General features: G+C 45.4%; 51 protein-coding genes, 1 tRNA gene, 1 pseudogene and 1 riboswitch (2 of these 54 cut by a window edge). Of the genes and pseudogenes, 22 read left to right on the plus strand and 31 right to left on the minus strand.

Going from position 1 to position 57,671, the window contains the following annotated elements:
* Positions 1-679 carry the 5' portion of a phosphoserine phosphatase gene (gene serB, locus XPG1_RS13405; RefSeq protein ID WP_045959496.1) on the minus strand. It extends 299 nt beyond the left edge of the window, so 679 of the gene's 978 nt are visible here — the first part of the coding sequence; the start codon lies at positions 677-679; its stop codon lies beyond the left edge, outside the window.
* 115 nt (positions 680-794) lie between these two features.
* Between serB and XPG1_RS13410 the strand changes: the two genes are divergently transcribed.
* On the plus strand, positions 795-1,478 hold the full coding sequence (locus XPG1_RS13410; RefSeq protein WP_045959497.1) for a YtjB family periplasmic protein: 684 nt from the start codon (positions 795-797) through the stop codon (positions 1,476-1,478).
* 207 nt (positions 1,479-1,685) lie between these two features.
* Here XPG1_RS13410 and dkgA read toward each other — a convergent pair whose 3' ends face one another.
* The 4 genes from dkgA to metC form a co-directional block, all read right to left on the minus strand.
* Positions 1,686-2,531, minus strand: a complete 846-nt coding sequence (gene dkgA, locus XPG1_RS13415) for a 2,5-didehydrogluconate reductase DkgA (RefSeq protein ID WP_045959498.1) — start codon at positions 2,529-2,531, stop codon at positions 1,686-1,688.
* A gap of 335 nt (positions 2,532-2,866) precedes the next feature.
* On the minus strand, positions 2,867-3,535 hold the full coding sequence (locus tag XPG1_RS13420) for a DedA family protein (RefSeq protein WP_045959499.1): 669 nt from the start codon (positions 3,533-3,535) through the stop codon (positions 2,867-2,869).
* A gap of 3 nt (positions 3,536-3,538) precedes the next feature.
* The gene (locus XPG1_RS13425; protein WP_045959500.1) at positions 3,539-3,748 is read right to left on the minus strand and encodes a hypothetical protein; all 210 of its coding nucleotides are present in this window, start codon (positions 3,746-3,748) and stop codon (positions 3,539-3,541) included.
* A 2-nt stretch (positions 3,749-3,750) separates the two neighbouring features.
* Positions 3,751-4,980, minus strand: coding sequence for a cystathionine beta-lyase (gene metC / locus XPG1_RS13430; protein ID WP_045959501.1), 1,230 nt, complete (start codon positions 4,978-4,980; stop codon positions 3,751-3,753).
* A gap of 464 nt (positions 4,981-5,444) precedes the next feature.
* On the opposite strand from metC, the gene exbB reads away from it, so the two are divergent.
* Both exbB and exbD read left to right on the plus strand, forming a co-directional pair.
* On the plus strand, positions 5,445-6,404 hold the full coding sequence (exbB, locus tag XPG1_RS13435) for a tonB-system energizer ExbB (RefSeq protein ID WP_045959502.1): 960 nt from the start codon (positions 5,445-5,447) through the stop codon (positions 6,402-6,404).
* A gap of 6 nt (positions 6,405-6,410) precedes the next feature.
* On the plus strand, positions 6,411-6,836 hold the full coding sequence (gene exbD / locus XPG1_RS13440; RefSeq protein WP_045959503.1) for a TonB system transport protein ExbD: 426 nt from the start codon (positions 6,411-6,413) through the stop codon (positions 6,834-6,836).
* A gap of 149 nt (positions 6,837-6,985) precedes the next feature.
* Here exbD and XPG1_RS13445 read toward each other — a convergent pair whose 3' ends face one another.
* Positions 6,986-7,630: a TetR/AcrR family transcriptional regulator gene (locus XPG1_RS13445; protein WP_045959504.1), complete on the minus strand. Its 645-nt coding sequence runs from the start codon at positions 7,628-7,630 to the stop codon at positions 6,986-6,988.
* Positions 7,631-8,196: 566 nt separating this feature from the next.
* Between XPG1_RS13445 and XPG1_RS13450 the strand changes: the two genes are divergently transcribed.
* Positions 8,197-9,345 carry a porin gene (locus XPG1_RS13450; RefSeq protein ID WP_045959505.1) on the plus strand — a complete coding sequence of 383 codons (1,149 nt, stop codon included), beginning with the start codon at positions 8,197-8,199 and terminating at the stop codon, positions 9,343-9,345.
* Between the two features lie 100 nt (positions 9,346-9,445).
* On the opposite strand, the gene rdgC is transcribed toward XPG1_RS13450, so the two are convergent.
* Positions 9,446-10,357 carry a recombination-associated protein RdgC gene (gene rdgC, locus XPG1_RS13455; RefSeq protein ID WP_045959506.1) on the minus strand — a complete coding sequence of 304 codons (912 nt, stop codon included), beginning with the start codon at positions 10,355-10,357 and terminating at the stop codon, positions 9,446-9,448.
* 176 nt (positions 10,358-10,533) lie between these two features.
* Here rdgC and mak point away from each other — a divergent pair, with 176 nt between their 5' ends.
* Positions 10,534-11,463, plus strand: coding sequence for a fructokinase (gene mak / locus XPG1_RS13460; RefSeq protein ID WP_045959507.1), 930 nt, complete (start codon positions 10,534-10,536; stop codon positions 11,461-11,463).
* 211 nt (positions 11,464-11,674) lie between these two features.
* Positions 11,675-13,630, plus strand: a complete 1,956-nt coding sequence (locus XPG1_RS13465) for a bifunctional 2',3'-cyclic-nucleotide 2'-phosphodiesterase/3'-nucleotidase (RefSeq protein ID WP_045959508.1) — start codon at positions 11,675-11,677, stop codon at positions 13,628-13,630.
* 151 nt (positions 13,631-13,781) lie between these two features.
* Here XPG1_RS13465 and folA read toward each other — a convergent pair whose 3' ends face one another.
* The 8 genes from folA to nudF form a co-directional block, all read right to left on the minus strand.
* Positions 13,782-14,264, minus strand: a complete 483-nt coding sequence (folA, locus tag XPG1_RS13470) for a type 3 dihydrofolate reductase (protein ID WP_084717360.1) — start codon at positions 14,262-14,264, stop codon at positions 13,782-13,784.
* Positions 14,265-14,467: 203 nt separating this feature from the next.
* Entirely contained in the window at positions 14,468-15,886 is a 1,419-nt protein-coding gene (ftsP, locus tag XPG1_RS13475; protein ID WP_045959510.1) for a cell division protein FtsP, read from the minus strand.
* Between the two features lie 360 nt (positions 15,887-16,246).
* On the minus strand, positions 16,247-16,978 hold the full coding sequence (locus tag XPG1_RS13480; RefSeq protein ID WP_045959511.1) for a 1-acylglycerol-3-phosphate O-acyltransferase: 732 nt from the start codon (positions 16,976-16,978) through the stop codon (positions 16,247-16,249).
* A 170-nt stretch (positions 16,979-17,148) separates the two neighbouring features.
* A complete protein-coding gene (gene parC, locus XPG1_RS13485; RefSeq protein ID WP_045959512.1) occupies positions 17,149-19,401 on the minus strand; it encodes a DNA topoisomerase IV subunit A in 2,253 nt (750 codons plus the stop codon).
* Between the two features lie 65 nt (positions 19,402-19,466).
* Entirely contained in the window at positions 19,467-21,362 is a 1,896-nt protein-coding gene (gene parE, locus XPG1_RS13490) for a DNA topoisomerase IV subunit B (protein WP_045959513.1), read from the minus strand.
* A gap of 73 nt (positions 21,363-21,435) precedes the next feature.
* Positions 21,436-22,044: an esterase YqiA gene (yqiA, locus tag XPG1_RS13495; protein ID WP_045959514.1), complete on the minus strand. Its 609-nt coding sequence runs from the start codon at positions 22,042-22,044 to the stop codon at positions 21,436-21,438.
* On the minus strand, positions 22,044-22,883 hold the full coding sequence (cpdA, locus tag XPG1_RS13500) for a 3',5'-cyclic-AMP phosphodiesterase (RefSeq protein WP_045959515.1): 840 nt from the start codon (positions 22,881-22,883) through the stop codon (positions 22,044-22,046). The genes yqiA and cpdA overlap by 1 nt, the downstream gene beginning before the upstream one ends.
* 98 nt (positions 22,884-22,981) lie before the next feature.
* Positions 22,982-23,623 carry an ADP-ribose diphosphatase gene (gene nudF, locus XPG1_RS13505; protein ID WP_045959516.1) on the minus strand — a complete coding sequence of 214 codons (642 nt, stop codon included), beginning with the start codon at positions 23,621-23,623 and terminating at the stop codon, positions 22,982-22,984.
* 217 nt (positions 23,624-23,840) lie between these two features.
* Between nudF and tolC the strand changes: the two genes are divergently transcribed.
* The 3 genes from tolC to XPG1_RS13520 all read left to right on the plus strand — a co-directional run bounded on the left by tolC (position 23,841) and on the right by XPG1_RS13520 (position 27,280).
* Complete coding sequence (gene tolC / locus XPG1_RS13510) at positions 23,841-25,217, plus strand: outer membrane channel protein TolC (protein WP_045959517.1); 1,377 nt, start codon at positions 23,841-23,843, stop codon at positions 25,215-25,217.
* A gap of 194 nt (positions 25,218-25,411) precedes the next feature.
* Entirely contained in the window at positions 25,412-26,113 is a 702-nt protein-coding gene (locus XPG1_RS13515; protein ID WP_045959518.1) for a DUF1190 family protein, read from the plus strand.
* Between the two features lie 6 nt (positions 26,114-26,119).
* Positions 26,120-27,280, plus strand: a complete 1,161-nt coding sequence (locus tag XPG1_RS13520) for a glutathionylspermidine synthase family protein (protein WP_045959519.1) — start codon at positions 26,120-26,122, stop codon at positions 27,278-27,280.
* A gap of 5 nt (positions 27,281-27,285) precedes the next feature.
* Here the strand turns inward: XPG1_RS13520 and ygiD are convergent, their stop codons facing one another.
* Together ygiD and ribB are read right to left on the minus strand one after the other, a co-directional pair.
* Positions 27,286-28,062 (minus strand): 4,5-DOPA-extradiol-dioxygenase, encoded by a 777-nt coding sequence (gene ygiD / locus XPG1_RS13525; protein ID WP_045959520.1) that lies wholly within the window; start codon positions 28,060-28,062, stop codon positions 27,286-27,288.
* Between the two features lie 327 nt (positions 28,063-28,389).
* Positions 28,390-29,043, minus strand: coding sequence for a 3,4-dihydroxy-2-butanone-4-phosphate synthase (gene ribB, locus XPG1_RS13530; protein WP_045959521.1), 654 nt, complete (start codon positions 29,041-29,043; stop codon positions 28,390-28,392).
* Positions 29,044-29,163: 120 nt separating this feature from the next.
* Positions 29,164-29,379: riboswitch (FMN riboswitch) on the minus strand.
* A 190-nt stretch (positions 29,380-29,569) separates the two neighbouring features.
* On the opposite strand from ribB, the gene ubiK reads away from it, so the two are divergent.
* Positions 29,570-29,845: a ubiquinone biosynthesis accessory factor UbiK gene (gene ubiK, locus XPG1_RS13540; protein ID WP_045959523.1), complete on the plus strand. Its 276-nt coding sequence runs from the start codon at positions 29,570-29,572 to the stop codon at positions 29,843-29,845.
* Between the two features lie 82 nt (positions 29,846-29,927).
* Here the strand turns inward: ubiK and hldE are convergent, their stop codons facing one another.
* The 3 genes from hldE to XPG1_RS13555 all read right to left on the minus strand — a co-directional run bounded on the left by hldE (position 29,928) and on the right by XPG1_RS13555 (position 35,358).
* Positions 29,928-31,352, minus strand: coding sequence for a bifunctional D-glycero-beta-D-manno-heptose-7-phosphate kinase/D-glycero-beta-D-manno-heptose 1-phosphate adenylyltransferase HldE (gene hldE / locus XPG1_RS13545; RefSeq protein ID WP_045959524.1), 1,425 nt, complete (start codon positions 31,350-31,352; stop codon positions 29,928-29,930).
* Positions 31,353-31,436: 84 nt separating this feature from the next.
* Positions 31,437-34,301: a bifunctional [glutamate--ammonia ligase]-adenylyl-L-tyrosine phosphorylase/[glutamate--ammonia-ligase] adenylyltransferase gene (gene glnE / locus XPG1_RS13550; protein ID WP_045959525.1), complete on the minus strand. Its 2,865-nt coding sequence runs from the start codon at positions 34,299-34,301 to the stop codon at positions 31,437-31,439.
* A 31-nt stretch (positions 34,302-34,332) separates the two neighbouring features.
* Positions 34,333-35,358 (minus strand): CYTH domain-containing protein, encoded by a 1,026-nt coding sequence (locus XPG1_RS13555; RefSeq protein WP_045959526.1) that lies wholly within the window; start codon positions 35,356-35,358, stop codon positions 34,333-34,335.
* A gap of 275 nt (positions 35,359-35,633) precedes the next feature.
* On the opposite strand from XPG1_RS13555, the gene XPG1_RS13560 reads away from it, so the two are divergent.
* On the plus strand, positions 35,634-36,254 hold the full coding sequence (locus tag XPG1_RS13560) for a TIGR04211 family SH3 domain-containing protein (RefSeq protein ID WP_045959527.1): 621 nt from the start codon (positions 35,634-35,636) through the stop codon (positions 36,252-36,254).
* Between the two features lie 15 nt (positions 36,255-36,269).
* Positions 36,270-37,427, plus strand: a complete 1,158-nt coding sequence (locus XPG1_RS13565; RefSeq protein ID WP_045959528.1) for a multifunctional CCA addition/repair protein — start codon at positions 36,270-36,272, stop codon at positions 37,425-37,427.
* A gap of 79 nt (positions 37,428-37,506) precedes the next feature.
* Here the strand turns inward: XPG1_RS13565 and folB are convergent, their stop codons facing one another.
* Positions 37,507-37,860 carry a bifunctional dihydroneopterin aldolase/7,8-dihydroneopterin epimerase gene (folB, locus tag XPG1_RS13570; protein WP_157879567.1) on the minus strand — a complete coding sequence of 118 codons (354 nt, stop codon included), beginning with the start codon at positions 37,858-37,860 and terminating at the stop codon, positions 37,507-37,509.
* Positions 37,861-37,971: 111 nt separating this feature from the next.
* Between folB and plsY the strand changes: the two genes are divergently transcribed.
* Both plsY and XPG1_RS13580 read left to right on the plus strand, forming a co-directional pair.
* Positions 37,972-38,631 carry a glycerol-3-phosphate 1-O-acyltransferase PlsY gene (gene plsY / locus XPG1_RS13575; RefSeq protein ID WP_045959530.1) on the plus strand — a complete coding sequence of 220 codons (660 nt, stop codon included), beginning with the start codon at positions 37,972-37,974 and terminating at the stop codon, positions 38,629-38,631.
* A 189-nt stretch (positions 38,632-38,820) separates the two neighbouring features.
* On the plus strand, positions 38,821-39,861 hold the full coding sequence (locus XPG1_RS13580; RefSeq protein ID WP_045959531.1) for a zinc-dependent alcohol dehydrogenase family protein: 1,041 nt from the start codon (positions 38,821-38,823) through the stop codon (positions 39,859-39,861).
* 58 nt (positions 39,862-39,919) lie between these two features.
* On the opposite strand, the gene tsaD is transcribed toward XPG1_RS13580, so the two are convergent.
* Positions 39,920-40,966, minus strand: a complete 1,047-nt coding sequence (tsaD, locus tag XPG1_RS13585; RefSeq protein ID WP_045959532.1) for a tRNA (adenosine(37)-N6)-threonylcarbamoyltransferase complex transferase subunit TsaD — start codon at positions 40,964-40,966, stop codon at positions 39,920-39,922.
* 422 nt (positions 40,967-41,388) lie between these two features.
* On the opposite strand from tsaD, the gene rpsU reads away from it, so the two are divergent.
* The 4 genes from rpsU to XPG1_RS13605 all read left to right on the plus strand — a co-directional run bounded on the left by rpsU (position 41,389) and on the right by XPG1_RS13605 (position 45,986).
* Positions 41,389-41,604 (plus strand): 30S ribosomal protein S21, encoded by a 216-nt coding sequence (gene rpsU / locus XPG1_RS13590; protein ID WP_001144069.1) that lies wholly within the window; start codon positions 41,389-41,391, stop codon positions 41,602-41,604.
* Between the two features lie 114 nt (positions 41,605-41,718).
* Positions 41,719-43,467 (plus strand): DNA primase, encoded by a 1,749-nt coding sequence (gene dnaG, locus XPG1_RS13595; protein WP_045959533.1) that lies wholly within the window; start codon positions 41,719-41,721, stop codon positions 43,465-43,467.
* 334 nt (positions 43,468-43,801) lie between these two features.
* Positions 43,802-45,652 (plus strand): RNA polymerase sigma factor RpoD, encoded by a 1,851-nt coding sequence (gene rpoD / locus XPG1_RS13600; RefSeq protein WP_045959534.1) that lies wholly within the window; start codon positions 43,802-43,804, stop codon positions 45,650-45,652.
* A gap of 258 nt (positions 45,653-45,910) precedes the next feature.
* Positions 45,911-45,986, plus strand: a tRNA-Ile gene (locus XPG1_RS13605).
* Between the two features lie 707 nt (positions 45,987-46,693).
* Here the strand turns inward: XPG1_RS13605 and XPG1_RS13610 are convergent.
* From XPG1_RS13610 to XPG1_RS17750, 3 genes are all read right to left on the minus strand, one after another.
* On the minus strand, positions 46,694-47,110 hold the full coding sequence (locus tag XPG1_RS13610; protein WP_045959535.1) for a type II toxin-antitoxin system HicB family antitoxin: 417 nt from the start codon (positions 47,108-47,110) through the stop codon (positions 46,694-46,696).
* A gap of 55 nt (positions 47,111-47,165) precedes the next feature.
* Complete coding sequence (locus XPG1_RS13615; protein WP_045959536.1) at positions 47,166-47,339, minus strand: type II toxin-antitoxin system HicA family toxin; 174 nt, start codon at positions 47,337-47,339, stop codon at positions 47,166-47,168.
* A 119-nt stretch (positions 47,340-47,458) separates the two neighbouring features.
* The gene (locus tag XPG1_RS17750; protein ID WP_231853024.1) at positions 47,459-47,770 is read right to left on the minus strand and encodes a hypothetical protein; all 312 of its coding nucleotides are present in this window, start codon (positions 47,768-47,770) and stop codon (positions 47,459-47,461) included.
* A gap of 113 nt (positions 47,771-47,883) precedes the next feature.
* On the opposite strand from XPG1_RS17750, the pseudogene XPG1_RS13625 reads away from it, so the two are divergent.
* The 3 genes and pseudogenes from XPG1_RS13625 to cysS all read left to right on the plus strand — a co-directional run.
* Positions 47,884-48,186, plus strand: a pseudogene (locus XPG1_RS13625) (type II toxin-antitoxin system HicB family antitoxin); the annotation flags it as partial.
* Positions 48,187-48,536: 350 nt separating this feature from the next.
* The gene (locus XPG1_RS13630; RefSeq protein ID WP_071825386.1) at positions 48,537-49,634 is read left to right on the plus strand and encodes a glycosyltransferase family 9 protein; all 1,098 of its coding nucleotides are present in this window, start codon (positions 48,537-48,539) and stop codon (positions 49,632-49,634) included.
* Positions 49,635-49,886: 252 nt separating this feature from the next.
* On the plus strand, positions 49,887-51,269 hold the full coding sequence (gene cysS / locus XPG1_RS13635) for a cysteine--tRNA ligase (RefSeq protein ID WP_045960769.1): 1,383 nt from the start codon (positions 49,887-49,889) through the stop codon (positions 51,267-51,269).
* A gap of 142 nt (positions 51,270-51,411) precedes the next feature.
* Here the strand turns inward: cysS and sra are convergent, their stop codons facing one another.
* Positions 51,412-51,648, minus strand: coding sequence for a stationary-phase-induced ribosome-associated protein (sra, locus tag XPG1_RS17755; protein WP_071825387.1), 237 nt, complete (start codon positions 51,646-51,648; stop codon positions 51,412-51,414).
* Positions 51,649-52,878: 1,230 nt separating this feature from the next.
* On the opposite strand from sra, the gene XPG1_RS13640 reads away from it, so the two are divergent.
* Entirely contained in the window at positions 52,879-53,181 is a 303-nt protein-coding gene (locus XPG1_RS13640) for a helix-turn-helix domain-containing protein (RefSeq protein ID WP_045959537.1), read from the plus strand.
* A 202-nt stretch (positions 53,182-53,383) separates the two neighbouring features.
* Here the strand turns inward: XPG1_RS13640 and XPG1_RS13645 are convergent, their stop codons facing one another.
* From XPG1_RS13645 to ftsY, 5 genes are all read right to left on the minus strand, one after another.
* Positions 53,384-54,535 (minus strand): glycerate kinase, encoded by a 1,152-nt coding sequence (locus tag XPG1_RS13645; RefSeq protein ID WP_045959538.1) that lies wholly within the window; start codon positions 54,533-54,535, stop codon positions 53,384-53,386.
* Between the two features lie 202 nt (positions 54,536-54,737).
* On the minus strand, positions 54,738-55,595 hold the full coding sequence (rpoH, locus tag XPG1_RS13650; protein ID WP_045959539.1) for an RNA polymerase sigma factor RpoH: 858 nt from the start codon (positions 55,593-55,595) through the stop codon (positions 54,738-54,740).
* Positions 55,596-55,807: 212 nt separating this feature from the next.
* Entirely contained in the window at positions 55,808-56,782 is a 975-nt protein-coding gene (gene ftsX, locus XPG1_RS13655) for a permease-like cell division protein FtsX (protein WP_045959540.1), read from the minus strand.
* Positions 56,775-57,440 carry a cell division ATP-binding protein FtsE gene (gene ftsE, locus XPG1_RS13660; protein ID WP_045959541.1) on the minus strand — a complete coding sequence of 222 codons (666 nt, stop codon included), beginning with the start codon at positions 57,438-57,440 and terminating at the stop codon, positions 56,775-56,777. The genes ftsX and ftsE overlap by 8 nt, the downstream gene beginning before the upstream one ends.
* 6 nt (positions 57,441-57,446) lie before the next feature.
* On the minus strand, positions 57,447-57,671 hold the 3' end of the coding sequence (gene ftsY, locus XPG1_RS13665; protein WP_045959542.1) for a signal recognition particle-docking protein FtsY. The gene runs 1,551 nt beyond the window's last position; 225 of the gene's 1,776 nt are visible here — the last part of the coding sequence; its start codon lies beyond the right edge, outside the window; its stop codon occupies positions 57,447-57,449.

Genomic DNA, 57,671 nt, shown 5'->3' on the forward strand with positions numbered 1-57,671 from the left:
TAGCAACCGCGGCGAAAAGCCGGAGTTGCTGGCGGAGATTATCGGCAAAGAAAGTGAACCCCCCGGAAGCAATCGCAACATGCCAATCTAAGGATTGTAACTTGCGAACCAGGCTGGTCAGCCCCGGCATCAAAGGAAGCGTTTCCATCACTTGCTGTAAGATGGATTCATCCGCGCCAGCCAACTGAGCCACCCGCTCACGCAGACTTTCTGAAAAATCCAGTTCCCCCTGCATCGCTCGCTCGGTAATTTTCGCTACTTTATCCCCCACTCCGGCCAGGCGGGCAATTTCATCAATACACTCAATCTGGATCGCCGTAGAATCCATATCCATTACCAATAGACCGGGTGAGCGCAGACGTGGAATTTGTCCCAATGGCACAACATCCAAACGGCACTCATCAGCCAGTCGTTTAATACGGGGAGAAAGGCTACCGGCAATGCGGACAACCTGATAATCATCAATCCGCCAGGCAGAGACCACGACAATAGCCACCCCCAACTGGTGCTGAAAATCACTGATACGCTGTTTATCCAAACCACGGCCATACAGCAACCAGCCACTATCCCCTGCTCTGTAATCCAGTGGCATGACTTCATCACCGCTAAGGGACAAAGGTAAGCCAGGCCATTTATGGATCTCATCCGGTAAGTAGCGATAGGCCAGATTATTCGACATAAACATAGACTCCTGTAATTCCATATCATGTGGTGCAGGCAAAAATGCTTTTCAAACTATCCTATCAATACGACATCTGGCAACATATGATTGATGCGTATGGAATGAGATAATCATGATTAAAACCAAGCGAAAACTCAGGCTACACAAGACGGCGATCATATTAATCTGTATCGCTCTGTTAGTGCTGCTGATGCAGGGTGTTTCCTATTTCAGCCGTTCTCAACAATTAGCTCAGATGGATCAGTTTGAAGAACTGGCGAAAACCCTGGCAAAACAAGTCGCATTCAGCCTGTCTGATGATATGGGCAATGATGGACAAGATATTAATAATAAAAAGATTGTAGCTAGTTTAGATTATTTAACGAGTTATAGTCGCATTTTGGATGCCTCTGTTTATCTGGAAGATGGCACACAGATAGCACAAAGTGGGGAACAGGTGACTGTCAGGGAACGGCTATCACTGAAAGGTGAAAAATCCAGTGGTTATTTTAATCAGCAAATCGTCGTACCGATTCAGGGAAAAGAACACCCAAAAGGGTTTCTGCGCTTAACACTGGATACCCATCGATTGGCAACTGAGGCCAAACAAGTCGATAATACGACGAACTTATTGCGGATCATGTTACTGCTCTCTTTAGCGATTGGGTTTATTCTGGCTCATACCTTACTGAAACTGTCCCCTAGTGGTTGGCAACAGTCTCCTTATCTGCTGACGGCCAATACTCGGCATCCTGGTGCCAAATCGTCTAAGGATAAGCCTTCTAACAAGGAAACAGATGAGGATGATCATTCCTAAAGATAACGTAAAGGCTGAGGTATACAGTTTATGGTAAGAGACATGACCTGAACCCTACTGAAAACGGAGTTCAGGTCTATCGGAGTAAGTTGAATCGTTGGTTCAGCGACATCGTGGGCTATTTAACAGGAAATTGATGCCTTTTCGGTTCTGCGGCAGTGGCTTTCCCCAATGGCGGTTTGAAATGGAGTTTAATGGCTTATTATTCTAACTATTGGCTATACTCAATTGATTGTAATCATCGGGATTCGGTCCAATCCGCTTCCCAATATCCAATTCTGCCATCGCTGTCAGATCTTCTTTTTCAAGCCTGAAATCAAATACATCAAAATTTTCTTTAATACGGGACGGGGTGACTGATTTAGGAATAACAATCATTCCACTATCAAGATGCCAGCGGATCACAATTTGCGCTGGGGTTTTACCGTATTTCAGAGCCAGACGCTCAACTAAGCGAGAATTAAACACACCTTTCCCGCCTCGTGACAACGGGCTCCAGGATTCGGTTGTAATATGATGGGTCGCATTCCATGAGTGAAGTTGCCGCTGTTGCAACAAGGGATGTAATTCAATTTGGTTGATAACGGGGGTAACGCCCGTTTCCCGTATCAGTTTTTGCAAATGCTCAATGTGAAAATTACATACCCCAATACTACGCGTCAGCCCCGCTTCTTTCAGCTTAATCAACTGCCTCCATGCTTCAACATAATGGTTTTGTTCAGGGACTGGCCATTGAATCAGATAGAGATCAACATAATCTAACTGTAGCTTGTCCAAACTTTCTTGTAATGCTGCACTGGCATCCAAATGACGATCATTCCAAAGTTTGGTCGTGATGAAAATGTCTTCGCGTGGAATATCCGTTTCTTTCAAGGCTGTTCCCACCCCCTCTTCGTTATGAAAAACCGCAGCCGTATCAATGGAGCGATAACCGACTTCTAACGCGGTATGGATCGACTTAACCACCTGCTCATTACTCGCTTTCCAAACACCAAGCCCTAATTGTGGCATGAGATTCTCATCAACGAGTTTAATAATTGTTTGCAGACTCATTCTAACCTCCTTTCAGGTTTGGAATTTCAAACGATAGACGTGCCACCAAGTTGAAGCACGATGTCGCTTTCGGCTATACCCGCGAATCTATTGTGATGTTTCGTATTGGTTGATGGTATGGGTTTATCATGTCGTCCATCCCATTCAGGAACGTTATTTAGCCTGTTAAATTTGAACGGAAATCGTTGGTAATAACAATGCCTGTTGGAATGGACGCGACTTGTTTGAATTTCGTACTGATAATCCAGTAAGTTGATCGTTTAGTAAATAAAAAAATCGTGGTTTTACGATCACGTCAAAATGATAAGCCTGTTTTTAACGCGGTAAACAGATTACTAATGCTTTTTTGCTGTCTTTTTCTTATAACGCCAATACATCAGCAGAGAAGCAGACAACCCACTAATCAACAGAATAACGGGCAAGATCATTAAAATGCTCATCACCAGATCTTCATGTGCTTTAACAAAAGGGATTTGATTCAATATATAGCCAAATCCCACGATCATCATGACCCATAAGAAGCCACTTAACCAGTTAAAAAATTGGAATCGTTTATTATTTAGACCAGAAATACCGGCAAATGTTGGCAGGAGAGTACGAACAAAAGCCAGAAAGCGCCCGATAAGCAGGGCAGACAAGCCATGTTTGGCAAATAAAATATTTGTGCGTTGACGGTAACTCAGGGGAAGCTGAGCCATCCAGTTTTTAACAATGTGGGTATGGCCAAGCCACCTCCCTTGCAAATAACCCAACCAACACCCCAGGCTTGCTGCGATGGTCAGTAGCGCGATGGTAGGAACAAAACTCATCACCCCTTTGGCAATTAAGGCACCGGAAAGCATCAGCAGTGTATCACCGGGTAAAAAGGCGGCGGGCAGCAGTCCATTTTCCAACACGAGCGTGATAAAAAGGACGCCATAAATAACCCAGATGATATCCGGATTGGCAAGTTGGTTAAAATCATGATGCCAGAGCGCATTCACGATCTCGCTTAACGTTTCCATTGTTTATCCTGTGATTTTTGAGCGAGTAAAAATAAGTAACAAAAGCGCCATACCCAATGGGCCTACAAGATGCTGCGCGACAGAAAGAGAGCGCTCTCCAGAAGCATAGATAACACGGTGATCGAGCGCAGCCAACAAAGCGGTAACTTGAAAGACGATGGATATATCCCAGTGTACCGCAAAATGGTGGGGGAAGGGGTTGATTTGATTCATCCTCAATCAGGATGATAACATGACGGTACGCTTGACGTTACCTCATGAGTCAGACGAGCAAAACCCGCAGCCAAATCATCCATCAAATCCTGTGGGTTTTCCAGGCCAATATGGAGACGGAATAAGGTACCGGTTTTTGGTGGTGGGTTATATCGGCGCAGTTTTTGCAGCGTTTCTGGTTGAATGCCTAAAATCAGTGATTCAAATCCCCCCCACGAAAAGGCCATCCTAAAATGGCTCAGGTTATCAAGATAATCAGCAAGCTGTTGGGGCGTAAGCTGGATATTCAAGGTAAAAGAAAATAATCCGCAAGATCCCGTGAAATCACGCTGAAAATACCGATGTCCCGGGCAAGAAGGCAGAGCAGGATGGTAGACCTCCGCGACTTCCGGTCGCTGTGCGAGCCAATGAGCAATTTTAATACTGTTTTCTTCGTGTTGTTTTAAGCGAACGGCTAACGTGCGCAGCCCGCGGTTGGCCATGTACACGGTATCGGGATCGGCAATTTGGCCTAACAAGTAAGATCTTTCTCTGAGCTGATCCCAACATCGAGCATTAGCGACGGCGGTGCCTAACATGCCGTCTGAATGACCAATAATGTATTTAGTGGCCGATTGAATGGAAATATCGATGTCGAATTCCAGTGCCTTAAACAACACGCCAACCGCCCAGGTATTATCAATCATGATCACAATCTCAGGATTGATTTGCCGAACCGCGCGTACAATAGCAGGGATATCCTGTACTTCCATTGTCAGTGAGCCGGGCGATTCAAGGAAGAGCACTTTGGTATTGGGTTGGATCAATAAGGTGATATTCTCCCCGATCATAGGATCAAAATAATCGATGGCGATCCCCATTTTTTTTAGAAAGTGATCACAAAATTCCTGTGTGGGTTCATAAACCGTCCCTGTCATTAAAACATGATCCCCGGTTTCCACGAATGACAGGATCGAATGAGTAATAGCGGCGGCACCGGAAGGATATAGGGCACAGCCCGCTCCGCCTTCCAGTTCCGCCATTGCCGCCTGAAAAGCAAAATGGGTCAGTGTGCCACGACGTCCATAAAATAATTCACCTTTAGTCCGGTTCTTCAACGCTTGCTTGAGATCTTCAACGGTATCGAAAATGACCGATGAAGTACGTTGAATCAGGGGATTAACGGCACATTGCGTAAATTTTTTTTGTCTCCCTGCACTGACCAATAAAGTTTCTAGTTTTTTTTCTGTCATGGCATCGTTCCCCACATAAATGTCCGGCTGATAATCTCAAGCACATTGCTCAAATATTAGTTAGCAAATTAAAAGATTTGAGGCCATTTTGCCAAAGGGATTCGCACAACTTGACGAAAATTCAAGGTGAGCTGTTGAGGATAAATCAAATTAACTTAACGAAAAAATTTCATGAATCTGTACTTTTTTATTAAATAATAATGATAATTACTATCAAATCGCACAATGTCTGATATCATTTGCGGCGAACTTTTTCCCCTTTCGTGGTAAGAAGTCAGGTTCCGGGTTCAAACATGGCCTGTATCTCCTTGAATGGCAGTAACGAAGCAACAATCTGCAAGAAAGTGGAGATACACGGTGAAGAAGAGAGACATGCTCCGGAGAAATATTAGGATTAGCAAGATGCGTAAACGTGATTCATTGCTAAGTAACAGAATCGATAAGAAAGAGAGTAAGGCTAACTGATGCGTAATTTGACAGCTTCTATTCTATTGGCACTCGGATTAACAAGTTCAGCGTGGGCAGAAACAACGCCAACCGCGCCAGAAAATCAGGCTGCTGTTCAGGTAGCCGCTCCGGCAACATCTGTCGCAACTGACACGCCATCAACCACAGAAACGCAAGCAATCGCGGCGGATACAACAGAAAACGTCGCGGTGACAGAAACGCTGTCCACTGACGTTGTGACACCCATTCAAGCATCTTCTGAAAACCCGTCCAGTGGCTTTGCAACGGATCTGTCTGTTTGGGGTATGTACCAAAATGCAGATATCGTCGTAAAAATTGTCATGGTGGGATTGGTGATCGCCTCTGTCATCACATGGGCACTGTTCTTCTCGAAAGGCGTTGAACTTTTCACCGCGCGTCGTCGCTTACGTAAAGAGCAATTGGCGTTAGCTGATGTTGCCAATCTGGATACGGCAATCACCCTTGCCGCAGACTTCAGCAATCGCAGTATCAGCCGTTGGTTGCTGAATGAAGCACAATCCGAACGTGCCTTGTCTGCTGACAGTCTTGATAAAGCAGGTATCAAAAAGCGAACCGCCTTCCGTATGGAGCGCACCGTCGCAGCAATCAGCCGCCATATGGGGCGTGGTAACGGTTATCTGGCGACCATTGGCGCAATTTCGCCGTTTGTGGGTCTGTTTGGTACAGTTTGGGGGATCATGAATAGCTTTATCGGCATCGCTCACTCACAAACCACCAACTTAGCTATTGTTGCTCCGGGGATTGCGGAAGCGCTGCTGGCGACCGCCCTGGGGCTGGTGGCTGCGATCCCGGCGGTTGTGATTTATAACGTCTTCGCCCGTGTTATTGCATCATACCGTGGTCAGATAGGCGATATGGCAGCTCAGGCAATCCTATTACTGGGACGTGATCTTGATCTGGCTGAAAGCAAAGCAGAAAAAGCAGAAGCAAGGTAATCAATTATGGCAATACGTCTTAATGAAGATTTGGACGATAGCGGTGAATTGCATGAAATTAACGTCACGCCATTTATTGACGTGATGTTAGTGTTGCTGATTATTTTCATGGTCGCAGCGCCATTGGCCACAGTTGACATTAAAGTTGACTTGCCGGCATCGTCAGCTAAACCGCAACCAAGACCAGAAAAACCCGTCTTTTTGACGGTGAAAGCAGATAAACAGTTATACGTGGGAGAGCAGCCTGTTGATCGTGATAATCTGTCTCTGGTATTGGATCAGACCACACAATCCAACAAAGAAACGACAATTTTCTTCCAGGCAGATAAAACCGTGGATTATGCAACCCTGATGAGCGTCATGGATGCGTTACGCAAAGCGGGTTACCTCAAAGTGGGGTTAGTGGGAATGGAAATGGTTTCCGCTCAATAAGCTTTCTTGCTTAGCTGGAAATAGACAACTGCCCGAATAATAAAATCGGGCAGTTTTAATATCACAAATAATTCATTAAATTTATTATCCATATCCATCTTTATTATAGTCAAACAGCAACAACCGCTAACGGTTAAGTCACGCTGCCATCATGACGATTTTTCTATCATTCCATTCTTAAGCAAAGAAATCATGGCGCTAATGCGGGGCGTAATGTCGGTCTCGGGTAATGGCGGCGCGAATCCCAACACCATTTGTCTGAGTGGCTCGGCAATGACCATTGAAATAATGAGTTCACTGGTAATATGAAAATCCATTTTTTTCAATAACCCCTGTTGATACTGACGTTTAAGCCAATCTGTTAAAATACGTTTGCTGCTTTCAACACGACTTTGTTGATATTTTGCCAAGAATTTTTCGCAATAAGGAAAATCCGATTGTAATAATTTAAATAACCCGACAGCTTCCATTGATAATGATTTATTGGCCAATTCAGTTAAATATTTTTTCAATAATTTTATCAGGGTTTGGGCACTATTCGCGTCTGCCTCAAAGACCGGAATAATATTATCTTCCCAACGCATCACAATTTGTTCAAGTAGGTCTTCTCGATTTTTAACAAAACGGTAGAGCGTTTTTTTGGCAATTCCCGCTTTTTTGGCAACCACATCCAGGGTTGTTTTGCTATAGCCTTGATGAATAAGGAGTAAAAAGGTGACTTCGTGAATCCTTCGGCGTATTTCCTGCTCTGGAATTGCGGGGCGACCTCGTGGGCGTGAATTATTTTCTGCCATTTTAGCACCTTAATAAGGAGTTAATATTTGTACCGCATTGGCGTGATCTCATTAATAAACAAAACTGATTAATTTAAGTTTCATGAGAAGAAATCAATCGCCTTACATCGAATACCGAACTCACCGGTGCTTGTCAACAATATTAAATAAACAACTATCACGTAATCTATTATAAACCGTGGAAAAAAGACAAATTCGAGTCGCCAAAACGCCTATGATAATGGAAGACTCCATTTTTTTATCACTTCATCCATGATGAATAACTTCCTGTTTTAAATAAATAATTATCATAATTAATGCTATTGAATTATCGGTTCGAGATCTATGATGTGATTTTCATCACAAGATAGCATTTTTTGCTCATTTTTTGTTAGCAAAAAGCATCGTTAACTCCTAAGATTATTACCGTTTGTTTACAAATTTAACATTTAATAAACAAATAAGCTCATAAAACATTCCGCTTACCTGATTGTTTATTCCCCAAAGATATCCCCAAAAAAAGTGTTCTTGGAAGATAGATTTTTTGGCGGTGGCGAATAATAACAATGCTAACGAGGAGCACGATAATGATAAAACGCAACACAATCGCCGTAGCGATTCCGGTACTTCTTCTGGCAGGGACAACAAATGCGGCTGAAATCTATCATAAAGATGGCAATAAAATCGATTTATATGGAAAAGCTGATGTTCAGAGAACCTTCTCTCAAGCAAATAGCGAAGCTGGCGATGGATCAATCGGCCGTATCGGTATCATAGGGTCAACCCAAATTACCGATCACCTGATTGGCTTCGGACGTTGGGAATTCAACATGGGTGCCAATGGCACAGAAGTGGAAAGCGGAAAGAATACCAAAGTACGTTACGCTTTTGCTGGTTTGAAATTTGGTCAATATGGTTCTTTGGATTACGGTCGTAATATGGGCGTCGTTTATGATGCCAACTCATGGACGGATACACTACCCGTCTTCGGGGGTGATTCCATGGCGGCAACCGATAATTTCTTAATGGGCCGTTCGACCGGGCTGTTAACATACCGTAATAGTGATTTTTTTGGTTTGGTGAATGGCTTGAATTTTGCCTTGCAATATCAAGCTAAAAATGACGGTAGTACCCAAAATAGTCGTGATGATATTGCGCGACAAAACGGTGATGGTTTTGGGTTTTCTGGCTCCTATGATTTGAGTCCTGATTTCAGTGTTAGCGCAGCATACGGCAATTCCAACCGCACTGCGGCACAGAAATTGGGGACGCATGCAGCCCAAGTTCTGGCTAAAGGAAATAAAGCGGAAGCCTGGATCGTCTCTGCCAAGTATGACGCCAACAAGGTGTATCTGGCGGCCATGTATGGTGAATCTCACAACTTAACGCGATTTGGCAGTTCAGTGGATAGCCTCACGATGTTTGCTAATAAAACGCAAAACATTGAGCTGACGGCTCAGTATCAGTTTGATTCTGGTTTGCGCCCATCGGTGGGTTTTGTTTATTCCAAAGGTAAAGATTTAGGCAATGACTTGGCTGATAAGCGCATATTGACAGACAAGGGATCTGAAGACCTGGTGAAATATGTTTCTGTCGGCGCGTCCTACAGCTTCAATAAGAATATGCGTACTTACGCTGAATATCAGTTTAATTTATTAAAAGAGAATGATTTCGCTAAAAATACCCAAATCAACACTGACGATGTGTTTGGTATAGGATTAGCTTACCAATTCTAATGGAAGCCAGCATTCTGAATCAGCACCACTGCAAAAATAGCAGGGGTGCTGATCCATCGACTTCTGACTGAATAAACCTTTACAGACTGTTCGTCAGTGATTATCTTTCTGCTTCACCACCCAATGCATCAATCGTGTTTTTGATCAACGCACTTAATTCTCCCGTCATTAAGGTAAAATCCGCGTCGAATCGTTGAGCAACATCTTCACGATCAATATCATCGTTTTGTTCACGTAAAGTTTCACTGAATTTGATCCGCTTGAAAGCACTATCATCTGACAGCATAAACTGAATGCGTTCTTCCCAATCCAGCGCTAACTTAGTGACATATTTCCCTGATTCAATGTGCGCAGCAATTTCCTCGGATACCAAATCCTGCTTCTTACAGCGGATCACCCCACCCTCTTCCAGCATCGCTTTCAGCTCAGCTTCATCCATCAAAGCATAGCCTGTCGGAAGGTGGCCTGAACGTACCCATTTGGTTAAAGTTAATTCGATAGGATCAGTAAAGGTAAGAGGAACAACGGGCAATGAGCCTAATGTTTTTCTCAACAGTGCCAGATTATCTTCCGCCCGTTTTGCGCTGGCCGCATCAACGATGACCAAATGGTTGACGGTATCAATCCAAATATAGGTCTGGCTGAAACGGCTGAAAGCTCTCGGCAGCAACGTGTGAATCACTTCATCTTTCAGCGAATCTTTTTCGGCTTTTTTCAGTTTTCGGTGTTGCTCACCTTCCAGACGAGCTATTTTGGCCTGTAATTCCTGCTTAATAACAGGAGAAGGCAGTATTTTTTCTTCCTTACGCGCACAAATAAGAATTTGATTGCCGGAAGCATGAGTCAATGTTTCACCGTGAGAACCCATTGGAGAAACCCAACCCGTTTTCATCATATCCTGGCTGCCACATGGGGTGAATGCCAATGGGCTTAATTGTTTTTCCAGTTCATCCACCGAAAGGGAGATCGCTCGGTTTAAACGGTAAATCATTAAATTTTTGAACCATAACATGCAGTTACCCCATATTGTTACGCATCGTGATAAAGGTCATCTTAAAACATAAGGGGGCATAATAACGAATCATGTGACGAAGCCCTAGAACTTCATCCGTTTCATATCATCACGGCCTGAGTTTCATATAATAAAACGCGTCGTTCTCTCAATAAAATAAATAGGAAAAATAAGCCATGCGTATAGGAATTGATCTTGGTGGCACCAAGATTGAAGTGATTGCATTAGACAATCAGGGCGAAGCATTATTTCGTAAGCGGGTTAATACGCCCCACAATGACTATCAGAAAATGCTGGAAGCCATTGTTGGGCTGATTCACGAGGCGGAACAGGCAACTGGCCAGCAAGGAACGGTAGGTATTGGCATTCCCGGCGCTATTTCACCTTTTACCGGAAAAGTAAAAAACGCCAACTCCGTTTGGCTGAACGGGAAAATATTGGATAAAGATATCACCGCCTTATTGGGGCGTGAAGTGCGTATTGCCAATGATGCCAATTGTCTGGCGGTATCAGAAGCGACTGATGGCGCGGGTGAAGGTATGCCAATGGTATTTGCGGTCATCATTGGAACGGGTTGTGGTTCAGGCATTGCATTTGGTGGACGGGTTCATGCCGGTGGCAATGGATTAGCAGGGGAATGGGGACATAATCCATTACCGTGGATGAATGAAGAAGATCGGGCCTATCAGGATGATGTTCACTGTTTCTGCGGTAAACCGGGATGCACGGAGACTTTTGTGTCAGGCACCGGATTTATGACGGATTATTTTCGTCTGAGCGGCGTGCAGAAAAAAGGTCATGAAATCATAGCTGCTTTGGCACAGGGAGATCCGTTCGCCGAATTGGCGATGCATCGTTATGAAAGACGTCTGGCACGGGCATTAGCACAAGTGATTAATTTACTGGACCCGGATGTGATTGTCCTTGGCGGTGGAATGAGCAATGTCGATCGTCTTTACCAAACATTGCCGGATTTAGTCAACGAGTGGGTGTTTGGTGGTGAGTACGCAACACCAATCAGAAAAGCCGTGCATGGTGATTCCAGTGGTGTGCGGGGTGCCGCCTGGTTATGGCCTAAACCGAGCTTAAACGAGAAATCATCATAAGAAGTCAATAGGCAGCAGCCTGATCGGCGTGATGGAGATACAAATACGTTCAACGATCCAAAACAGATTTATACGATCGATTTAGGTAAAGGTTTGGCGGTTTCTCTAAGTACAATAACCGCTCCTGTTTGTTGAAGCGGTATACGAAGATGTCCGTAGCGACAATCGGCTGAGCAAGAGAAAACACACACCATTTTAGGGACAGGAGTACATGATGAAGCATGTAGTGAAAGTGTCAACATTAGCCATGTTGGTGGCATACAATGTGCATGCGGCCACAGTGGATTTACGGGTGATGGAAACCTCCGATATTCATAGCAATCTCATTGATTTCGATTACTTTAAAGATAAACCTACCACGCAGTTTGGGTTAGTCCGTACTGCAAACCTGATTAAAGCGGCTAAAGCGGAAGCAACCAACGCCATTTTGGTTGATAACGGTGATCTGATCCAAGGCAGCCCACTGGCGGATTACGTGGTGGCAAAAGGGTTGAAGAAAGGGGATATTCACCCGGCTTACCAATTGATGAATACGATGGGCTATACCGTAGGTAACTTTGGCAACCATGAATTTAACTTTGGATTGGATTATCTGAAACAGGCGATTGCAGGCGCCAAATTCCCTTATATCAACGCGAATATCATGGATGCTAAAACCGGCAAGAACTACTTTACACCTTATATTATTGTTGATACTCCAGTCAAAGATCGCGAGGGCAAAGCGCACACCCTGAAGATTGGCTATATCGGTTTTGTGCCACCCCAAATCAGTATTTGGGATCGCGTTAATCTGGGCGGCAAAGTCGTGGTCAATGACATCACTGAAACCGCGAAAAAGTTCGTTCCTCAAATGAAAAAAGAGGGGGCAGATTTAATTATTGCTATTCCACACTCAGGTTTTTCTCAGCAACCTTATAAGGCGATGGCAGAAAACTCTGTTTACTATCTGAGTGAAGTGCCCGGCATTAATGCCATCCTGTTTGGTCATGCGCATGGCGTATTCCCTGGCAAGGAATATGCGGGTATCAAAGGCGTCGATGTCACTAAAGGAACCGTTAACGGTATTCCTGCTGTCATGCCGGGGCAATGGGGCGATCATCTGGGCGTTGTTGATATGGTGATTAATAACGACAATGGTGAGTGGAAAGTGGCATCAGCTCGAGCAGAAGCCCGTCCTATTTATGACAAAGTCCATAAAAAGGCACTGGTTGAACGCGATAGCAAACTGGCCGCTATCATCGCAAAAGATCATCAGGGAACCCGTGATTTTGTCGGTAAATTCATTGGCAAAGCCTCTGCCAACATGTACAGCTATCTGGCTCTGGTTCAAAGTGATCCAACGGTTCAGATCGTCAATGATGCACAGGTGGATTACACCAAACGCTTTATTCAGGGCGATCCCAATCTGGATGGTCTTCCCGTTCTGGCTGCGGCCGCACCTTTCAAAGTGGGAGGACGTAAAAATGCCCCCGCTGACTTTGTGGAAGTCGAGAAAGGGGATCTGACGTTCCGTAACGCGGCTGATTTGTATCTCTACCCGAATACCTTGGTGGTGGTGAAAGCAACAGGGGCAGATGTCGTTGAATGGCTGGAATGTTCTGCGGGCATGTTTAATCAGATCGATCCCAATACGACCAAACCACAGGCGTTACTGAATTGGGATGGTTTCCGCACCTATAACTTCGACACCATTACAGGCGTTAACTATAAAATCGATTTGACTCAACCTGCTAAATACGACACAGATTGTCAGCTTATCAACAAAGGGGCGAACCGCATCAAAGAGGTGAGCTATCAGGGCAAGCCGATTGATCCCAAAGCGACATTCCTGATTGCCACGAATAACTACCGAGGTTACGGTGGCAAATTTGCCGGCACCGGAGACGATCACATTGCGTTTGCGTCACCGGATGAAAACCGCACCATTCTGGCTTCTTACATTTCCAGAATCACCAAGGAAAAAGGGGTTGTCTCCACCAAAGCGGAAAACAATTGGTCATTCCTGCCAATCAAAACAGATAAAACGTTAGATATTCGTTTCGAAACATCATCATCAGAAAAAGCGGCAAAATTCATCAAAGAACATGCCCAATATCCAGTGAACTACTTGAAAAATGATGATATCGGCTTTGCGATCTATCAAATTGATCTGACCGAGAAAAAGTAACACATTCATATCGATACCTGCTCCTTTGGGGGCAGGTGTGAGATAAATCATCCCCCTTATTTACATGTGTCACTTTCAGCGTCCCGGAACGTTGAAATCGATGGTGAAAACAATGGGACATCATCAGGGCGTAACGTGCCACCAATCACCGTTAATGTCGGCGTTCCAGAATTTCGAAACAATAGTTATGCGAATTATTTTCATCCGCTTCGTGAAATTCGGTAAAAACGGTATCCCACTTATTAGGTTCATAATCAGGGAAGTGCGTGTCACCAATCACTTCTGCATCAATGTGTGTCAGATAAATACGGTTAGCCAGAGGAAGAAATTGCTCATAAATCTTCCCTCCACCAATCACCATCACTTCTTCAAAAGCGCTGACAATCTCCAAAGCGGCATGGACAGAATTGACCCAAGTGACCCGATCATCGCGGCCGGGTTGGCTGCTGATCACGATGTTCAAACGCCCCGGTAAAGGGCGACCAATCGATTCATAAGTCACTCGTCCCATCACAATGGGCTTTCCGAGTGTATGACGTTTAAACCAGGCTAAATCACCCGGTAAAGCCCACGGCATAGCATTTTCCATACCGATAACCCGATCCATCGCCATTGCAGCAATCAAGCTGATCATCATTAAACCACCTTACAGCCAAGTAGAATGAAAATTTGGGACACTATACGGAAAGGGTGACTCTCCGTCGATAAGATTTCCCAGGAAACCCCAAGATTGCTGACTGATCGTTCAGTCCCCCATCTTCTTGCCGCGTATGACTTAACAAATGCCCCAAATGACAACAGTATTCAATGCCATCTGTTTGTAATTTCACGATTCGTTTAATTGGCCGGCTTCACGACTAGCTGCCCCGCAACCCCACGATCGGCCATTTCCAATATCTGGCTGTAATACATGAAAGGAAAACCGTCGTAAGAGGGTTGCATCATATTCACCAGTAACTCAGCCCGATTATCGATCCAGACAGTATCTTTCCAGCCATAATCCTGTGGCTCTGGACGATGGCCATTCAGATTGATGACCTTAAACCTGACGCCTTCAATATGGAAAGGTTGAGGTTTCGATGTTGTGATTATCCAACGTTCCCATGCACCTTGCTGGCTGGTTATATCGATTCGCTGCTTATCCAATAGCGAACCATTGATCCCTTGTGAACCCTCTCCCAAATCAAGATGGCGACTTTGAATGGCGGTGTTAACATGTGGATTATCAGTCACAATCTGATTCGGTAGTTGATCGGGCACCAAAGGCAGCAACCCACTGGCTTGTAATGTTAATACATTGGTTGACAACAGATTGGTTGATGTTTCAAACAGATTTTTCAAACGATCGATAACGTCTGCGGATTCTCCCGCAGTAATGGTCACACTCTCCACTTTTGACATATCAATCAAGACGTCACGACGCTCTCCCGGTGCAAGTGACAGCAACTGAACAGCGACGGGAGAAGGCAGCAATCCTTGATCAGTCCCAACCATATAGAATGGGCTACCATCACTCAGCTGCAATTGATATCGACGGGCATTCGAGGCATTCAGAAAACGTAATCTGACCCAACCTCTGGCAACGTCCACGAAGGGATTTTCGATCCCATTGACAAGTAAGGTATTGCCAAGAAAGCCTTGATTAGACGGTGAGTGATATTGTGGTACACCAAAATGGCTCAAGCGCTTATCTTGCAAAATCACGGGGAAATCATCAACACCATAGTGTCTGGGCAAAGGCAGGCGATGGCTATTTTCATCTTCTATCAGCCACAAACCGGCAAGACCTGCATACACATGCTGCGCCATTCGGTTTGGGGTATTGGCATGATACCAACAGGTCGTTGCAGGCTGATCTATCGGAATGACCGGTGACCAACTTTCTCCCGGCTGCATCACACGGGATGTGCCGCCCATCAAAGTACCGGGCACCAATAATCCCCCCACAGTCATTGAAACCGCTTCAGACAGCCGATTGGTATAGATCAGTTTGACATAATCCCCTCGGCGAACCCGGACAGTTGGCCCTAAATAATTTCCGTTAATACCCCAGACTGACGCCTGATGATGGCCATCAAACGACCATGTGGTTTTTTGTATACTTAAAAACAGTGGTTGACCTCTCCGGGATTCCACTAAAGGCGGGAGCGGTAATTTTGCTTGTCGATTTTTATTGGCCCGAACAATAAAAGGAATTGCCCCTAAACACATTGCCAAACCAGAAGCCTGAATAAATTGGCGCCGATTCAGTGACATACTTTCTCCACAGACGGAATGGTCTCTACGACAGAAATAATTTTCACAGTGAGAATAGTGGCTTTTCATTATTGCGCAATGACAATTCAATACGATATCGCCTGCTGCCTGGCGACCAGCTTGAAATTGTTAGATATACACGTCAAATAACAACTGAGATAAATACCCTGATATTGTGGTTATCAGGCGTGATTGTTTTATTGATTGCGCTTAATAAAAACATTAATTTACCAAGCGCAATCATATCGCGAATAGGAGAGAAATTCTAAAACTATCTTAAAATTGTAGAGATAGCCCCGCTGAATGAACATCGGGAAGAGCCACTGTGTAAGCGACACCCTGAAATCCATAAGATAACAATTAACTTTGCTGATTAATTTCTTCGACTTCTTTATCTAACTCTTCAATTTTAGCCAGCATCAATTGTCGGCAGTGTTCTGACAGCGCACGAACCTGATCTTTTGTGTATTTCGTGGTATCAATCGGGGGCAACATTTCAACAATCACCGTGCCATTATTCCAACGATTCAGTTTTATTTTATTGTGTGTCGAAGAAACACAAACGGGCACGATAGGCACGCCGGCAGCAATCGCTGCATGAAAAGCGCCCGTTTTAAAAGGCAACAAGCCACGACCACGACTACGCGTTCCTTCCGGAAACATCCAGATCGATACCCGATTCTTTTTGATCTGCTCGACAACCTGTGAAATTGTGCCATGCGCTTTTGACCGATTATCCCTGTCGATCAAAATATTACCTGTCAACCAATAAAGCTGACCAAAAAAGGGGATGAACACCAAACTTCTTTTACCCACAGTGACTGTACGTGGCTGTACCGCATTCGACATGGTCACCATATCGTAATTGTTCTGGTGATTGCCGATATAAATACTCGGTCCATATTCCGGCGCTTCCATCGGAATACGCTTCAATAGCTTGATGCCAAGCACTTTATGCAATTTGCCGAATGCATGACCAAAGGTCATCACATGACTTGGATTACGTGGTCTGAATAAACAATAAATCACACCAAAAATAAAAGTCAGTATCGTAAACAAAATAACAATAATTCCACGAATAATTGCTAGCATAGCAGCCCCTTGCTGAACAGGCCAGTGGATCACACTGGCCTGAAATTATGATTTATACCATCCGTCCTGAAAAATCAGTGGTGTTGCCAATTGACATTAGCTGGAGATCACCACTGTATTATCACTAAATTAGATAATATCGATATGATATATCAGGTTATTGCCCTAATTTACTGTTCTGGTCTCTCTACTTCAACGCGCTCAATGCGCTGCAAACCGCGGGGCAGAGAAGTGCCCTTACGCCCCCTTTCAGACCGGAATTTCTGTAAATCTTCCGGGCGAAGCAGTAATTTGCGCTTGCCAAAGTAAAGTGTTACTGAAGATTGTGGCGGCAATACCAGTAGCCAACTCAGCATATCTTCGCCCGAAGCAGCCTGAGCAGCCGGGATGGAGACAATCTTGTTACCTTTTCCTTTCGACAACTGCGGCAGATCAGCCACCGGGAACATCAACATGCGACCCGCTTTGGTTATTGCCAATAGCATATCCGCCTGTTCGTTGTTAATCTCCAGGGGCTGCATCACTTTGGCATTTTCAGGTAAAGTAATCAGTGCCTTGCCTGCGCGGTTTTTAGCAATCAAATCACTGAAGGCACAGATAAAACCATACCCTGCATCTGATGTCATCAAGAGCTTCTGATCGTCTTTTGCCATCAAGAGGTGCTCAATCGATGCCCCAGCCGGCAATGCCAGTTTCCCCGTTAACGGTTCTCCCTGCCCTCTGGCTGAGGGGAGATCCAATGGATCAATGGAGTAACTACGCCCGGTAGTATCAATGAAGACCACTGGCTGATTGCTCTTACCACGAACCGCACTACGGAAACTGTCACCAGATTTGTAGTTCAAGCCCGCCGGATCAATGTCATGCCCTTTTGCGCTACGTACCCACCCCATTTCAGACATGATGACGGTAATCGGCTCTGATGGCAGAATGTCATGATCGCTCATGGCTTTCGCTTCTGTACGCGCTTTCAGTGGCGAGCGACGAGCATCACCGTAACTTTGCGCATCAGCAATAATCTCTTTTTTCAGCAAGGTGCTTAACTTACGCTCAGAGCCGAGGACTGCCTGAAGTTTGTCACGCTCTTTCGCCAGTTCATCCTGCTCGCCACGGATTTTGACTTCTTCCAGTTTCGCCAGGTGACGCAATTTCAGTTCAAGAATAGCTTCGGCCTGTGTTTCAGTGAATCCAAAACGCTGCATCAACGCTGGCTTCGGCTCATCTTCATGACGAATAATGTGGATGACTTCATCAATGTTCAGATATGCCGTCAGCAAACCTTCCAGAATATGCAGGCGCTTAAGGACTTTATCCAACCGATGATTCAAACGGTTACGCACTGTTTCACGACGGAAAACCAACCATTCACTGAGGATCTCAACCAGCCCCTTCACCGCCGGACGGTTATCCAAACCGATCATATTCAGGTTAACGCGATAGCTTTTTTCCAGATCGGTGGTTGCAAACAGATGATTCATCACTTGTTCGACATCCACACGGTGAGTACGTGGAACAATCACTAAACGGGTGGGATTTTCATGATCAGATTCGTCACGCAAATCATCGACCATCGGCAATTTCTTTGCCCGCATTTGGCTGGCGATTTGCTCCAGTACCTTCGCGCCGGATACCTGGTGAGGTAAAGCCGTAATCACGACGTTACCTTCTTCTTTTGACCAAACTGCTCTCATCCGTACCGAACCGCGGCCATTTTTGTAGATCTTGCGGATATCCTCTTTTGGCGTAATGATCTCCGCTTCTGTTGGGTAATCCGGTCCCTTGACGTATTCCATGGCTTCATCGAGCGATAGATCCGGCTTATCCAGCATGGCAATTAACGCATTGGCTACTTCGCGAGCATTGTGTGGCGGGATATCAGTCGCCATCCCGACAGCGATACCGGTAGTACCATTGAGCAAGATATTGGGAAGACGCGCCGGCAGCCTTTTAGGCTCTTGCAATGTGCCATCAAAATTGGGTATCCAATCTACCGTTCCCTGCCCTAACTCATTCAGCAATAATTCCGCGTATTTGGACAAGCGGGATTCGGTATAACGCATCGCTGCAAAGGATTTTGGATCATCCGGCGCTCCCCAGTTTCCTTGTCCATCCACCAGCGGATAGCGATATGAGAACGGCTGTGCCATCAACACCATCGCTTCATAACACGCCCCGTCACCATGTGGGTGGTACTTACCGAGAACATCCCCGACTGTCCGGGCAGATTTTTTAAATTTGGCGCTGCTGCTCAACCCCAGTTCTGACATCGCATAGACAATACGGCGCTGAACAGGCTTTAAGCCATCACCGATAAAAGGTAACGCCCTGTCCATGATGACGTACATGGAGTAATTCAAATAGGCGTTTTCAGTGAACGTATGAAGCGGCTGGCGCTCCACACCATCGTGAGTTATTTCACTCATGTGTATTAATTTCCTCAGAATCTGTATTGACTACCTGTGCGCAATATTTCTATTCCTGTCATGCGCTAAATTTCAATGTCGATGGAATCACCCTTCTCTTGCAGCCAGTTACGGCGATCTTCTGAACGTTTCTTCGCCAGAAGCATATCCATGACTGAAAGGGTTTCTTGGTAATTGTCATCGTCGATAGTCAATTGCACCAGACGGCGAGTGTTGGGATCTAACGTCGTTTCGCGTAACTGTATCGGGTTCATTTCTCCCAGCCCTTTAAAGCGCTGGACGTTCGGTTTACCCCGCTTGCGGCTCAAACGATCCAGAATGGCAATTTTTTCCCCTTCATCCAGCGCATAATGCACTTCTTTGCCGAGGTCGATACGATACAGCGGCGGCATGGCCATATAGACATGCCCACGTTTTACCAGAGTCGGGAAATGACGGACAAACAAGGCACACAGCAAAGTTGCAATATGCAATCCATCGGAGTCTGCGTCCGCCAATATGCAGATTTTGCCGTAACGAAGCTGGCTCAGATCATCACTATCCGGGTCAATACCCATCGCAACGGAAATATCATGGACTTCCTGCGACGCCAGTACTTCATCTGAAGAAACTTCCCATGTGTTCAGGATTTTTCCGCGCAGCGGCATAATCGCCTGAAACTCACGATCACGGGCTTGCTTCGCAGAACCGCCGGCGGAATCCCCTTCCACCAAAAACAGTTCGGTTATATTGAGATCCTGCGCAGTACAATCAGCCAGTTTCCCCGGCAAAGCCGGTCCATTCGTCAGCTTTTTGCGAACCACTTTCTTTGCCGCCCGCATTCTGCGCTGCGCACTGGCAATCGCCATTTCCGCCAGTTGTTCCGCTTCTTGAATGTGCTGGTTCAACCATAAACTGAATGCATCTTTCACCACACCGGAAATGAAAGCCGCAGACTGACGAGAAGAGAGACGTTCTTTGGTTTGACCGGCAAATTGCGGATCTTGCATTTTGAGGGATAACACATAGGCACAGCGATCCCAGATATCATCGGCGGAAATTTTTACCCCGCGCGGCAAGATATTACGGAATTCGCAGAATTCACGCATGGCATCCAGTAACCCCTGACGCAAACCGTTAACATGCGTGCCCCCTTGTACCGTGGGGATCAGGTTTACATAACTTTCTGTTAATAATTCCCCCCCTTCTGGCAACCAAAGCAATGCCCAATCGACCGCTTCGCTTTCTCCACTGAGGGTGCCGACAAAAGGGGATTTTGGCAGGGTGACCAGACCATTGACAGCTTCCAGCAGGTAATCGGTCAACCCGTCGGCATAACACCATTTCTGCTCGGTATCGTTCAGTTTGTCTTTAAAGACAATTTCAACCCCAGGACACAGTACCGCTTTCGCTTTCAGCAAATGTGCTAAACGTGTGACAGAGAAACGCGGGATATCGAAATAGCTTTCGTCCGGCCAAAAGTGAACACTTGTCCCGGTATTGCGTTTACCACAACTACCGATAACGTCGAGCTCTTGTACTTTCTCACCCTTTTCAAAGGCAATTTGATGAACCTGGCTGTTACGACGAACAGTCACTTCCACACGCTTGGATAGGGCATTGACCACAGAGATCCCAACCCCATGTAGTCCACCGGAAAATTGGTAATTTTTATTGGAGAATTTTCCCCCCGCATGCAGGCGGGTCAGAATCAATTCAACAGCAGACACTTTTTCTTCAGGATGGATATCAACCGGCATACCACGGCCATCATCTATCACTTCCAGAGATTGATCACTGTGAAGGATTACTTCAATATGCTTCGCGTGACCCGCCAGGGCTTCGTCCACACTGTTATCGATCACTTCCTGTGCCAGATGGTTCGGGCGGGCTGTATCCGTATACATTCCGGGACGACGACGAACTGGCTCCAGGCCACTGAGGACTTCGATGGCCTCTGCGTTGTAACTAGATTGAGTCATGTTGTAATTCTGTCGGTTGCTTCGTTAATAGAGGGCCAATCAGTATTGATATACTGTTGATAATACCAGTCGCTTACCTATTTTTGGCAATTTTTTTACTATTGCCACTGGTTAACCCCAAGAAGTCGATGATTTGAGGAAAATAATATTCGAAGCCAATAAAAGCATGATTCCCACCGGATTCGACCGTCTGCCGACACTGAACCAGATAAGCAACTGCTTGACGATAATCAAGCACTTCATCCCCTGTTTGTTGCAATAACCAGATAAGATCTGGCGATTCCAGCGGGTCAATGTGCATGACTTTGAGATCATGTATGTGGCTTTGTTCGAGAGTATACCGTTCTTCGGTATAGGGGTTCACGTTTTCCCCAAGATAATTCTGAAGCAAGTCGAATGGGCGTACCACCGGATTGACAACCACGGCAGGCAGCCCAAAGCACTGAGATAGCCAGATAGCCAGATAACCGCCCAGAGAAGAACCGACCAGCCCGATATTTTCACCGGCATGTTCCATAACCAATTCTTCCAGCAAAATGGCCGCATCTTCAGGATAAGGCGGTAATTGCGGTATCAACATTTCAATGTCAGGATGATGCTGGTGCAACCACATTTTCAGCGCACTCGCCTTCGCAGATTGCGGCGAGCTATCAAAACCATGTAAATACAGTAACGTTGACATTAATACCCGTCCGAATCTAAATCCGGGCAAAATTCGTTACTCTTCAGCCTGTGAACCTGTGTTTGCAGCTTCGCTTCTTTGTTGCCAGCCACAGACAGTTCGAGATAACGCCACCCCGGAGCCATTGTATCAAGCATAAAATTAGTACAATGTGGCTTAAATTGCACACAGGTTGATGGTGTTGCCATAACACGAATCCCCTTCCACATGTCGTCAACCTCTTGATGAATGTGCCCACACAGTATGGCTTTCACCTGTGTTCTGCCTTTCAGACAGGCTGATAATTCGGGGGCATTACGTAAACTGTGTTGATCCAGCCATGTGCAGCCAGACGGTAATGGGTGGTGGTGAAGCAGAACAACGGTATGACGCTCACGGTGTTCATCCAGACATTTTTTCATCCATTCCAGCTGATAATCCGTCAATTCACCATGAGGAACCCCTTGGACCTGACTATCCAGCATAATCAACTGCCAGTGCTGCCCGATAAATATTTGCTTAGAAGGCGAGATACCGGCCGCGGCCAGTGTATCAACCATGGCCGGTTGATAATCATGGTTGCCCGGTAACCAAACGCAAGGCGCAGGTAAACGGGCAATACCCTCAGCAAAATGCTGATAGGCATTGATACTCTGATCCTGCACCAAATCACCTGTTGCAACAATTAAATCAATATCGAGATTTTGTGCCAGGATCATGTCCAATACCGCATGATAACTGCGGTAGGTATTGACGCCCAACAATGAATCGCTCTGATTAGCAAAAAGGTGCGTATCAGTAATTTGCAGTATTCTGGCTGTGGCGCCTTCTGCCACAGGTACTTCAAGCAGGCTTTCCAAAAGGTTTCCTTTTCCTGTCGATCATGAAAATTATTTTAACGTGTCTTTATACAAAAGATCTGCAAACTGGGACACATTTCCCATTTTCCAACGGCAATTTAGACATTATCCCCCAGCCACGCTTTCTTAATTTTTTCATGGTGCAATGCCAGCCACTGTATTGCAATCACCGAGGCCGCATTATCGATCACTCCCGCTTCCACCCATTGATAAGCTTGGTTGCGACTGACGACCAGAACGCGAATATCTTCCTGTTCACCTGCCAAACCATGCACGCCTGACGCCGTGGAGGCATCTACTTCACCGACAAAAATAGTCATGCGTTCTGTTGTGCCACCAGGGCTGGAAAGATAACTCAGGGCTGGCAGACAGCGCTTCACTTCAATCCCCGCTTCTTCCATCGCCTCCCGGCGAACAACCTGTTCCGCATTTTCACCTGCTTCGATCATGCCGGCAATCACTTCCAGCAACCAGGGGGTATGGCTGGTTTCAATCGCCGGAATACGGATTTGCTCAATCAAAACCACTTCATCCCGCACCGGGTCGTAGGGCAGCAGCACACCGGCATGACCACGTTCAAAAACTTCACGTGTGATGGTTTCACTCCACCCACCTTGGAACAGGCGATGCCTGAATTGATATTCAGTCATTTTGAAAAAACCGTGATACAGGTTTTTTTGGGAAATCACTTCAACATCCTGTTTCGTAAAAGTGCATGGTGAGGCCAGATCGTCACTCATAAAGTCTCCTGATTATTTTAAAATTTTCTATTATTAAAATGCATTTTCTTACATTGATCTAAATAAATTCAGGTTGGTGATACAAACAAGCCAAAAAATGAGGCAATATGGCACAAACGGCTACCCTACCCCGCTGATATTCTCTGCTAGAATCTATGGTATTGGTTTTTGGGCAGAGGCAACTTAAGCAAATATAGCTACACAACAAGGAACGCAAATGAAGAAATTGCTCTCTCTTTTTATCGCTATGAATTTGGTAGGTTTTAGTACTTCAAGCCACGCAGCGGATCTGCTCCAGATTTATCAGCAAGCGAAAGAAACGAATCCCGAATTGCTTGGTGCTCAAGCGGATCGTAATGCCGTGGTTGAAAAGGTGAATGAATCCCGCAGTACATTACTGCCTCAATTGGGTCTGAGTGCTGGCATTGATTATGGTAAAGGGTTCCGCGCCCCCCAAAATCAAGAATCCTACGGTACAAATGCTGGTCTGCAACTGACTCAAACCATCTTTGATATGTCAAAATGGTATCAACTGAATCAATCAGAAAAGCGGGCTGGTATAGCAGATATTGATTATCAGGCAGCTCAACAAAAATTAATATTGAACACCGCCCAAGCTTACTTTGATGTTCTAAGTAAAATTGATACCTTGACGTTTACCGAAGCCCAAAAAGCGTCGTTATACCGCCAATTGGATCAAACCACTCAACGCTTCAATGTGGGGCTGGTTGCCATTACTGATGTGCAAAATGCCCGCGCACAATATGACTCTATTCTGGCACAAGAAGTTTCCAATCGTAATAATCTGGAAAATGCGCTGGAAAACCTACGTTTGATCACGGGAGTCTATTATCCTCAATTAGCCTCATTGAATATTGGGCAGTTTAAGACTAAACGCGCTGAACCCGCTGATCAAGTGCTAAAAGAAGCAGAAAACCGTAATCTGAGCCTACTGGCTGCCCGTTTAAAACAGGATCTAAGCCGCGAACAGATCAAAGAATCACAGACTGGTTATATGCCAACAATTGATTTAACCGCAAGCACAAGTATTAGCAACAGCCATATTACCAGTGGTGCAGAAAATCCGGCCGCTAAAAATGCTTACAGCGGAAAAAATTCGGTTGGGCTATCCTTAAGCCTACCACTCTTTAATGGTGGAGCCACTTATTCTCAGGTGGAACAAGCGAAATATAATTTCGTCAGCGCCAGTCAAGAATTGGAAAATACCTATCGCAAGATGATACAGGAAGTTCATTCTTCCTCTAACAATATCTCTGCTGCTATCAGTAGCGTGGAAGCCAACCAACAAGCGGTACTTTCTGCGCAAAGCTCGTTGGATTCCATGGAGGCGGGCTATCAGGTAGGAACGCGTACTATCGTGGATGTGTTGGATGCAACAACAAAACTGTATCAGGCCAAACAGAATTTATCTAAAGCACGTTACGATTATTTGCTGTCTCAATTACAAATCCAGCAAGCGCGTGGCACCTTGAACGAAAATGACCTAGTTGCCTTGAACAAGATGTTAAGCAAACAAATTCCAACGTCTGCCAGCAGTATTATCAAAGAGATAAATACGCCATCTGCCCGCTGATTTAATGCACTATCGTTTTACATTAAAAAACGTTATATTAAAATGTGCTACTCCATAAAGAAAACAGCCCACATCATTGGTGGGCTGTTTTCTAAAGCAATTATTAAGAATCTTCCTGAGAGCCACTCCCATTGGGTACTATGCATGGGATACGCTCTTAATCCTAATCAGATACCTTCAAGATGGATGCCTCTATGACAATTATTTCTTTCACCCCCAGGAAACGGACAAAAGAGATAAACCGCGAGTCTTTCCGTAAAACATGGCGCAGTTATCGTCTGGCGCCCGTGGCCATGGCTATCAGTGCGGCTTTCTTGCTATCCGCCTGTGAACAGAACGATGAAACGGTGTCACTCTACACCAATGCCGATGAGTGCTCCCAGGCGAATCCTTCTCAAAGTGAACAGTGCAAGATTGCTTATAACAATGCCCTGAAAGAGGCGGAAAAAACCGCCCCAAAATATGCGACTCGCGAAGAGTGTGTGGCTGAATTCGGTGAGCAACAATGTACTCAAACCCCTGCTCAGGCCGGAGTCGGTCAAACTCAGGCTCAAGCGCAAAACAGCAGTGGCAGTTTCTGGATGCCGCTGATGGCAGGTTATATGATGGGTCGCCTGATGGGAGGAAGCTCTGCCCCATCACAACCCCTGTTTACATCAAATTCAGCCTCCAGCCCGGCGAATGGCAAATTTGTTGATGCGACAGGCAAAAGCTATGGCGCCGCCACGGCGGGTGGTCGCAGCATGACAGTGCCAAAAACAGCCATGGCTCCCAAACCGGCCACCACCAGCACCATTACCCGCGGTGGATTCGGTGAATCCGTGGCAAAGCAATCGGCTATGCAGCGCTCGTCTGCCAGCTCAACATCCCATTCTTCCCGCTCTATGGGTGGTTAATCAAAGATGAAACGCATTGGAATTACCGAGCGCCCGGATTGGCGCGAAAAAGCAGCGGAATATGGTTTCAATTTTCACACCATGTACGATCAGCCTTACTGGAGCGAAGAGGCTTATTACCAATTCACGCTGAAACAAATTGAAGAAATTGAAGATGCGACAGCAGAACTGCATCAAATGTGTTTGCAGGTTGTGGAAAACGTGGTCGAGAGTGAAGCACTGTTAACCAAATTTCAGATCCCAAAACATTGCTGGGAGTTTATCCGATCTTCATGGGTCACCAGCCAGCCTTCGCTCTATTCCCGTCTGGATTTAGCCTATGATGGTAAAAATCCCCCCAAGTTGCTGGAGAACAATGCCGATACGCCTACGTCACTGTATGAATCCGCTTTTTTTCAGTGGATCTGGCTGGAAGATCAGATCAATGCAGGCAATCTGCCCACAAATGCGGATCAGTTTAACAGTCTGCAAGAAAAGCTGATTGAACGTTTTGTTCAGTTACGCGAAAAGCATGGGTTTGGCTTACTGCATATGGCGTGCTGTCAGGATACTGAAGAAGATCGTGGCACAATCCAATATTTGCAAGATTGCGCCGCCGAAGCGGGTATTCCGACAGAATTTCTGTTTATCGAGGATATTGGGCTAGGTGAAAAAGGGCAGTTTACTGACTTGCAGGATCAAGTTATCAGTAATCTGTTTAAACTGTATCCGTGGGAATTTATGCTGCGTGAGATGTTTTCCACCAAGCTGGCAGATGCGGGCGTTCGTTGGCTGGAACCCGCCTGGAAAAGCATTATCTCCAACAAAGCACTGCTGCCGATGCTATGGAAAATGTTCCCGAATCATCCTAACCTGCTACCGGCTTATTTCGCGGATGAACGTCCTTCCGACATGCATAGCTATGTGATTAAGCCGTTATTCTCCCGTGAGGGCGCAAATATTCGCATCATTGAAAATGGTCGCGAAATCGCCAGCGCCGATGGCCCTTATGGGGAAGAAGGCATGATTGTTCAGCAATTCCATGCGTTGCCAAAATTTGACGATCGCTATGTGCTACTCGGTAGCTGGTTAGTCGATGATCAGTCTGCGGGTATCTGTATCCGTGAAGATCGTGAGCTCATTACTCAGGATTTATCCCGCTTCTACCCGCATATTATTTTGGATTGATTGATTTATCCAAGCTGAATGGATAACAGACTTAAGGAGCCGTTTTCAATGCCCTCGACAGGTATGGAAATCGGCTCTTTTTTATCCCACGTTCCCATCACATACAGCAATGGTAAGAAATGTTCCGGCGTTGGATTCGACAACAGACCATCTTCTCTGTCCAACGCGTTCAATAATGGATGAGGTTCTTCCTGGCTGGTTAAACTTTCCCGGACAAACTGCTCAAAAGAAAGTGCCCAAGGAAAGGGGGCGACTCCCCGTCTCCCAGCCGACAGGTTATGTACAACGTTGCCACTCCCCATCACTAAGACACCTTCATCCCGCAGTAACACCAACTTCTTACCTATTTCATAATGAAAAGAAGCGGGTTGATTGCGATCTATGCTCAGTTGAACAACAGGAATATCAGCATCGGGGTACATTTTTGCCAGTATTCCCCAAGATCCATGATCCAAGCCCCATTTTGCAAAATCAGTTTCAACGTCAAGTGGTTCAAGCAGCTCCTGTATTAATACCGCTAGCCCCGGAAAACCTTTAGCAGGATATTGTTTTTCATGCAACTCACGGGGAAAGCGACCAAAGTCGTGGATAGTTTTTGGCTTTTCCATTGCCGTTACCGCCGTACCCTCCGTATACCAGTGCGCGGAAATCACAAGAATCGCCTTTGGTTTAGGTAATTTTTTTCCCAATTCAAACCAGGCACGTGAGTAATTGTTATCTTCAATGGCATTCATTGGGCTACCGTGACCAATGAAAAGAGCAGGCATTCTCAGGAGACTCATTTTCGCCCCTTATACAGCAAATTAAACATTTTGAATAATGCAGTGTGATAAAAAAATTATGACAAGATTAAGGCTTTTCTTCCTTGAATACCTCAATTAAAAATGATGGAGTTCTTTCGGAAATGCTGAAAAGCCACAGGGTGTGGACTGTAGCCTCTCAACGTACATGCGTAAGCCTCCCCCTATTTCAAGTTACTGTATTCGCGCTATACTGTGCTGCGGCACTGCAACTCGAAATCGGTTGAGTATAACCGATATATTCTATCCCGATGTATTTGAAGCTCGTTCAGCATCAAAAAACATAAACTATGCTCATGTTATTCGTGCTTAGCCGGCTTCCTTTTCTGTTTTTAAGCGGTAACCCACTACATCTTCAATCGTGACGACCGGCATATCATGCCATTTTGCAAATTCAATCACTTCCGGAGCGCGAGCCATTGAACCATCATCATTGGTCAGCTCACACAGCACACCGGCGGGCTTGAACCCTGCCATCCTGACTAAATCAATCGTTGCTTCAGTATGACCACGGCGGGTTAAAACACCGCCCGGTTGTGCGCGTAAAGGAAATACATGCCCGGGACGATTTAAGTCGTTTGGTTGTGCATTATCTGCAATAGCGGCTCGGATCGTTGTAATACGATCGGCTGCGGATACCCCTGTTGTAACGCCCTGGGCCGCCTCAATCGTAACGGTGAAAGCGGTTTGATACTGACTGGAATTGTTTTCCACCATCATTGGCAATTTTAACTGCTGACGGCGGTCTTCGGTCAGACAAAGGCACACAATTCCGCTGCCATGACGGATAGTCAATGCCATTTGTTCTCGCGTCATCGTTTCAGCGGCGAAAATCATATCACCTTCATTCTCACGATTCTCATCATCAAGCACCATCACACCCTTACCAGCCTGTAAAGCGGCAAGCGCACGTTCAACACGTTCAAATGGCGTCCCATATGAGGAAAGTAGCGTCTGATTCATGGTAAAAAAAACCTCTTTTTATGATATGGATTACCAGAATCAGGGCAATTTTGAGGAGTTCATGCTGCACAAAAATACGGCAACAAAAACAACAGACGAGCGCAAGCACTCGATTGATGCTGTTATTCTCTCCCATCCGGACTATCACCGTCGGCTCCAGAATCACACTGGATCTGCTGACCTCTGCTTTGACCCTTAATTCCTTAACACATTGAGAAAACGTAAAAAACCATCAAGGGGGAATGACAAACAGAGCGCTCGCGGGCTGCATAAAATGCCTATTTAACATTTCATGTTACCGCCGGTAGGGACTTTCACCCTGCCCTGAGATAAACAGTCGCACTATAGCGCTAACCATCAGCAGGGGCAATCAACAAAGTCAAATATAAAGCCTGGCTCTCAATTATTTGTGCTTTCTTCATGAACTATTACAATACTGGCAACACTATTACGCGATAAAACACTGTTTACGCGATAAGACACTGTTTGTCATAAAACACAGTGATGCCATAAAAGGATAATCATCATGCTCGATCCAAAGAAAATTGAACAAATTGCGCGTCAACTCCACAATACTTTGCCAAAAGGTGTCAGAGAATTTGGGGATGATGTCGAAAAAAAATTACGCGCCATTCTGCAATCCCAATTAGGCAAGTTAGATCTGGTAAACCGCGAAGAATTTGATGTTCAGACACAGGTCTTGCTGCGTACCCGTGAGAAGTTAGCAATCATGGAACAACGCTTGAGTGAGTTAGAAGCCCGCCTTGAAGGATCAGAGAAAAAAACACCGCAAGCGGAATAATTTTGCGAGGAGAATCGCTATTGCAGCGCCGTTCTCCTCCCAATTCCTCCCTGATAACGGCACATGATACCGCGCTTAGGAATTACTGATCCTTAATGGTTTTAATAATATTGGTTGTTGAAATGCCATTTTCAAAATTCAATACCTTCACTTCCCCCCCGGCCGCCCAGACATCTTCGCTACCCGCAATCTCTTCAGGTTTGTAATCACCACCTTTCACCAAAATATCCGGCAGGATACCCGCGATTAAGCGTTGTGGTGTATCTTCTTCAAATTCCACAACCCAATCTACAGACTCCAGTGCCGATAATACCAGCATACGCTGTTCCAGCGGATTCACCGGCCGCGTTTCCCCCTTCAGACGCTTGGTAGAGGCATCACTATTTACGGCCACAATCAGGCGATCACCCAATTTACGCGCGTTAGATAGATAGGAGACATGGCCTGCATGCAGGATATCAAAACAGCCATTGGTCATAACGATGCGTTCACCACGCTGACGAGCCTGTGTAACAACCTCTTTTAGCCTGGCTTCGCTCATGACACCAAACCCGGTTTCGGCACGACCACGCACGGCATTTTCCAGTTCCACCGGCGAAACCGTGGATGTTCCCAATTTGCCAACCACGACACCTGCCGCCGCATTGGCAAGATAGCAGGCTTCATTCAGCGGTTTACCCGCGGCTAATGCGGTCGCCAGCACACCAATGACGGTATCCCCTGCCCCCGTCACATCAAACACTTCCTGTGCCTGCGTCGGCAAATGCAATGGCGGCTGTCCAACCTGCAATAAACTCATGCCGCGTTCAGAGCGAGTAATCAGCAAGGCTTTCAGTGCCAAATCCTGCACCAGCTTTGTGCCTTTCGCTACCAAGTCGTTATCATCCTTGCAAGCCCCGACAACTGCTTCAAACTCTGACATATTCGGTGTCAGTAGCGTTGCGCCACGGTAGCGAGCAAAATCGCTCCCTTTTGGATCGATAAGCACCGGCACATTGGCTTCGCTGGCCAGTTTGATTATCGCCTGAACCTGATTCAGCGCTCCCTTAGCATAATCCGACAGCACCAGCGCACCGATATGAGGCAAGGCGTGTTGGATTCTTTCCAGCATCGGCTGTGCATCCACATTCTGGAAGCCTTCTTCAAAATCCAGACGCAACAATTGTTGATTACGCGATAAGACACGTAATTTCGTGATTGTTGGATGAGTCGACACAGAAACAAAATCACACCGGACTTTCACACTGCCTAATTTTTCACTCAATGCCCGCGCAGCATCGTCAATGCCGGTCAGACCCACCAAACGGGAATTAGCCCCCAATGAGGCGATATTCATGGCGACGTTAGCCGCTCCGCCTGGGCGCTCTTCTATGGTTTCCACTTTCACCACCGGAACCGGCGCTTCCGGTGAAATGCGGCTGGTCGGGCCGTACCAGTAGCGATCTAACATGACATCACCCACAACCAAAACATTTGCGCGGTGAAAATCAGGGAGTGTTACTTTCATCCCATGCTCCAAATATCAGAATAAACTGTTGCGGATATTACCATAATCAAACTCAGTACCCGCAAACTCAAACAGGAAAACAGCTTATGCCCTCAAATCATTTTCCAGCCATTTTTGCCAGCTATCACGTATCAACGTTTGTTGCTGACTGAAATGTTCGGCCGAAATCCGGCTGGATAATGCTTGCAAAGCTAAACGGTGTAATTCATCACGCAAAGTGATATACGCCTGTGTCAGTGCCACCGCCTCCTGCTCATCCATGATGTTATGCGTTGCCATTAACTCGAAAATTCGCACATTATCAGACCAACGGGTCAGTTTGGCATTTTCCGGCGCATAACGTAGTACCAGATACTGAGCGATAAACTCAATATCAGTGATCCCGCCCGGGTCTGCTTTAAGATTAAATTGATCCGGTTGATGACTGCCCAAATGCCGATACATTTTCTCCCGCATCTCACGCACTTGTGGGCGCAGAAGCTCGGGATCACGGGGCAGGCATAATGTTTCCTGGCGAATGCGTTCAAAATCACTACGCATGCTCTCATCACCAAACACCATACGCGCCCGCACCAGCGCCTGATGTTCCCAAGTCCAGGCTTCATTTTTTTGGTAATCATCGAAAGCGTCAAGGGTGCTAACCAACATGCCTGACTCGCCGGATGGCCGCAGACGGGCATCAACGTCATACAATACCCCTGATGCCGTTCGGGTACTGAACAAATGAAGAATGCGTTGGGCAAGACGTAAATAAAATTGACGAGCATCAATGGGACGAGTCCCCTCCGTCATCACCCCCATCGGACAATCCAGCAGGAAGACCAGATCCAAATCAGAGCCATACCCGAGTTCCCATCCACCCAACTTACCATAACCAATAATGGCAAATCCCAATCCCTGCCGCTGAGATAAATGCGCCGGTACGCCATAGCGTTTTATCATCTGATCCCACGCCAGCTTCACCACCGCTTCAATAATGGCTTCGGCCAGATAAGTCAGATGATCGCTCACTTTCATAATGGGTAAAACGCCGGAAATATCTTCGGCTGCAATCCGCAATAATTGTGCTTGCTTAAATTGGCGCAGTGCCTCCAGCAATTGTTCTTCATCATCTTCAGGAATACGTAACAGATATTGATAAAGCTCGTCGCGATAGGCTGTCAGCGGCAATGGCTGATATAACGATTTGGGATCAAGCAACTCATCCAGCAACAGGGGGTGGTGGGCAAGCTGACTGGCGACCATCGGAGAAGCGGCACAGAGACGGATAACATGCGTCATGACCTGCTCTGATTCCAGCATCAGTTCCAGATAAGTCGTACGGCTGACGATACTGATCAACAGGGGAGTAATTCGCGTCAAAACAATACTGGCATCTTTTCTGGCGCCAATTTTTTCCAACAGACGCGGCATGACCTGATCAAGGACATCCCGCCCTCGTGGGCCAATCGTGCGCTTACTGACGTCCTGACGGAACATCGCCACCACATCCCGTATTTTCTGCGCTTTCACGACATCAAGATGGGGGAGCAATGCGATAAGCTCGTCGGTGTTCAGCGCCTCCTGCCATACACTCTTAAACGGGATATAGCGAGCATCTTCATGATTTTCTTCTGTTTCATCGCCAATCAAGTGCCGGAAAATAACGCGCACGGCATGCATTTTACGTTCGGTTTCTGCCATCAGGGCATGCCAGTCAGCAAAATTCATTCCCCAGGCAAGCCGGGCACGATCCAATTCGTTATCGGGTAAGGTTTGGGTTTGTTGATCACGAATAGCTTGCAGCAGGTTTTCCAACCGACGTAAAAACAAGTAACTTTCTTCAAGTTGCTGCAATTGTTCCGTAGGCAATAACGCCAAATCGCCGATCGCCTTCAATGCGGGTAATAATGAACAAGATTGCAAACTCGGTTCTCTTCCGCCACGAATCAACTGAAAGACTTGAGTGATAAACTCAATTTCGCGGATCCCGCCAGCACCCAGTTTAATATTCTCTTTTAATCCCCGCCGACGTACCTCCCGCTCAATCATGCCTTTCATGTTGCGTAAAGATTGAATTGCACTGAAATCGATATAGCGACGGAAAATAAACGGCCGCAACATCTGGCACAGTTCCTGACAATAAGCCTGCTCACGCTTTCCTGCGCCATGCCCTAAAATACGCGCTTTCACTAAGGCATAACGTTCCCATTCTCGCCCCTGTTCCTGATAATAATCTTCCAGTGCCGGAAAACTAAAAACCAAAGGCCCGCTATCACCAAAGGGACGCAACCTCATATCCACCCGATAAACAAATCCATCGACAGTTTGTTGATCCAGGGCTTTAATTAATTTTTGGCCTAATCGGGTAAAAAACTGGGCATTATCCATTTCCCGGCGACCACCTTGTGTGACGCCATTTTCTGGATATGCGAAAATGAGGTCGATATCAGAGGAAAAGTTGAGTTCTTGCCCCCCCAATTTTCCCATTCCCAAAATCAGTAGCGGCTGTGCAACCCCTTCATCGTTCGTCGGCGTCCCCCAATTCTGACAACAACGCAGGTAAAGCCAATCACGGGCAGCGATAATTAAAGCTTCAGCCAACCTGCTTAATTGCTGTAATGTCTGTTCTGTCGTACTGCTTTGTAGAATCTGTGACCACGCAATCCTGACCAGCATCCGATGACGGAAAAGACGTAAACATCGCATCAATCCATTTTCATCTTCTACCGCCAACAGCGCTTGTGCTAACCAATGAGCATAATGCTGCCACTCCTGTGGTTGGGGCGGATTTTGGCGAATATCCACCAGCCATGTCGGATGTGATAGCACGTTATCCGCCACAAAATCACTCAATGACAACACAGCCTGCTCATCAGGTGTAAAGGGTGTGATCGTTTCCCCCAATGGCGGAAGATTCTCTGCAAGATGCTGTAATTGTCGGGCTAACGGTAATGAAAGTGGCAGCATAACTATTTTTTCCTTAATGAGGGTTTCTTGGTTATTTTTTAAGGGTCATTAACCATTGCATTAACGCCAGCTTACATTGCAACCAGGCCGCGCTATAACACACGATTTCAGCGGATAAGGTTGCAGGCGATAAGGTTGCAGGCGATAAAACCGCTTTCAATTTCGCTAGCAAATCAGCGAATAAATCCAATCGGGGTAAATGTTCCGTCTGTTTTTCCGTTATTGTCGTCATCCACTGTAAGAGCTGAACCAATCCCACTTTTCCTTCTGGCAAACCGGCAAGCCATCCTTCCTCCTGCACTTGCCATTGCGCTAGAATTTCAGACAAAAGCACCGACAGGGGTTGCTGCCATTCCAACTCTTCCGGCAAACCTGGCAATGTCTGATGTGATACACCCTGTTTATTTGATAAATCATGAACAAGCGCATATCCCCGTGCCGCTTTACTTTTATTGATTAAACGCAGGCCACCTTGTGATGACAGTGCATTTGCCAGTGACAGAATATCGGTGATATTGCCGTTTTTCAGTTCCAGCTCAAATTCACAAATGGGGGACGTTGGGTTCTTTGCGGCTGGATTTTCGGCATTTTCAGACAGCGTAGTGCTAGGGAAAATCGTGCCCTGATCCAGCACCACTTCAATATCACTTTTTCCGTAAGTGATAAGCCATTTTTCACGGTTAAAGTCAGTGCTGAACAATGGACTTAATTGTGCTTGTAGACGGGCGAGATCGATATTTTCCGGCCAGATATAGTGGGGGAATTGCTTCAAATCCAATTCAGGGTGATGTAACGGAACGTTAAATTCGGGGCGCTGATGCAATCCACCAATGACCTGCCCGGCAGTTTTGATCGTCATCTCATAATGCCCATCAAAACCACGAATACGCAGCCCCATATCCCAACGCCGCAATTGATTCTCTGCTGTCTCAAAATAACTATTTGTCAGGTGTTGTGGTGAAGTGTAATCATGAGGAAACTGAAATAACTGCTGGCGGATCGCCGGTATCACATCAGGCTTCACGGACAGTTTCAATTCTATCTCTACAGAACGCATATTTTTTTATTCCTCTATGAATATTACAGCATTTTTTCTTAATCCTGCTCACACCTTTTCACAAAAGAAAAAGGCTGATAAAAAAGAAAAATAAACCACAATAGGGTGTTATCTCAACAAACATCCTATTCACCCCGCTAAAAAAGTCTGTATTCGGCCAGTTAATATCGCCCTTATTCTGGTTTACTGATTGCACACACAAACTTAACTCTTTACTATCCTTTGAGTAGTTTGAATCCCGATTGGTCCATACATAAAGAACGGTTGAGCACAGAATGCAAAAACTACATCGATTATTTATCCTCTTATTAGGTTTCACTCTTGCATTATCCGCCCATGCTGAAGAGAAACGCTATGTTTCCGATGAGCTATCCGCTTACATTCGTAGTGGTCCCAGTATTAAAAACCGTATCATTGGCTCCCTGAATGCGGGTGAAGAAGTCACTTTAATCAGTCCCAAAACTGATAATGGCTTTTTACAAATACAAGATCGAAAAGGACGCGCCAGCTGGATACTCGCCAGCGAACTCAGCACCATTCCAAGCCTGCGTGAACGACTTCCCGCCATGGAACAAGAGATCAATACGCTCACGGAAAAGCTGTCCACCATTGATGACAGATGGAATGAGCGTACTGTCGAGTTGCAAAACAAAGTGGCAACCAGCGATAAGACCATCCATGATCTGAAAGAAGAAAATAGCCAACTCCGAACCCAATTAACGGTAGCGGCGAAAAAGGTAGACGCTGCCGAAGTTCAACTCAACGAAAAGCAAAGGGAAATTATCTTGCAGTGGTTCGCTTATGGCGGTGGTGTTGCGGGAATTGGCTTGATTTTGGGCTTGCTGTTGCCATACATGATCCCTCGTCGTAAAAAGAAAGATCGCTGGATGAACTGATTTAAGGAAGTCAACGTGAAAGTTTATTTGGTTGGTGGCGCTGTTCGCGATCAATTATTGGGTCTGCCCGTCAACGAGCGGGACTGGGTTGTTGTTGGAAGCCGCCCTGAAGAACTGCTGTCCCAAGGGTATCAACAAGTCGGAAAAGATTTTCCCGTTTTCCTGCATCCTAAGAGCCATGAAGAGTATGCACTGGCGCGTACAGAAAGAAAATCGGGTCAGGGATATACCGGTTTTATCTGTTCTGCGGCTCCTGATGTGACACTGGAAGAAGATCTCCTCCGCCGTGATCTGACGATTAACGCCATTGCACAAACGCCCAAAGGAGAATTAATCGATCCTTATCATGGTGTTGATGATCTCAGAGATCGTACCCTGCGCCATGTTTCCACTGCCTTCTCAGAAGATCCATTACGCGTATTGCGATTGGCCCGCTTTGCCGCCCGCTTTGCCCATTTAGGCTTTTCGATTGCACCAGAGACACAAAGACTCATTGCAGACATGACCGCAAGTGGTGAATTGTCATCATTAACGCCGGAGCGTGTTTGGCGGGAAACGGAAAAGGCGCTCACCTCACCATCACCCCAAACTTATTTTCAGGTTCTACGTGATTGCGGGGCACTGGCTGTACTCTTTCCTGAAATTGATAACTTGTTCGGGATGCCTCTGCATGAACATGATGCGGGGCTTCATTCATTACACGTCTTACAAGTAGCGACCCAATTGAGCGAAGAAACCGATATTCGTTTCGCTTCCCTTTGTTGCCATGTCGAAATGACGTCCCTGAAACAGATGTGCCAACGATTACGCATACCGAATTCGGCACGCGATCTGGCAGTGATTGTGACGCAATATCACCATTGGGTACATAACATCGCGCAATTGTCAGCCGACTCCCTACTGACCTTGTTCAATACCGTGGATGCCTGGCGCAAGCCCCAACGTATTGAACACCTCATTACCTGTAGTGAAGCAGACTATCGTGGGTATGCGGGGGCAGAAACCGTCTCCTATCCACAAGGTAATGACTTGCGTGATCTGTTTGCCATTGCCAGTCAGGTCAGTGTCCAGGCTGTCATTGCCCGTGGATTTCAGGGCGCTGAAATTCGCACCGAGCTGGAACGTCAACGACACATTGCTATCACAGGTTGGCAGCAACAAGCAATTGATTAACTGAATCAATCAATGAAAGCGTCCCGCGCCATTAATCCAATTGGGACGCTTTTTTACGATCAGCCAAAAATCCTGCCCGTTAACCTGCGCTCCGTTCAATCACGACACCAACACTTTTTGCCTGTGTCACCGCACCTGGCTTACTGACTTTTACCCTGACCCAAGGAGAATGAAATTGGTTTAGCAAAATACTCGCCACCTCTTCAGCAACTCGCTCAACCAAAGCAAAACGTTGGTTTTCCACATGGTTAATGATTGTTTCACTGACCCTGGCATAATCCAGACAGTGCTCCACATGATCACTGGAAGCGGCAAGTTTATTGTCCCATCCCATTTCGATATCGAACACTAATTTCTGTTTAATCGTCTGTTCCCAGTCATAAACACCAATAGTGGTAATGACGGTTAATTCTTCAATAAATACGATATCCATCACGGCCTTTATTCCCCGTTTTTCCGTTCGTCAGATACCACTTCCGACGAAATGTGCGTATTATCCATTGTTAGGTTTAAGAAAACGACTCTTATTCATTGGAGATATCTTATGAGTGCAATCGCGCTTGGCATGATCGTCTTCGCGTATTTATGTGGCTCTATGTCCAGCGCGATAGTGATCAGTCGCTTAGCAGGACTTCCCGATCCACGCCAACATGGTTCCGGCAACCCAGGAGCAACGAATGTACTGCGTATCGGGGGAAAATGGGCTGCCCTGGCAGTACTGCTCTGCGATGTCCTGAAAGGGCTAATACCGGTTTGGCTGGCGTACAAGCTCAGTATTTCCCCATTTTACTTAGGCATTATCGCCATTACCGCCTGTCTGGGGCATATTTATCCTCTCTTCTTTCATTTCAAAGGCGGAAAAGGGGTCGCAACCGCTTTTGGTGCTATTGCTGCTATCGGTTGGGATTTGATGGGATTGGTCGCCGGCACATGGCTACTGACCGTGCTGTTAAGCGGCTATTCGTCATTAGGAGCTATCGTCAGTGCATTAATTGCACCTTTCTACGTCTGGTGGTTCAAGCCTGAGTTTACTTTTCCCGTCGCAATGCTGTCATGTCTGATACTCATGCGTCATCACGATAATATTCAACGCCTATGGCGAGGGCAGGAAAGCCGCATCTGGCAGAAACTGAAAAAGAAACAGGAAATGACAGATAAAGAGAAAATTCAAGCCGCCAAAGAGCAAGAAAAACAAGACGATTGAGGCGAATCGCCCTCTGACGAACGGAGGTGTTGCTGAGTTCCCTGTTTCCGCCAACCCGGGTTCCCCAATGGCAAATTTATTGCACAATCATGGCTCTTCAGGAAGAGATAAACTAAATTAAAGTCTACACGGAGGTTTCATATTTTGAGTTATTCCCATTATTTCAATTTATCACCCGTGGAGGAGTCTATGAAAGCACTTGTTTATCACGGCGCAGGCAAAAAACGCTGGGAAGAAAAAGCACCACCTCAACTGATTGAGCCAACCGATGCGATTGTTCGTATCGTCAAAACGACGATTTGCGGAACCGATCTGCATATTCTCAAAGGTGATGTTCCAACTGTAGACGAAGGTCGGATCTTGGGTCATGAGGGGATTGGGATTGTTGAAGCCGTCGGGGGATCTGTCCGTCATATCAACGTCGGTGATAAAGTCATTATCTCCTGTATTACCGTCTGTGGTAGTTGTCATTATTGCAAACGTCAGCTTTATTCACACTGTGAAGATGGCGGTTGGATACTCGGGCATAAAATCGATGGTACTCAGGCCGAGCAAGTGCGCATCCCCTATGCCGATAACAGCCTACACCCACTGCCCGCAGATGTAGACGAAGAAGCCGCATTAATGTTGAGTGATATCTTGCCAACAGGGCTTGAAATCGGGGTTATCAATGGCAAAGTACAACCCGGTCATATTATCGCTCTGGTCGGCGCAGGGCCGGTTGGCCTTTCTACGCTACTGGCATCACAATTCTACTCACCGGCACATATCATCATGATTGATACCGATGATAACCGCCTTCATGTCGCCCAACAGCTTGGCGCAGACACCATTATCAACCCGACACGTCAAAATGTGGTGGACGTGATCCAGAAACTGACAAACGGTATTGGCGTAGACGTCGCAATGGAGTGTGTCGGTATCCCCGCCACATTCAAGGTATGTCAGGATATCATCGCCGCAGGCGGCTACATCGCTAACATCGGGGTTCACGGAAAAGCGGTTGAATTACATCTCGAAGAACTTTGGATCAAAAATATCACCATCACAACCGGATTAGTCAATACCAGCAGCACACCGATGCTGCTAAAAAGTGTCCAGTCAGGCAAAATTTCGCCTGAAAAACTGGTGACTCACCGCTATCCATTGAGTCAAATTGAAACCGCCTATGACGTCTTTAGTCACGCCGCACAGGAAAAAGCCCTGAAAATTGTGTTAACGGCAGAGTAAATGTAAAAATAATGGCAGGAAGGCAGTATTTAAATGCGCCTTCCTGTTAAAATAGCGGTTACTCTTGTTGTGGTTTTAATGCAGGCAGATCCGCCAGCGGCCAACGTGCTTTCACCGTGACGCCCAATTCTCCGGCTTCCCCTCCTTGCAAACGGATCATACCCGCCAGCGCGATCATTGCCCCATTGTCAGTACAGAATTCGGGACGGGCATAGAAAACTTCACCGCCCAATTTTTCCATCACGTCCTGCATTTTGGTACGCAATGTTCGATTTGCGCTCACGCCACCGGCCATGACCAGACGTTTGAATCCCGTCTGTTCCAAAGCACGTTTACACTTAATCGCCAAGGTATCCACAACCGCATCTTCAAAAGCACGAGCAATATCCGCTTTGATTTGCGCCTCTTCAGCCACATCCTGGCCATGAAGATGATGACGGATCGTATTGGCGGCGAATGTTTTCAGACCAGAGAAGCTGAAATCCAGCCCGGGACGATCTGTCATCGGCCGTGGGAAGACAAAGCGTCCAGCCTTACCTTGCTGTGCCATACAGGAAAGCACCGGCCCCCCGGGGTAATCCAGACCAAGCAGTTTTGCTGTTTTATCAAAAGCCTCACCTGCTGCATCGTCAATAGATTCACCTAACAGTGTGTATTCACCAATACCTGTCACGCTAATCAGTTGGGTATGACCGCCTGAAACCAGTAAGGCAACAAAAGGAAACTCAGGGCTGTTTTCTTCCAGCATCGGTGCCAGCAAATGGCCTTCCATATGATGCACGGGAATCGCAGGAACATCCCACGCAAATGCCAACGAACGCCCGATAGTTGCACCAACCAGTAACGCTCCGACCAATCCCGGCCCCGCAGTGTAAGCAACCGCATCAATATCATGACTTGTCAGACCGGCTTCCTTTAAAGCCGCCTGAATCAAAGGAACCGTTTTACGAATGTGGTCACGGGATGCCAGTTCAGGCACAACACCGCCATAATCAGCATGTAATTTGACCTGGCTATACAATTGGTTGGCTAGCAGACCGGTTTTGTCATCATAAATTGCGATTCCGGTTTCATCGCAAGACGTTTCTATACCTAAAACTCGCATTGCACTCTTTGTCTCGTCTTGTCTCGTCGTTTTGCGTCTTGTTATTTAATCTCGATGCACATTCGTATTCCTTTCAACGGGCGTCAGTGTAACATTATCTGTTTGTAACACTATCTATTTATGCCCCCCTATTATGCCCCTAAATCCCTATCAATATTCACGCCATTCAGTCTATTACATGCTGGCTATTTTTTCTGTTTAGTCTATAATCAATCCCCTACTTGAATATCCTGTGTGGTTAACGTTAATAACGCTGACATCAGATTGTTTTTATCACTCTGTAACCCGTGGCGTTATCGGTTTCAATTTTCCTCGGCACTTTACAAAGCCGTGTTCATTGAAGTAAAATTCCGCACCATTTTAAAGACGGCTGGCACTATCACGCCAGCGAAAAACCCGATTTCTATTGAGGTGAGAGGCACATGCCAGTAATTAAAGTACGTGAAAACGAGCCATTTGACGTCGCACTGCGTCGCTTCAAGCGTTCTTGCGAGAAAGCAGGCGTATTAGCAGAAGTTCGTCGTCGCGAATTCTATGAAAAACCAACGACTGAACGCAAACGTGCTAAAGCTTCTGCTGTTAAGCGTCATGCTAAGAAGCTCGCTCGTGAAAACGCACGCCGCACTCGTTTGTACTAATCTTTGCGGTCAATCCGCTTAGTGGTTGTAATAACAAACTACTGCTGTTAAAGGCCGTGCTTTCCCAGAGGAAGCGCGGCTTATTCTCGTTCATCAACAGGCGTAAAAGGGCTTATGGCTGGACGAATTCCACGCATATTTATCAATGACTTATTAGCAAGAACCGATATCATTGATTTGATCGATGTTAGGGTACCTCTAAAAAAGAAAGGTAAAAATCATCAAGCGTGCTGTCCTTTTCATAACGAAAAAACCCCTTCATTTACGGTTAATGGTGATAAGCAGTTTTACCATTGCTTCGGTTGCGGTGCACATGGTAATGCCATTGATTTTTTGATGAATTATGACAGGCTGGATTTTGTTGAATCCATCGAAGAACTGGCTGCAATGCATGGGCTGGATATCCCCTATGAAGCAGGCTCTGGCGGCGGTCACATCGAACGTCACCAAAGGCAAAATCTTTACCAGCTAATGGAGAAGCTTAACAGCTTCTATCAGCATTCACTGAATGCGCCCGATGCTCAGTCAGCCCGACAATACCTGACTCAACGCGGGCTCAGTGAGGCCATTATTCAACGTTTCGCTATTGGTTTTGCCCCTGCGGGCTGGAATAACGTTCTAAAAAAATTTGCCCATAATCAGGACGATCAGAAACAGCTCAATGATGCCGGCATGCTGGTCACTAATGACAATGGCCGCATCTATGATCGTTTCCGTGAACGTGTGATGTTCCCTATTCGTGATCGTCGTGGTCGCGTGATTGCATTCGGCGGCAGGGTGCTAGGCGATGCGCTGCCCAAATACCTGAACTCGCCGGAAACAGACATTTTTCATAAAGGCCGCCAGTTATATGGCCTTTATGAAGCCCAGCAGAGCCACAGTACGCTGACCCGGTTATTGGTGGTTGAAGGTTATATGGATGTTATTGCACTGGCTCAGTACGGCATTGATTATGCTGTGGCTTCGCTAGGAACATCCACGACAGCCGAACACGTTCAGTTACTTTTCAGAACAACCGATACTATCATCTGTTGCTATGATGGTGACCGAGCCGGCCGTGATGCCGCGTGGCGCACGCTAGAAACAGCATTGCCTTACCTGAATGATGGCCGACAATTGCGTTTTATGTTCTTGCCTGATGGCGAAGATCCGGATTCACTGATTCGAAAAGAAGGACGGGCAGTATTCGAGCAAAGAACAGAAAAGGCATTGACCTTATCTGCATTCTTATTTGAATCACTCCTGCCACAAGTGGATTTAAGTACCCCTGAAGGAGCGACTAAACTCAGTTCGCTAGCCATGCCGCTGCTCAGTCAAATCCCGGGGGAAGCATTGCGGCTTTACCTGCTTAAAGAGCTTGGAAACCTGTTAGGTTCTCCTGATACAACACAATTGGAACGATTTCTGGCAAAACTTGTCAAAAAAGATACCAATACTTATCAGGCGCTAAAACTAAAGCCCACAACAATGCGCATTCTTATTGCATTGCTGGTGCAAAATCCGCATTTAGCGACATTAGTTCCCCCACTACAGGGAATGTTTCCGACTCAGATAGCAGGGTTGCCATTATTCACAGAGCTTGTCGATACATGCCTTGCCCAACCCGGATTAACCACCGGGCAACTGTTAGAGCAATATCGCGATAATAAATATGCTAAACAGCTTGAAAAGCTCGCTGCATGGGACGATATACAACTTGAAGAAATTGCTGAAAAAACTTTCAGCGATGCGCTGAACCATCTTTTCGCGTCAGCACTTGATGAGCGTTTTAACTTTCTGATTGCTAAAGAAAGAACGGAAGGTTTGACGCCCGAAGAGCGCGAAGAAGTCAGGTTAATTACGCTATCTGGTGCAGGAAAATAAGAATCTGTCTCAACGAGACTATATGACTCAGCTGAATGACCCAATGGTTTAATTACATAATGGTTTAATTACACAATAGGTTTATATCCGTCATGTCATTTGATGAAAATATCGCTGATAAAAATATAGCTTGGTGAAACAGGTTCTAAACCAACACCTAAAATCATGACACAGAATTCACGGCTTAAATGCCGCATTAAGTAGGGTAAATAGTCCTACAATTGCCGCCACAGAGGGCAGCGGCAATGTAATGAAAACGCCCCAAATGTTATCGTTGGCATATTTGTTTCGCCGACCGACACCAACCAATACTCTGAAGTGTGGATACCGTCTTATGGAGCAAAACCCGCAGTCACAGCTAAAGCTACTTGTCACCCGAGGTAAGGAGCAAGGCTATCTGACCTATGCTGAGGTCAATGACCATCTGCCGGAAGATATCGTCGATTCTGATCAGATAGAAGATATCATCCAAATGATCAATGACATGGGCATCCAGGTAATGGAAGAAGCACCTGATGCTGATGATCTCATATTGGCAGAAAACACAAACGATACAGATGAAGACGCAGCGGAAGCAGCCGCGCAAGTGTTATCCAGTGTCGAGTCAGAAATCGGTCGTACCACTGATCCGGTTCGCATGTACATGCGTGAAATGGGTACGGTTGAGCTTTTGACTCGTGAAGGTGAGATTGACATTGCAAAGCGCATTGAAGATGGCATCAACCAAGTTCAGTGCTCCGTTGCTGAATACCCTGAAGCGATTACTTACTTGCTGGAACAGTACGACCGCGTTGAATCCGGCGAAAGTCGTCTGTCCGATTTGATCACGGGTTTCGTTGATCCTAATGCAGAAGAAGATATTGCACCGACAGCGACTCACATTGGCTCAGAACTTTCTCAGGAAGAGTTAGACAATGAAGATGACGATGAGGATGACGAAGAGAGTGATGATGCTGACAGCGAAGATGATAACAGCATCGATCCGGAATTAGCGCGTCAGAAATTCCAAGAATTGCGTGAGCAATATGAGCAGACTCGTCAAGCAATCAAGGCTCATGGCCGCAGTCATCCTAATACCGCAGCAGAAATATTGACTTTATCTGAAGTTTTCAAACAGTTTCGCCTCGTACCAAAACAGTTTGATCATCTGGTCAACAACATGCGTTCCATGATGGATCGTGTACGTCTTCAAGAACGTCAGATCATGAAGATGTGTGTTGAGCAGTGCAAAATGCCGAAGAAAAACTTCATTACGCTGTTCTCTGGCAATGAAACGACTGACACATGGTTCACGGCTGCAAAAGCAATGAACAAGCCATGGTCTGATAAATTGCTGGAAGTCGAAGAAGAAGTAATGCGTGGCTTACAAAAGTTACGCCAGATCGAAGAAGAAACTGGCCTGACGATTGAACAGGTCAAAGATATCAACCGCCGCATGTCAATCGGTGAAGCGAAAGCCCGCCGTGCGAAGAAAGAGATGGTTGAGGCCAACTTGCGTCTGGTGATTTCGATTGCGAAGAAATATACCAACCGTGGCCTGCAATTCCTCGATTTGATTCAGGAAGGGAATATTGGCCTGATGAAAGCGGTTGATAAATTTGAATACCGTCGCGGTTACAAATTTTCAACTTACGCGACATGGTGGATCCGTCAGGCTATCACGCGTTCTATCGCAGATCAGGCGCGTACCATCCGCATCCCGGTACATATGATTGAAACCATCAACAAACTCAATCGTATTTCCCGTCAGATGTTGCAGGAAAAAGGTCGTGAGCCTTCGCCGGAAGAACTGGCAGAGCGTATGATGATGCCTGAGGACAAGATCCGCAAGGTACTGAAAATTGCTAAAGAACCTATCTCCATGGAAACCCCGGTGGGTGATGATGAAGATTCACATTTAGGCGATTTCATCGAGGATACTACCCTCGAATTACCGCTGGATTCTGCAACCTCAGAAAGCCTGCGTTCCGCAACGCACGATGTCCTGGCAGGTTTGACGGCGCGTGAAGCTAAAGTTCTGCGTATGCGTTTTGGTATTGATATGAATACTGACCATACTCTGGAAGAAGTGGGTAAACAATTTGATGTAACGCGCGAGCGTATTCGTCAGATCGAAGCCAAAGCACTACGTAAACTGCGTCATCCGAGCCGCTCCGAAGTACTGCGCAGCTTCCTTGATGATTGATCAACGAATTGACGGGTAAATCTGAAAGCGTCTGTTCCGGCAGACGCTTTTTCATTTCTGTATCTTCACGACGGTACGCATAAGCAATCAGAAATATGACTGCTAGAAGCCATATTCATCCCTAAAAAAGCCTTTCGTCTTACTTCCAATAGGCGGTAATCCGTTAAAAAATACTGATTATTGTATATAAAACACGCATATGAATTTTGGGGACTAGACCTAAGACCAAACTGTACCGTATAATCATCCCACTTCAATGGCCCCTTAGCTCAGTGGTTAGAGCAGGCGACTCATAATCGCTTGGTCGCTGGTTCAAGTCCAGCAGGGGCCACCAAATTTTCGCTGTTAAATCAGTACATTAAGCCACTTTCTAACAAGTGGCTTTTTTGTTTTTGTAGGTTAGTGTCCCCTTTTTGTCCCCTGAGAAAAATTTAGTGTCCCTTCAGCATTCCGATTCACACATAATGGAGAGCATTTTTTAACCAAATAAACTAAATAGAAAAAATTTTTGCAGCCACTAAAAATATATTAACTCTGATTCACTTGATTTCAGTTTTTCTTCTACCACAAAGCCGCGCCGTTCCTGTATTTTAAAATTTCCTTTGTCCTTTCTTCGTGATCTTATTTCTCACGTGAAATAGAAATTTTTCTTTAATATCAATACACTGATATTTTCCCCGCGATCCGATCTAGATCCAAAAACTGTAATTCCCTGAAAATCTTTTCACACCTTTCATTTTACCGTTTTTCCCACACTGCCAGTGTTGGCGCGGTCTGGAAGTTCGTCTTGTAGGATTTTAAAACTGAAATAATTTTGAGATCCAAATTGTGCAGGCGGGTGCGGAGTAGTGCGTTTTACGTCAAGTTTACGTTTATTTCGTGGGGATTGTGCGGCGTGAGCGCAACGCAGGGACGCGATCCAAATTAATCGCAGAGGGACAGTAGATTTATGAGTGAATGGCACTGTGTACGTCTGATTGCGCTTTGGTGAGAAAATAAAAAAGGCCACGGTTTAACGCGGCCCCTTAATGGCGATCTTCGTTACTCAATAGACAAAGTTAATTGATGGCCGATCGCCGTCGCGACCTTACCTACCGTATCAATCTTGGTTGAATGCCGTAAGTCAAAGATGCGTGTCACTTCCTGCTTTTTCACCCCCATACGGCTGGCTAGCTCAGTTTGCGTTAACTTAGAATCAACAAACGCATTGAGCATCAGTACTTTAGAGGCCACGCTTAAAGGCACATCGACATAATCATCATCACGCCCTACGGAGCGAGGAAGCGGGATTTTCTCATTGTCTTCGAAATAAAATTCAAATGACGTGATTAACGCATCAAGTGCCATCTCCAGCGCTTCTTCCCGTGTCTCCCCTTGCGTTAAGGCTTCGGGGATATCTGGGAACGAGACAAAATAACCGCCCTCTTCTACTGGCTCTAGTGTGACTGGATATCGCATAGTATCTCATGGTGAAGTATGTGCGAGAACCAGCCCCTTGCGAGGCTGGTTTTTATCACAATCCTAATTGCTTAATGATTGCTTTCCTCAGTGGCTCTTTTAGCTCTTGGCTGGGGTGCCTTGGCATGATGCTTCGTTTCCCCTGATATTTCAGTTTCAGATGGTTTGTCCCGTTTGAAACTTCGACACCTTGAGCTTCCAGCCACCGTCTAAACTCGCTTTGCTTCACCACTCCTCCATTCTGTTGAACATGGGATTATAGTAAACATTAATGCTTACTATGTCAACTTTTTTGTTTACATAAAAGATAACAGACAAAAATAAACCCCGCCGAAGCGAGGTCGACGTTTAGCCAATCACCGGCGAATACTTCCGTTTCAGCCCATCCGATTTATACGCCGTATTGCGTATCGCGCTGGCGTTCTCCGGGGGACTGGTATTGTGATGCGTATGCGCGGCGGTCAGTTCTGCCAATTCCTTGACCACATCAAGAGTGTCTATCATCAGCTGAGCAACGTTGATTTGTTGGCTACCTATCCAAACAACGGGTGCTATGATTTGTTGCTGTTCGCCTGCGATACTTTGCTTTATCTGTCCAACTTTCTCTATTAGCTTTTGACCTATTTCTACCGTGGCATTTTTCCCAACATCAATAGTCATATTTTTTTCAATACTTGCGATATAGTTTGATGATGTGGCGATTGAATAATCACCCTCGGATAATTGCTGTATTGCACCCGCTAATAATTTTCTGGTTCCTAGAAGAATCTATCCGTGATGCTGAAAGCGCTTTCGAGCAGCACATGGAAGTTTTGACTGAGCAAGGTGGGTACGTCCCTGCACCGAAAGACCCATCAGATTATATCAACGATTCTCGCTTGTCTGAAGATGGTGGGGTTATTGCACTCATTGAGTTAGATCCCGCGAAATATGAATCAAAGGCAGTCAAATTCAACTTGACCATGCCCGGTAATCTATTAACCGCGATAGATCGCTACATTAAGGAAAACGGTCACTATAAAAACCGTTCTGCTTTTCTCGCTGAATTAGCCAGAAAAGAAATTTCTCACCCTTAATATATATTAGGGCAGGAAACTGCCCTAACGCCAAAATGAGCCAATCACTGTAATGATGTGATCCCTTTACTAACTGACAATATAAGCACCAGAAAAAACACTAATTAGAAGGCTCATTGTTGATTACAAAAATAAAACCCAATATTGACTATACAGATAAGTGACTAAAGTTATCTAAAAATCATTAAAGAAAATGGTAGTTAAATTAGTCTGTTGAACTATATTTCCTCATAAATGAGACAAGATAATCTTATTTTACATCCCATAAGGGAGAAAGTATGAATGAAAATGGCCGAGTAAAAACCTTAGAACAACCACCACCTGATCAAACCAACTTGGAACTGAATTAAATGAAAAGATTTAGGATTCTTATCATCAGAATAGATTTTCTTGGTGATATGATATGCACTACACCATTAATTCAAGCGATCAAAAATAAATGGCCCGATTCTGAAATTCATGTTTTAGCCAATAAATATAATTCTCCTATATTAGAAAACAACCCTCATATATCCTGTGTTCATACCTATGTTTACAGTAAACAATGTGAACGTAATATTGAACCCGGCAAACTTAATGCATTCATTAAACGAATCGCTTTAATATTTCGCTTGAGAAGTTTAAAGTTTGATTTAGGTATTATTCCGAATGGTGGCGTAAATAAAAATAGCATTCAGTTTATCCGTCATCTCAATATTCCTGATGCGCGATGGCATACCCATGCAACCGAATTTGATGATCGCAATAATGACCATGTTTCAAATAGACCTATTATTCATGAATGTTTATCAGGATTTAAATTACTTCCTGAAATAAATTTACCTAAAACTGATGTATTAAAATTGACTGTCTACCCTAACCATGACTTACGAGAGGAATGGTTAAAGAAAATAAATTCCAATAAACTGAAAATAGGATTGTTTGTATCTAATAAATCAGTTGAACGAAAATGGGATCTTTCAAAATGGTTAAATCTTATCAAAAGTATGAATAGTCAGGCTGATTTTTTCATTTTTTATGATCCTACTGATAAGATCAACAGTAAATATTTTTCCGGCTTATCCGCAACGCTTGTCAATACAAAAAGCGTTCAGCACATGATCGCAGCAACGAGTTGTATGGAGCTTATCGTTTCGGCTGATAGTGCTCCTGTTCATTTAAGTTCTGCGTTAAATATTCCTGTTGTTGCTTTATTTGAAAATCGCCCTGAAAAATACCTTCGCTGGCATCCTATCGGCGTTGAATATAAGCTATTAAAGAATAAAAAAATCGTGAATGATATTGAGGTCAGTGCTGTCATTGATGCCGTTAACTTTTTTTTAGGGCGAAGGCGCGATTTTTTTGGATACGCCGCTTGTGGCAAACCACTTTTTGGTGGTATTCAAACTCTTGTTCTCCCAACTTCATTGTCAAACGCCGACGAAACCAGTCCCTCAAAGTATCAGTAATAGGGAGTTCGAGTAGATCGCCATTTTTGGCGTGAGATTTTTCGGTTAGAGACCACAGCCTCCTCCATCCATCACTACAGTATCATGAACGAGGCAACTTACGGTACTTGCAAAGCATTGCATATCAAGGTGAAATACCCCATCTGGCTTCTCTATATCTTGTTTATTTATATTGCTGATAAAGAAGCCTATAATCAACTGAACCATTTAACGTTATTACACGTACATCAATTTTCACGGAAACGCCCACTGATGCTAAAAATTTTCAATACTCTCAGTCGTCAAAAAGAAGAATTTAAGCCGATAAATGAAGGAAAAGTGGGGATGTACGTGTGTGGCATTACCATTTATGACCTGTGCCATATTGGTCATGGCAGAACCTTCGTTGCATTTGATGTCATTGCGCGTTACCTGCGTTATCTGGGGTACGATTTGACGTATGTTCGGAACATCACTGACGTGGATGACAAAATTATCAAACGTGCAACCGAAAATAATGAAAGCTGTGATGATTTGACCACACGCATGTTGGCGGAAATGCACCGCGACTTTGATGCACTGAATATCCTGCGCCCAGATTTAGAACCCCGTGCGACAAAACATATCTCAGAGATTATTGCAATTACAGAAGCACTGATTAAGCGCGAACACGCTTATGTTGCTGCAAATGGCGATGTCATGTTCTCCATCGATACAAATCCGGATTATGGCCTGCTTTCTCGCCAGGATTTGGCACAATTGCAAGCGGGTGCCCGTGTTGAAGTGGCTGATGTCAAACGTAATCCAATGGACTTCGTGTTATGGAAAATGTCCAAGCCGGGCGAACCTTGCTGGGAATCGCCATGGGGAGCGGGGCGTCCTGGCTGGCACATTGAATGTTCTGCCATGAACAGCAAAACGCTAGGTCACCATTTTGATATTCACGGTGGTGGCTCTGATTTGATGTTCCCGCACCACGAAAATGAGATTGCTCAATCAACTTGTGCCCATGATGGCCCTTACGTCAATTACTGGATGCATTCCGGCATGGTCATGGTCGACAAAGAGAAGATGTCCAAGTCATTGAACAACTTCTTCACTATTCGCGATGTACTGGACTATTACGATGCTGAAACGGTGCGTTATTTCTTGCTATCTGGTCACTATCGCAGCCAATTGAATTACACAGAAGAAAACCTGAAACAGGCACGTACTTCCCTTGAGCGTCTGTATACTGCTCTGCGTGGCACAGATAAATCCGTTCAACCTGCCGGTGGCGAAGCGTTTGAAGCACGTTTTGCTGAAGCCATGAACGATGATTTCAACACACCAGAAGCCTATTCCGTATTGTTTGATATGGCGCGTGAGATTAACCGTCTGAAGACAGAAGATATCGCAGCGGCTAACAGTCTGGCTGCTGAGTTGCGTAAACTGGCAGGCATTCTTGGCCTGTTAGAACAAGAACCAGAACACTTTTTGCAGGGCAGCGCACAGGCTGATGATGATGTAGCCCAAATCGAAGCGTTAATTAAACAACGTAATGAGGCGCGTAAAGATAGAGCATGGGCCTTGGCCGATGCAGCGCGTGATCAGTTAAATGAAATGGGTATTGAACTGGAAGATGGCCCGCAAGGCACAACATGGCGCCGCAAGTAATTCGATTTCTGATTTATTGAGCCAGAACCGCCCCTTGAAATGGGCGGTTTAGTTTTTTATCGCCTTTACGCTTTTACAGCGATATTTTTAGCCATAATACTGAGGCTGTGTTGTACACAAACGCGGAATAAAAACCGACAGATCATCGATGAGTATTCAGATGCTCAGGATAAAAAGCATTACCCACGTGATAGGTCGTTTTTCCTGAAACTGCGTCCTGTTTCATGGAAACAAAAGAGGAATGATTCAGATGCTCTGGTACTTGATGTGTGTTGCCACCGGAAGCAAGATTGAGCAGAGAAAGGGTGACTCTACGTTTAGAGTTACTTAATTTATACGACATACCCAACAACCTTCTTGCAGCTCTATTACTTAACATAATTAACTCCGTTTCAGTTGTACGTAAGTCTCTCAGTATAACAAACTATTAGAAAATCAAAACATTATTGATATGTTTATCTATCGGAATATTGCTGCTGTCACCTCAGCCGCGATCCCAACGCTATGACATTATTGTTCCCCGCCAGCATCTCCACCGGAATACCTGTCGAAGAGGGTTATTTATGCTGTTTTGGCAAAATCTCAAGCGTGCTTAATGGGCGATAATTTTAGGTAAGTTAAGGAACTATTCAGTTAAAAAGGTAACAATAAACGCTATTTTTAATGAAAACTTTGTAAATTGTCCATAATCACTAACCAAAACCATCAAATCTATCTATGTAAGCTAAATCACTAAAATTTTATTAGAAAACAAAACATTTTATACCAAACTGTCTTGTTTAGATTTATAATCTAAAATATTTAATTTAAATAGAATTAAATTTTGTTTTTAATGGGTATTTTTATTGGATTGGTTCTGGTTTTTTTGTGGTGCTTGGTTGGCATAGGGTCACATTTTTTAACCAATAACATTAATTGGGTAAAATAAAATATGTTTTTAATGAAAAAAATCATATATTATAAATTACTTTAAGTGGAATGATTTTTATTGTGTAATGAAATTTGACTTAGGTTATATTATGTTAGAATTATGTTTACAGTTTGGTATATTTTGTCCAGTTTAAATCTCAAGAAAATCATCAATAAAAGCGAAATACGTCGAATAATATGCGTTTATGCGGCTATTTTTTAGCTTTTGAGGAATTTTCTTGTTTAAGTATTTTTAAACTATTAAAAATAAATTAATTAAATTTAATCAATAACATCAAATCCAATAAGTCAAAAATGAGGAGAAGATGAGTTATCTCTCATGCAAGGAGAACAGGAATTCTGTCTAAGCCGCATTTGGTAACACAGCCAAAAAGATATGTAGAGGTAGCGACAAAACAGAGAAAAATGATTCATATCATGGAAAAACGCTCTTTGCATCGGTGAGGGTCTGTTTTTTACAAAACGTTAATAAAAATCATGTCATTACAAAAAAAGACGCATGTCAGAAAACAAAATGGCGGATCAAGTGGTAACAATAGGTAGGCCATGGGCAGTCATCAATCTGTCAAGACCCTCTCTATTTTTACGAGCAACTAACGGAGTGAAAATCCAATATATGTCAAGCTCCGAAAAGTCGCCTTAATAACGCCATAACTTACTGATTAAAAAAGGATAAGATATGGAAAGTGCAAACCTATTAGTCGGGCAACGTATTCAAACAAAAAGGAAGGAACAAGGTATCACCGCAACCGCGCTGGCAAAACAAATTGGTATCAGCCAACAGCAGCTTTCACGTTATGAAAGAGGAACCAATCGGATCAACATAGATCATCTTGTTGAAATTGCTTGGATATTACACACTCCGATTGCTTGGTTTTTCCAGGATTGCAATAAAAACAAAACAGAGGACGATACGGTTAATAAACTTACGGATCAATATATTCCCATTGCTGAAACAATTATCGGGAAGAATGGTTGTTAAATGGGACAAGAGAAATTTGTCAGAAGCTTGTTGTGCTACTGATTCCAATGAGATCATTCAGGCTTCTGACTCTTGTCTGGTTTACGTATTTCATACCCCACTCAATCAGAACCCTCATCATCAACGATATCAACAATCAGCCGTTAACGCTTTCGGCGAGTTATTTTCCAATATTTGCAGCTATTTCCGAGTACATAACAAGTTACGATTCCCTGCTCCGCCAATGAGACATTGCCCAAACCGCAGCGATGTTGCGTGCCGTTACCTGCAAGTTGTCTGCGCCATTAGCAAGGGCATCTGACAGAGAACACACCCCGGGTATGATGGAAAACACCGCATCCAGCCCATGTTGATGCACAACATGATAATCCCGGCTCATTTCGCCCACTAACGCAATCGTGGGAATCCCCCATTTTTTCGCAATACGGGCGACACCAATCGGGGTTTTTCCGTGTATCGTCTGGCTATCTATGCGACCTTCTCCGGTAATAACCAGATCCGCCCCCTGAATGGCGTCTTCTAGTTTCAGAGTATCGATCACAATCTCAATACCTGACTGTAATTCCACCCCCAACAATCCCAATAAGGAAGCGCCCATCCCTCCGGCTGCGCCTGCACCAGCAGCAGTAATCACGCGTTTTCCCGTCATGGCTTCTATTTTCATGCCATAATGATGTAAGGCAGAATCCAACGATTTAATCATCGCGGGTGTTGCACCTTTTTGTGGACCAAATACCGCTGATGCGCCCTGTTCACCACATAATGGGTTATTAACATCACAAGCAACGGTCATTTCAATTTGCCTGAGACGTGGATCAAAGTTGGTTAAATCGATGCTTTCCAATCGGGCTAATGCTGCACCACCAAATGGCAGAGTACGGCCATCGCCATCCAATAAATTCGCGCCCAGCGCCTGCATCATGCCTGCGCCACCGTCATTGGTTGCACTTCCCCCGATACCTAAAATCAGTTTACTCACACCGTGTTCCAACGCAGCCAGGATCAATTCTCCTGTGCCATAACTCGTTGTGATCATAGGGTTACGCTGCGCCATGGGGACGCGTTGCAAGCCAGATGCCGTTGCCATTTCAATAACCGCCGTCGTTCCATCCCCAAGCAAACCAAAACATCCCTCTACCGGCTGCCCCAAAGGATCTATGACCGAACAGACAATGCGTTTACCCCCTGTCGCGGCGATCAGTGATTCTACTGTCCCTTCACCACCATCTGCCATGGGTATCTTGATATAGTCTGCTTGCGGATAAACTTCCTTAAATCCCCGCTCTATCGCCTGCGCTACTTGTAAGGCACTCAGGCTTTCCTTAAATGAATCAGGGGCAATCACAATTTTCATCATGCATTTCCTCGGCGCGCTGAGGCAGATTTTTCGGCATGATTAACCCGGTAAGAGCCAATACACCAAAGGATGAAGGTAGAAATGAAGGATCGTAAAACCAACTCATATACGCTCATAAAAAAAGCGATAAAATAAATTATCGCTTTTCAATCTAACAAGTTTGACTCAACTAATGAGATACATTAATCAGTCTAACTGTTTATGCTTCAATAGCCAGCCGCAATTTCTTCATTGCATTTTTTTCTAGCTGTCGAACACGTTCGGCGGATACACCGTATTTATCCGCCAGTTCTTGCAAAGTGATTTTGTTGTCATCATCCAGCCAACGGGAACGAATGATGTCTTGGCTACGCTCATCCAGTCCTTCCATCGCCACAAAAAGCTTATCTGCAGCATGGTTTTCCCAGTTATCTTCTTCAATGCCATCGGCAAAGTCAGAAGCTTTGTCTTGCAAATACAGCACCGGCGCCACAGGATTGCTATCATGATTGTCATCATCAGAGGACATATCGAATGCCATATCCTGCGCTGACATGCGAGATTCCATCACTCGGACATCTTTGCTGGTCACGCCCAATTCTTGAGCGACCAGATCAATTTCATCCTGATTAAACCACCCCAGACGTTGTTTAGCTTTACGCAAATTAAAGAACAGCTTGCGCTGAGCTTTTGTTGTTGCAACTTTCACAATACGCCAATTACGCAGTACATATTCGTGAATTTCTGCCTTAATCCAGTGGACAGCAAAAGAAACCAAACGCACACCCACTTCGGGATTAAATCGACGAACCGCTTTCATCAGGCCAATATTACCTTCCTGAATTAAATCCGCTTGTGGCAGACCATAACCGGCATAACTGCGGGCAACATGAACAACGAAGCGCAGGTGAGAAAGAATCAGCTTTTTCGCTGCATCCAGATCTCCCTGGTAATGCAGCCTTTCTGCCAGTTCCTTTTCTTCCTCTGCGGACAGCATCGGATAAGCGTTGGAGGCACGGATGTATCCTTCCAAACTACCTTGTGGAACTAATGCCAAAGTTTGCATTTCTTTTGTCATTCAAATTCTCTCAAAATCAGATCCAAATTGAAGGCTGTTTACGCTTGCTCAAATTAACCCATAAGGTTTATTCAAGTCAAAGGCATGTCTATTTTACCATCATAGCACTCATATTCAAATCATCTCAATTAGATGAATCGTCATACTCATCATAACGCTGAATTAGGCAATGACTAAGTCAGAAAGTTCACTTGCAAGCCCTGCTATCACCTTTATTCTGGCCGAAAACGACGCAAATGCTGAATTGTCGCAAACCATGCAGCAATCCAACCAATCATACCCGAAACCAGCACTAATAAGAGTGATTCATCCCATCCCAGGCCATGCAGCTTAAAGCTTGTCCCAAAAACACTCGCCACGTCTGTAACGATATCGGCAAGTTTCCAGACTAATAAAGCGGAGAGGAGCAGAGAGAATATGGCGCCCAGTATCCCCAACAAGGCTCCGCCATTAAGGAAAGGACGCAATATAAAACCATCTGTTGCCCCAATCAGCTTCATGACGTTAATCGTTTCACGGCGACTAAAAATACTCAGCCGGACACTGTTACCAATAACCAACAGCAATGCAACCACCATCAGGATACCGATGACAGCCGCAATTTGACCCACCAGAGCCGCTAACGCCGTCAAGCGGGAAAACCAGCTATCATCCATCCTGACATCTTCAATCCCTTTAATCTGTGCAACCTGATCGCGCAATATCGTTATTGCCTGAGTTCCTTGAAAATTCAATGTTGGCGATACGATAGCGACTGCCGGAAGCGGATTTTCCTCCAGCAAATCCAATGCGCTGGCAAACCCCGACCATGCCCGGAATTCGTTAACGGCGTCTTCACGGGAAAGATAATTCACCGATTTTACGCCATCCATACCTTTTAACTGATCAATCACCTGCTTAGCGCTATTGTCATTCAGTGATTTATCCAAATAAACCGTGAGTTGTGGAACGGGATACCACTGTATTACCGCCTGGTTAACGTTTTTCCAAACGATATAAAACACACTCGGTAAGGTCAGGGAAATGGCGATCACCATAATGGTTAGCAACGTCGCCAGTGGTTGACCAAGCATATCAGACAGCGTGCTTTTCCACGCATAACGCCACTGTACACGCCATCCACCTCGCAATGCCCGGGATTTTGATGACGGTGTTTTTTTCACTGAATGACGGACATGCTTAACCATGCTGCCCTCCTTGCATCCGCCCCTGATTCAGGGTCAGGATACGGTAATTTCTTCGTTCAATAAGCGCCGTATCATGGGTCGCCATCAAAACCGTCACGCCGACTCGGTTAAATTCTTCAAACAGACGCATGATCCCCTCGGATAGCTCACCATCCAAATTTCCGGTCGGCTCATCCGCCAGCAGTACGGTTGGCTTATTCACCACAGCTCTGGCGATACCAACACGTTGCTGTTCTCCACCAGAAAGCTGGATGGGGAAATTTTTCGCTTTGTCCAGTAAACCGACCTTATCCAATGCCGCAGATACCCGCCGACGAATATCTTCGGTACTTGCCCCTGCAATAATCAGCGGCATAGCGACATTCTCGTATACCGTGCGATCCAAAAGCAGGTGATGATCCTGAAAGATCATGCCGATCTGACGACGCAGAAAAGGGATCTCTCTGGATTTTAGTCGGCTGATGTCATGGCCAGAAAACCCAATATGGCCTGCACTAGGGCGTTCGATGCCACAGATTAATTTCAAAAGCGTACTTTTACCGGCACCGGAATGGCCGGTTAAAAATGCCATCTCTCCTGGCAGGAGATGAAAATCGACCCCTTGCAGTGCCTGCCGCCCCCCAAGATAGGCTTTACTGACCTGTTCAAAGCGAATCATTGATAGTTAATCCTCTCGGGCAAAAAGCGCCTCAATAAAATCATCTGCCTTAAATGGACGGAGATCTTCAATGCCTTCCCCGACACCAATATAGCGGATTGGGATCTCAAATTGGTCGGCAATCGCAAAGATCACGCCGCCTTTCGCAGTACCATCCAGTTTGGTCAGTGAAATACCTGTCAGTCCCACAGCTTCATGGAATAGTTTAGCCTGACTTACTGCATTTTGACC

This window comes from Xenorhabdus poinarii G6 (genome assembly GCF_000968175.1).
Taxonomy (GTDB): domain Bacteria; phylum Pseudomonadota; class Gammaproteobacteria; order Enterobacterales; family Enterobacteriaceae; genus Xenorhabdus; species Xenorhabdus poinarii.

Excerpts from the sequence above, each read along its gene's own strand:
- XPG1_RS13410 (WP_045959497.1), top strand. The coding sequence starts at position 795 with ATGATTAAAACCAAGCGAAAACTCAGGCTACACAAGACGGCGATCATA.
- dkgA (WP_045959498.1), bottom strand. The coding sequence starts at position 2,531 with ATGAGTCTGCAAACAATTATTAAACTCGTTGATGAGAATCTCATGCCA.
- XPG1_RS13420 (WP_045959499.1), bottom strand. The coding sequence starts at position 3,535 with ATGGAAACGTTAAGCGAGATCGTGAATGCGCTCTGGCATCATGATTTT.
- XPG1_RS13425 (WP_045959500.1), bottom strand. The coding sequence starts at position 3,748 with ATGAATCAAATCAACCCCTTCCCCCACCATTTTGCGGTACACTGGGAT.
- metC (WP_045959501.1), bottom strand. The coding sequence starts at position 4,980 with ATGACAGAAAAAAAACTAGAAACTTTATTGGTCAGTGCAGGGAGACAA.
- exbB (WP_045959502.1), top strand. The coding sequence starts at position 5,445 with ATGCGTAATTTGACAGCTTCTATTCTATTGGCACTCGGATTAACAAGT.
- exbD (WP_045959503.1), top strand. The coding sequence starts at position 6,411 with ATGGCAATACGTCTTAATGAAGATTTGGACGATAGCGGTGAATTGCAT.
- XPG1_RS13445 (WP_045959504.1), bottom strand. The coding sequence starts at position 7,630 with ATGGCAGAAAATAATTCACGCCCACGAGGTCGCCCCGCAATTCCAGAG.
- XPG1_RS13450 (WP_045959505.1), top strand. The coding sequence starts at position 8,197 with ATGATAAAACGCAACACAATCGCCGTAGCGATTCCGGTACTTCTTCTG.
- rdgC (WP_045959506.1), bottom strand. The coding sequence starts at position 10,357 with ATGTTATGGTTCAAAAATTTAATGATTTACCGTTTAAACCGAGCGATC.
- mak (WP_045959507.1), top strand. The coding sequence starts at position 10,534 with ATGCGTATAGGAATTGATCTTGGTGGCACCAAGATTGAAGTGATTGCA.
- XPG1_RS13465 (WP_045959508.1), top strand. The coding sequence starts at position 11,675 with ATGATGAAGCATGTAGTGAAAGTGTCAACATTAGCCATGTTGGTGGCA.
- folA (WP_084717360.1), bottom strand. The coding sequence starts at position 14,264 with ATGATCAGCTTGATTGCTGCAATGGCGATGGATCGGGTTATCGGTATG.
- ftsP (WP_045959510.1), bottom strand. The coding sequence starts at position 15,886 with ATGTCACTGAATCGGCGCCAATTTATTCAGGCTTCTGGTTTGGCAATG.
- XPG1_RS13480 (WP_045959511.1), bottom strand. The coding sequence starts at position 16,978 with ATGCTAGCAATTATTCGTGGAATTATTGTTATTTTGTTTACGATACTG.
- parC (WP_045959512.1), bottom strand. The coding sequence starts at position 19,401 with ATGAGTGAAATAACTCACGATGGTGTGGAGCGCCAGCCGCTTCATACG.
- parE (WP_045959513.1), bottom strand. The coding sequence starts at position 21,362 with ATGACTCAATCTAGTTACAACGCAGAGGCCATCGAAGTCCTCAGTGGC.
- yqiA (WP_045959514.1), bottom strand. The coding sequence starts at position 22,044 with ATGTCAACGTTACTGTATTTACATGGTTTTGATAGCTCGCCGCAATCT.
- nudF (WP_045959516.1), bottom strand. The coding sequence starts at position 23,623 with ATGAGTGACGATCTGGCCTCACCATGCACTTTTACGAAACAGGATGTT.
- tolC (WP_045959517.1), top strand. The coding sequence starts at position 23,841 with ATGAAGAAATTGCTCTCTCTTTTTATCGCTATGAATTTGGTAGGTTTT.
- XPG1_RS13515 (WP_045959518.1), top strand. The coding sequence starts at position 25,412 with ATGACAATTATTTCTTTCACCCCCAGGAAACGGACAAAAGAGATAAAC.
- XPG1_RS13520 (WP_045959519.1), top strand. The coding sequence starts at position 26,120 with ATGAAACGCATTGGAATTACCGAGCGCCCGGATTGGCGCGAAAAAGCA.
- ygiD (WP_045959520.1), bottom strand. The coding sequence starts at position 28,062 with ATGAGTCTCCTGAGAATGCCTGCTCTTTTCATTGGTCACGGTAGCCCA.
- ribB (WP_045959521.1), bottom strand. The coding sequence starts at position 29,043 with ATGAATCAGACGCTACTTTCCTCATATGGGACGCCATTTGAACGTGTT.
- ubiK (WP_045959523.1), top strand. The coding sequence starts at position 29,570 with ATGCTCGATCCAAAGAAAATTGAACAAATTGCGCGTCAACTCCACAAT.
- hldE (WP_045959524.1), bottom strand. The coding sequence starts at position 31,352 with ATGAAAGTAACACTCCCTGATTTTCACCGCGCAAATGTTTTGGTTGTG.
- glnE (WP_045959525.1), bottom strand. The coding sequence starts at position 34,301 with ATGCTGCCACTTTCATTACCGTTAGCCCGACAATTACAGCATCTTGCA.
- XPG1_RS13555 (WP_045959526.1), bottom strand. The coding sequence starts at position 35,358 with ATGCGTTCTGTAGAGATAGAATTGAAACTGTCCGTGAAGCCTGATGTG.
- XPG1_RS13560 (WP_045959527.1), top strand. The coding sequence starts at position 35,634 with ATGCAAAAACTACATCGATTATTTATCCTCTTATTAGGTTTCACTCTT.
- folB (WP_157879567.1), bottom strand. The coding sequence starts at position 37,860 with ATGGATATCGTATTTATTGAAGAATTAACCGTCATTACCACTATTGGT.
- plsY (WP_045959530.1), top strand. The coding sequence starts at position 37,972 with ATGAGTGCAATCGCGCTTGGCATGATCGTCTTCGCGTATTTATGTGGC.
- XPG1_RS13580 (WP_045959531.1), top strand. The coding sequence starts at position 38,821 with ATGAAAGCACTTGTTTATCACGGCGCAGGCAAAAAACGCTGGGAAGAA.
- tsaD (WP_045959532.1), bottom strand. The coding sequence starts at position 40,966 with ATGCGAGTTTTAGGTATAGAAACGTCTTGCGATGAAACCGGAATCGCA.
- rpsU (WP_001144069.1), top strand. The coding sequence starts at position 41,389 with ATGCCAGTAATTAAAGTACGTGAAAACGAGCCATTTGACGTCGCACTG.
- dnaG (WP_045959533.1), top strand. The coding sequence starts at position 41,719 with ATGGCTGGACGAATTCCACGCATATTTATCAATGACTTATTAGCAAGA.
- rpoD (WP_045959534.1), top strand. The coding sequence starts at position 43,802 with ATGGAGCAAAACCCGCAGTCACAGCTAAAGCTACTTGTCACCCGAGGT.
- XPG1_RS13610 (WP_045959535.1), bottom strand. The coding sequence starts at position 47,110 with ATGCGATATCCAGTCACACTAGAGCCAGTAGAAGAGGGCGGTTATTTT.
- XPG1_RS17750 (WP_231853024.1), bottom strand. The coding sequence starts at position 47,770 with ATGACTATTGATGTTGGGAAAAATGCCACGGTAGAAATAGGTCAAAAG.
- XPG1_RS13630 (WP_071825386.1), top strand. The coding sequence starts at position 48,537 with ATGAAAAGATTTAGGATTCTTATCATCAGAATAGATTTTCTTGGTGAT.
- cysS (WP_045960769.1), top strand. The coding sequence starts at position 49,887 with ATGCTAAAAATTTTCAATACTCTCAGTCGTCAAAAAGAAGAATTTAAG.
- sra (WP_071825387.1), bottom strand. The coding sequence starts at position 51,648 with ATGTTAAGTAATAGAGCTGCAAGAAGGTTGTTGGGTATGTCGTATAAA.
- XPG1_RS13640 (WP_045959537.1), top strand. The coding sequence starts at position 52,879 with ATGGAAAGTGCAAACCTATTAGTCGGGCAACGTATTCAAACAAAAAGG.
- XPG1_RS13645 (WP_045959538.1), bottom strand. The coding sequence starts at position 54,535 with ATGAAAATTGTGATTGCCCCTGATTCATTTAAGGAAAGCCTGAGTGCC.
- rpoH (WP_045959539.1), bottom strand. The coding sequence starts at position 55,595 with ATGACAAAAGAAATGCAAACTTTGGCATTAGTTCCACAAGGTAGTTTG.
- ftsX (WP_045959540.1), bottom strand. The coding sequence starts at position 56,782 with ATGGTTAAGCATGTCCGTCATTCAGTGAAAAAAACACCGTCATCAAAA.
- ftsE (WP_045959541.1), bottom strand. The coding sequence starts at position 57,440 with ATGATTCGCTTTGAACAGGTCAGTAAAGCCTATCTTGGGGGGCGGCAG.